52 protein-coding genes and 7 pseudogenes (2 of these 59 only partly in view) are annotated in these 57,671 nt (G+C 55.3%); 38 read left to right on the forward strand and 21 right to left on the reverse strand.

Annotated elements, in window-relative coordinates; genetic code table 11:
• Both pglX and P1M51_RS19645 read left to right on the forward strand, forming a co-directional pair.
• Positions 1-3,344: the 3' portion of a BREX-5 system adenine-specific DNA-methyltransferase PglX gene (pglX, locus tag P1M51_RS19640; RefSeq protein ID WP_276275254.1), read on the forward strand. 895 nt of this gene lie to the left of the window's left edge; 3,344 of the gene's 4,239 nt are visible here — the last part of the coding sequence; its start codon lies beyond the left edge, outside the window; the stop codon is at positions 3,342-3,344.
• A 6-nt stretch (positions 3,345-3,350) separates the two neighbouring features.
• Positions 3,351-6,254 (forward strand): helicase-related protein, encoded by a 2,904-nt coding sequence (locus P1M51_RS19645; protein WP_276275255.1) that lies wholly within the window; start codon positions 3,351-3,353, stop codon positions 6,252-6,254.
• Positions 6,255-6,339: 85 nt separating this feature from the next.
• On the opposite strand, the gene P1M51_RS19650 is transcribed toward P1M51_RS19645, so the two are convergent.
• Positions 6,340-7,191, reverse strand: a complete 852-nt coding sequence (locus P1M51_RS19650) for a MutH/Sau3AI family endonuclease (RefSeq protein WP_276275256.1) — start codon at positions 7,189-7,191, stop codon at positions 6,340-6,342.
• A gap of 197 nt (positions 7,192-7,388) precedes the next feature.
• Between P1M51_RS19650 and dcm the strand changes: the two genes are divergently transcribed.
• The 5 genes from dcm to P1M51_RS19675 all read left to right on the forward strand — a co-directional run bounded on the left by dcm (position 7,389) and on the right by P1M51_RS19675 (position 13,543).
• Positions 7,389-8,600, forward strand: a complete 1,212-nt coding sequence (dcm, locus tag P1M51_RS19655) for a DNA (cytosine-5-)-methyltransferase (RefSeq protein WP_276275257.1) — start codon at positions 7,389-7,391, stop codon at positions 8,598-8,600.
• A gap of 92 nt (positions 8,601-8,692) precedes the next feature.
• On the forward strand, positions 8,693-10,558 hold the full coding sequence (locus P1M51_RS19660) for a DNA cytosine methyltransferase (RefSeq protein WP_276275258.1): 1,866 nt from the start codon (positions 8,693-8,695) through the stop codon (positions 10,556-10,558).
• Between the two features lie 314 nt (positions 10,559-10,872).
• Positions 10,873-11,376 carry a hypothetical protein gene (locus P1M51_RS19665; RefSeq protein ID WP_276275259.1) on the forward strand — a complete coding sequence of 168 codons (504 nt, stop codon included), beginning with the start codon at positions 10,873-10,875 and terminating at the stop codon, positions 11,374-11,376.
• Positions 11,369-11,983: a hypothetical protein gene (locus P1M51_RS19670; protein WP_276275260.1), complete on the forward strand. Its 615-nt coding sequence runs from the start codon at positions 11,369-11,371 to the stop codon at positions 11,981-11,983. Before P1M51_RS19665 ends, P1M51_RS19670 begins: the two co-directional genes overlap by 8 nt.
• A 624-nt stretch (positions 11,984-12,607) precedes the next feature.
• Complete coding sequence (locus P1M51_RS19675) at positions 12,608-13,543, forward strand: transcription initiation factor IIB family protein (protein ID WP_276275261.1); 936 nt, start codon at positions 12,608-12,610, stop codon at positions 13,541-13,543.
• Between the two features lie 183 nt (positions 13,544-13,726).
• Here the strand turns inward: P1M51_RS19675 and P1M51_RS19680 are convergent, their stop codons facing one another.
• The gene (locus P1M51_RS19680; protein WP_276275262.1) at positions 13,727-14,560 is read right to left on the reverse strand and encodes an endonuclease/exonuclease/phosphatase family protein; all 834 of its coding nucleotides are present in this window, start codon (positions 14,558-14,560) and stop codon (positions 13,727-13,729) included.
• A gap of 164 nt (positions 14,561-14,724) precedes the next feature.
• On the opposite strand from P1M51_RS19680, the gene P1M51_RS19685 reads away from it, so the two are divergent.
• Positions 14,725-15,132 (forward strand): SWIM zinc finger family protein, encoded by a 408-nt coding sequence (locus P1M51_RS19685; RefSeq protein ID WP_276275263.1) that lies wholly within the window; start codon positions 14,725-14,727, stop codon positions 15,130-15,132.
• 314 nt (positions 15,133-15,446) lie between these two features.
• Here the strand turns inward: P1M51_RS19685 and P1M51_RS19690 are convergent, their stop codons facing one another.
• On the reverse strand, positions 15,447-16,031 hold the full coding sequence (locus tag P1M51_RS19690) for a YdeI family protein (protein WP_276275264.1): 585 nt from the start codon (positions 16,029-16,031) through the stop codon (positions 15,447-15,449).
• 385 nt (positions 16,032-16,416) lie between these two features.
• Between P1M51_RS19690 and P1M51_RS19695 the strand changes: the two genes are divergently transcribed.
• Entirely contained in the window at positions 16,417-16,929 is a 513-nt protein-coding gene (locus tag P1M51_RS19695; RefSeq protein WP_276275265.1) for a winged helix-turn-helix domain-containing protein, read from the forward strand.
• A 136-nt stretch (positions 16,930-17,065) separates the two neighbouring features.
• Here P1M51_RS19695 and P1M51_RS19700 read toward each other — a convergent pair whose 3' ends face one another.
• Together P1M51_RS19700 and P1M51_RS19705 are read right to left on the reverse strand one after the other, a co-directional pair.
• Positions 17,066-17,635, reverse strand: coding sequence for a TATA-box-binding protein (locus P1M51_RS19700; RefSeq protein WP_276249146.1), 570 nt, complete (start codon positions 17,633-17,635; stop codon positions 17,066-17,068).
• 459 nt (positions 17,636-18,094) lie between these two features.
• Entirely contained in the window at positions 18,095-18,895 is an 801-nt protein-coding gene (locus P1M51_RS19705) for a winged helix-turn-helix domain-containing protein (RefSeq protein WP_276275266.1), read from the reverse strand.
• Positions 18,896-18,980: 85 nt separating this feature from the next.
• On the opposite strand from P1M51_RS19705, the gene P1M51_RS19710 reads away from it, so the two are divergent.
• Positions 18,981-19,805 (forward strand): hypothetical protein, encoded by an 825-nt coding sequence (locus P1M51_RS19710; RefSeq protein ID WP_276275267.1) that lies wholly within the window; start codon positions 18,981-18,983, stop codon positions 19,803-19,805.
• An 8-nt stretch (positions 19,806-19,813) separates the two neighbouring features.
• Positions 19,814-20,284, forward strand: a complete 471-nt coding sequence (locus tag P1M51_RS19715; protein ID WP_276249143.1) for a halocyanin domain-containing protein — start codon at positions 19,814-19,816, stop codon at positions 20,282-20,284.
• Positions 20,285-20,546: 262 nt separating this feature from the next.
• Here P1M51_RS19715 and P1M51_RS19720 read toward each other — a convergent pair whose 3' ends face one another.
• Positions 20,547-21,785 (reverse strand): transposase, encoded by a 1,239-nt coding sequence (locus P1M51_RS19720; RefSeq protein WP_276275394.1) that lies wholly within the window; start codon positions 21,783-21,785, stop codon positions 20,547-20,549.
• Positions 21,786-21,980: 195 nt separating this feature from the next.
• Here P1M51_RS19720 and P1M51_RS19725 point away from each other — a divergent pair.
• The 4 genes and pseudogenes from P1M51_RS19725 (at position 21,981) to P1M51_RS19740 (ending at position 26,309) form a co-directional block, all read left to right on the forward strand.
• Positions 21,981-22,864, forward strand: a pseudogene (locus tag P1M51_RS19725) (hypothetical protein).
• A 178-nt stretch (positions 22,865-23,042) separates the two neighbouring features.
• Positions 23,043-23,231, forward strand: coding sequence for a hypothetical protein (locus P1M51_RS19730; RefSeq protein ID WP_276275268.1), 189 nt, complete (start codon positions 23,043-23,045; stop codon positions 23,229-23,231).
• Between the two features lie 225 nt (positions 23,232-23,456).
• Positions 23,457-24,668, forward strand: coding sequence for a CBS domain-containing protein (locus P1M51_RS19735; RefSeq protein ID WP_276275269.1), 1,212 nt, complete (start codon positions 23,457-23,459; stop codon positions 24,666-24,668).
• A 390-nt stretch (positions 24,669-25,058) separates the two neighbouring features.
• Complete coding sequence (locus P1M51_RS19740; RefSeq protein WP_276275270.1) at positions 25,059-26,309, forward strand: magnesium transporter; 1,251 nt, start codon at positions 25,059-25,061, stop codon at positions 26,307-26,309.
• 327 nt (positions 26,310-26,636) lie between these two features.
• Here P1M51_RS19740 and P1M51_RS19745 read toward each other — a convergent pair whose 3' ends face one another.
• Positions 26,637-26,957: a hypothetical protein gene (locus tag P1M51_RS19745; RefSeq protein ID WP_276249138.1), complete on the reverse strand. Its 321-nt coding sequence runs from the start codon at positions 26,955-26,957 to the stop codon at positions 26,637-26,639.
• A 359-nt stretch (positions 26,958-27,316) separates the two neighbouring features.
• A complete protein-coding gene (locus P1M51_RS19750; RefSeq protein WP_276249137.1) occupies positions 27,317-27,745 on the reverse strand; it encodes a hypothetical protein in 429 nt (142 codons plus the stop codon).
• Between the two features lie 270 nt (positions 27,746-28,015).
• On the opposite strand from P1M51_RS19750, the gene P1M51_RS19755 reads away from it, so the two are divergent.
• Positions 28,016-28,456, forward strand: coding sequence for a diadenylate cyclase (locus tag P1M51_RS19755; protein ID WP_369685135.1), 441 nt, complete (start codon positions 28,016-28,018; stop codon positions 28,454-28,456).
• Positions 28,457-28,494: 38 nt separating this feature from the next.
• Here P1M51_RS19755 and P1M51_RS19760 read toward each other — a convergent pair whose 3' ends face one another.
• Complete coding sequence (locus P1M51_RS19760) at positions 28,495-28,734, reverse strand: hypothetical protein (protein ID WP_276249136.1); 240 nt, start codon at positions 28,732-28,734, stop codon at positions 28,495-28,497.
• A gap of 34 nt (positions 28,735-28,768) precedes the next feature.
• Positions 28,769-29,480: pseudogene (gene pyrH, locus P1M51_RS19765) on the reverse strand (UMP kinase).
• Positions 29,481-29,546: 66 nt separating this feature from the next.
• Here pyrH and P1M51_RS19770 point away from each other — a divergent pair.
• Positions 29,547-29,756, forward strand: coding sequence for a hypothetical protein (locus P1M51_RS19770; RefSeq protein WP_276249135.1), 210 nt, complete (start codon positions 29,547-29,549; stop codon positions 29,754-29,756).
• A gap of 130 nt (positions 29,757-29,886) precedes the next feature.
• Here the strand turns inward: P1M51_RS19770 and P1M51_RS19775 are convergent.
• The 3 genes and pseudogenes from P1M51_RS19775 to tnpA all read right to left on the reverse strand — a co-directional run.
• A pseudogene (locus P1M51_RS19775) lies at positions 29,887-30,405 on the reverse strand (SLC13 family permease); the annotation flags it as partial.
• 569 nt (positions 30,406-30,974) lie between these two features.
• A pseudogene (locus P1M51_RS19780) lies at positions 30,975-32,134 on the reverse strand (RNA-guided endonuclease InsQ/TnpB family protein).
• Position 32,135: 1 nt separating this feature from the next.
• Positions 32,136-32,540, reverse strand: coding sequence for an IS200/IS605-like element ISHmu6 family transposase (gene tnpA, locus P1M51_RS19785; RefSeq protein ID WP_015763788.1), 405 nt, complete (start codon positions 32,538-32,540; stop codon positions 32,136-32,138).
• Between the two features lie 301 nt (positions 32,541-32,841).
• Between tnpA and P1M51_RS19790 the strand changes: the two genes are divergently transcribed.
• Together P1M51_RS19790 and P1M51_RS19795 are read left to right on the forward strand one after the other, a co-directional pair.
• The gene (locus P1M51_RS19790; RefSeq protein WP_276275271.1) at positions 32,842-33,594 is read left to right on the forward strand and encodes a helix-turn-helix domain-containing protein; all 753 of its coding nucleotides are present in this window, start codon (positions 32,842-32,844) and stop codon (positions 33,592-33,594) included.
• Positions 33,595-33,657: 63 nt separating this feature from the next.
• Positions 33,658-36,207, forward strand: coding sequence for a cation-translocating P-type ATPase (locus P1M51_RS19795; protein WP_276275272.1), 2,550 nt, complete (start codon positions 33,658-33,660; stop codon positions 36,205-36,207).
• Positions 36,208-36,244: 37 nt separating this feature from the next.
• Here P1M51_RS19795 and P1M51_RS19800 read toward each other — a convergent pair whose 3' ends face one another.
• The 3 genes from P1M51_RS19800 to P1M51_RS19810 all read right to left on the reverse strand — a co-directional run bounded on the left by P1M51_RS19800 (position 36,245) and on the right by P1M51_RS19810 (position 37,567).
• Entirely contained in the window at positions 36,245-36,835 is a 591-nt protein-coding gene (locus P1M51_RS19800; protein WP_276275273.1) for a hypothetical protein, read from the reverse strand.
• A 9-nt stretch (positions 36,836-36,844) separates the two neighbouring features.
• On the reverse strand, positions 36,845-37,213 hold the full coding sequence (locus P1M51_RS19805; RefSeq protein ID WP_276275274.1) for an SHOCT domain-containing protein: 369 nt from the start codon (positions 37,211-37,213) through the stop codon (positions 36,845-36,847).
• Positions 37,214-37,345: 132 nt separating this feature from the next.
• Positions 37,346-37,567 carry a hypothetical protein gene (locus P1M51_RS19810; RefSeq protein WP_276275275.1) on the reverse strand — a complete coding sequence of 74 codons (222 nt, stop codon included), beginning with the start codon at positions 37,565-37,567 and terminating at the stop codon, positions 37,346-37,348.
• 183 nt (positions 37,568-37,750) lie between these two features.
• Between P1M51_RS19810 and P1M51_RS19815 the strand changes: the two are divergent.
• The 7 genes and pseudogenes from P1M51_RS19815 (at position 37,751) to P1M51_RS19845 (ending at position 41,768) form a co-directional block, all read left to right on the forward strand.
• Positions 37,751-38,213 (forward strand): annotated as a pseudogene (locus tag P1M51_RS19815) (hypothetical protein).
• A gap of 60 nt (positions 38,214-38,273) precedes the next feature.
• Positions 38,274-39,224 carry a MarR family transcriptional regulator gene (locus P1M51_RS19820; protein ID WP_276275276.1) on the forward strand — a complete coding sequence of 317 codons (951 nt, stop codon included), beginning with the start codon at positions 38,274-38,276 and terminating at the stop codon, positions 39,222-39,224.
• Complete coding sequence (locus tag P1M51_RS19825; protein ID WP_276275277.1) at positions 39,221-39,373, forward strand: hypothetical protein; 153 nt, start codon at positions 39,221-39,223, stop codon at positions 39,371-39,373. The genes P1M51_RS19820 and P1M51_RS19825 overlap by 4 nt, the downstream gene beginning before the upstream one ends.
• A gap of 3 nt (positions 39,374-39,376) precedes the next feature.
• Positions 39,377-40,090: a hypothetical protein gene (locus P1M51_RS19830; protein WP_276275278.1), complete on the forward strand. Its 714-nt coding sequence runs from the start codon at positions 39,377-39,379 to the stop codon at positions 40,088-40,090.
• 345 nt (positions 40,091-40,435) lie between these two features.
• Positions 40,436-40,927, forward strand: coding sequence for a hypothetical protein (locus tag P1M51_RS19835; protein WP_276275395.1), 492 nt, complete (start codon positions 40,436-40,438; stop codon positions 40,925-40,927).
• 3 nt (positions 40,928-40,930) lie between these two features.
• Positions 40,931-41,296, forward strand: coding sequence for a hypothetical protein (locus P1M51_RS19840; protein WP_276275279.1), 366 nt, complete (start codon positions 40,931-40,933; stop codon positions 41,294-41,296).
• A gap of 76 nt (positions 41,297-41,372) precedes the next feature.
• On the forward strand, positions 41,373-41,768 hold the full coding sequence (locus P1M51_RS19845) for a hypothetical protein (RefSeq protein ID WP_276275280.1): 396 nt from the start codon (positions 41,373-41,375) through the stop codon (positions 41,766-41,768).
• Positions 41,769-42,017: 249 nt separating this feature from the next.
• Here P1M51_RS19845 and P1M51_RS19850 read toward each other — a convergent pair whose 3' ends face one another.
• The gene (locus tag P1M51_RS19850) at positions 42,018-43,385 is read right to left on the reverse strand and encodes a hypothetical protein (protein WP_276275281.1); all 1,368 of its coding nucleotides are present in this window, start codon (positions 43,383-43,385) and stop codon (positions 42,018-42,020) included.
• On the reverse strand, positions 43,382-44,641 hold the full coding sequence (locus P1M51_RS19855) for a hypothetical protein (protein ID WP_276275282.1): 1,260 nt from the start codon (positions 44,639-44,641) through the stop codon (positions 43,382-43,384). The genes P1M51_RS19850 and P1M51_RS19855 overlap by 4 nt, the downstream gene beginning before the upstream one ends.
• Before the next feature lie 389 nt (positions 44,642-45,030).
• Between P1M51_RS19855 and P1M51_RS19860 the strand changes: the two genes are divergently transcribed.
• The 8 genes and pseudogenes from P1M51_RS19860 (at position 45,031) to P1M51_RS19890 (ending at position 51,224) form a co-directional block, all read left to right on the forward strand.
• Positions 45,031-46,200 carry a hypothetical protein gene (locus P1M51_RS19860; RefSeq protein WP_276275283.1) on the forward strand — a complete coding sequence of 390 codons (1,170 nt, stop codon included), beginning with the start codon at positions 45,031-45,033 and terminating at the stop codon, positions 46,198-46,200.
• A 206-nt stretch (positions 46,201-46,406) separates the two neighbouring features.
• On the forward strand, positions 46,407-46,811 hold the full coding sequence (locus P1M51_RS19865) for a DUF6166 domain-containing protein (protein ID WP_276275284.1): 405 nt from the start codon (positions 46,407-46,409) through the stop codon (positions 46,809-46,811).
• A gap of 16 nt (positions 46,812-46,827) precedes the next feature.
• Positions 46,828-47,066: pseudogene (locus tag P1M51_RS19870) on the forward strand (hypothetical protein); the annotation flags it as partial.
• Positions 47,067-47,120: 54 nt separating this feature from the next.
• Positions 47,121-47,588, forward strand: a pseudogene (locus P1M51_RS20210) (HNH endonuclease); the annotation flags it as partial.
• Between the two features lie 6 nt (positions 47,589-47,594).
• Positions 47,595-47,732, forward strand: coding sequence for a hypothetical protein (locus P1M51_RS19875; protein WP_276275399.1), 138 nt, complete (start codon positions 47,595-47,597; stop codon positions 47,730-47,732).
• Positions 47,733-47,781: 49 nt separating this feature from the next.
• Positions 47,782-48,003 carry a hypothetical protein gene (locus P1M51_RS19880; protein WP_276275285.1) on the forward strand — a complete coding sequence of 74 codons (222 nt, stop codon included), beginning with the start codon at positions 47,782-47,784 and terminating at the stop codon, positions 48,001-48,003.
• 287 nt (positions 48,004-48,290) lie between these two features.
• Positions 48,291-50,183, forward strand: coding sequence for a DEAD/DEAH box helicase family protein (locus P1M51_RS19885; RefSeq protein ID WP_276275286.1), 1,893 nt, complete (start codon positions 48,291-48,293; stop codon positions 50,181-50,183).
• 57 nt (positions 50,184-50,240) lie between these two features.
• Positions 50,241-51,224: a hypothetical protein gene (locus tag P1M51_RS19890; RefSeq protein ID WP_276275287.1), complete on the forward strand. Its 984-nt coding sequence runs from the start codon at positions 50,241-50,243 to the stop codon at positions 51,222-51,224.
• On the opposite strand, the gene P1M51_RS19895 is transcribed toward P1M51_RS19890, so the two are convergent.
• Complete coding sequence (locus P1M51_RS19895) at positions 51,212-52,717, reverse strand: hypothetical protein (protein WP_276275288.1); 1,506 nt, start codon at positions 52,715-52,717, stop codon at positions 51,212-51,214. The genes P1M51_RS19890 and P1M51_RS19895 overlap by 13 nt on opposite strands.
• 162 nt (positions 52,718-52,879) lie before the next feature.
• Here P1M51_RS19895 and P1M51_RS19900 point away from each other — a divergent pair, with 162 nt between their 5' ends.
• Positions 52,880-53,845: an ArdC-like ssDNA-binding domain-containing protein gene (locus tag P1M51_RS19900; protein ID WP_276275289.1), complete on the forward strand. Its 966-nt coding sequence runs from the start codon at positions 52,880-52,882 to the stop codon at positions 53,843-53,845.
• Here the strand turns inward: P1M51_RS19900 and P1M51_RS19905 are convergent.
• Positions 53,819-54,196: a hypothetical protein gene (locus P1M51_RS19905; RefSeq protein WP_276275290.1), complete on the reverse strand. Its 378-nt coding sequence runs from the start codon at positions 54,194-54,196 to the stop codon at positions 53,819-53,821. The genes P1M51_RS19900 and P1M51_RS19905 overlap by 27 nt on opposite strands.
• 171 nt (positions 54,197-54,367) lie before the next feature.
• Between P1M51_RS19905 and P1M51_RS19910 the strand changes: the two genes are divergently transcribed.
• The 3 genes from P1M51_RS19910 to P1M51_RS19920 all read left to right on the forward strand — a co-directional run bounded on the left by P1M51_RS19910 (position 54,368) and on the right by P1M51_RS19920 (position 57,136).
• Positions 54,368-54,913, forward strand: coding sequence for a hypothetical protein (locus tag P1M51_RS19910; protein WP_276275291.1), 546 nt, complete (start codon positions 54,368-54,370; stop codon positions 54,911-54,913).
• A 64-nt stretch (positions 54,914-54,977) separates the two neighbouring features.
• Positions 54,978-55,301, forward strand: a complete 324-nt coding sequence (locus P1M51_RS19915) for a hypothetical protein (protein WP_276275292.1) — start codon at positions 54,978-54,980, stop codon at positions 55,299-55,301.
• Positions 55,302-55,846: 545 nt separating this feature from the next.
• The gene (locus tag P1M51_RS19920) at positions 55,847-57,136 is read left to right on the forward strand and encodes an orc1/cdc6 family replication initiation protein (RefSeq protein WP_276275396.1); all 1,290 of its coding nucleotides are present in this window, start codon (positions 55,847-55,849) and stop codon (positions 57,134-57,136) included.
• A gap of 151 nt (positions 57,137-57,287) precedes the next feature.
• Here the strand turns inward: P1M51_RS19920 and P1M51_RS19925 are convergent, their stop codons facing one another.
• A protein-coding gene (locus P1M51_RS19925; protein ID WP_276275293.1) for a transposase crosses the window boundary here: on the reverse strand, positions 57,288-57,671 show its end. It continues 909 nt past the right edge of the window; 384 of the gene's 1,293 nt are visible here — the last part of the coding sequence; its start codon lies beyond the right edge, outside the window — the gene reads right to left on this strand; the stop codon is at positions 57,288-57,290.

Raw genomic sequence — 57,671 nt, forward strand, 5'->3', positions numbered from 1 at the left:
TTGAGGCCCCATCATTTGATGACCCTTCAGAAATTCGCGTATTAGATCCTGCGTGTGGTAGTGGACATTTCCTTCTTTACGCATTTGACGTCCTTGAACGAATCTGGTGGGCTGAACGACCCAATCTCAGTCGTAGCGAAATCCCTTCAAAAATCCTCGAACATAACCTCTATGGGGTAGACATTGATCTTCGATCTTGTCAACTATCTGCATTCAACCTCTACTTGAAAGCCCGTACTCGCGCCGAAGAGGAAAATGTCGAAAACTTTGAGATGCCGAATACGAATATTGTCTGTGCCGATGCTCGAGTTGCAGATGTGGAGGAAGCTATTGATATCCTTAATCAAATCACTGGGGAAGGAACTCGAGCAAGAGAAGCGATAGATGAAATAATTGCTGAGTTCCAGTCTACTGAGGCACTTGGGAGCCTGCTAGACGTCCAGGGGATGCTTTCTGAGGAATTAATGCAAGAGCAGACCGACCTCCTCAGATGGAATGACGACGGTCCACACACGCTGAATGCATTCCTGAAGAAATTGCGAGAAGCAGTCGGAGATCGAACTTCAGATTCCTTTAGTGAACAAAATCTCAAGAGCTTCCTAAATCTCCTTGTGGTACTAACCCAAGATTACGATGTTGCATTGATGAATCCGCCTTATGGAATGCGGGGAAGGATGCCTGATGATGTGAAAAAGTACGTAGAGGAACATTACCAGTACTATCCTGAATACTATATCAACTTTTTCGAAGTATGTGAGAACCTCACAAAAACCCATGGTCGAGTCGGCATGTTGATTCCGTGGTCGTTCATGTTCCGAAAGGTCTTCGAGAGTTTCCGGACGGATTTTGTTAGTAAAGACCGTCGTTTTGACTTCCTCGCCGAGTTCGGCTATGATATCTTGGATAACGCGACAGTTGGGACAGTTGGGACAGTCGTTCGAACCGGTACAGTTGGAGATGGTGAGGGGACTTTCATCCGTCTTCACGACGTTCCAAAAGCCGAAAAAGAGTTCAAATTCATCAACGCAGCATTTGATGATGAGTATGATGGAATGGTGCAACGACGATACACACGAGACACATCTGAATTTTCCTTAATTCCTGGTGCGCCTATATCCTATTGGGTCCCCAAGAATCTTCGAGATATTTATGCTTCTAACACGGTCCTAGATGCAGATAATGCTGACCTGCCCGAAAGAGATAGCATAGGTGTTGTAAAGCAGGGTCTAGCGACTGGAAACGATAGTCGATTCTTCCGATATTTTTGGGAGGTTGCCGACGAGGAAAGCAAATTCCCTCCTATTTCGAAAGGAGGTAGTGATGCTTGGTTACTCCCTAGAATTAGCAGGACCGTATTTTGGGAAGACGATGGAAAAGAAATCAAACGATACGACGGGTCTAGGCCACAAAATACTCAATATTATTTCAATGAAGGTGTAACCTTCAATAGCCGAAAAAGAAGCGGGCGGAATTTTGGATATATGCATCAAAAGTCCGTCTTCTCTCACGTTGGAACTGCGCTTTTCCCAGACGAGATGGACTCTTGGCCACTGATTGCGTACCTCAACAGTCAACTAATTACTTATCTAAAACTCGCACAAGCATTTGAGAGAAAGTGGGAGGTGAGCACAGTAGCAAGATTACCAGTGATTGACGCCGTCTTCGAGTATGAAGATAAACTCGCAGAAGCGGCGAAAGAACAGGTTGCCAATGTCGTTTCAAAACGAAGCTTAGAGTTCACTTCACCTCATTTCTCTGGCTGTTTAGTCTCTCAAATGATTGGATACGAATCGCCCCATCTTCCGAACCATCCCCACCGAACAATTTTAGATGAGGTCCCATGGAAAGCACCTCCTCGAGTAACCGCAGATATGAGCTTTGAAGAGATGGCTGAACTCGCTGAGGAACACCTTTCCAAAACTGATGAGAATATTGAAAAGGTCGCCCAGCAAACGGACGACTTACTCTTTGATTACATTGGAGTTTCAGGGAAGCAAAAAGAGGAAATTCTTCGAGAAGTTAGCTTGAGAACTATTGACAATCCGGTTGAAGATAATAGTGAGACCGAACCCCAAACAGAACAAGATGCCATACCCACGATTTCAGCTGATAGAATCGTTACAGATTTCCTGCTCCAACTAAGCATGGACCTTCTCAACGAAGATAGAGATGGAATAATTCCATTAGTAGATATTCCAGGTGAGGACCATCTACTCAGCCGTATAGAAACCAAGTTCGAAGAAATATTTGGAGAATATGCATCGGAACGACTTGCTGAAGTTGATCAGCTGTTAGGCAACAAGCAACCAGGTGAAGAAGCATATCCAAATATTTCACGCTGGCTCCATCACAAACTCTTCGCATATCATATTTCGAAGTTCGAAAGAACGCCCATTATGTGGCAACTTACTAGCGAGAGGCTTGTCTCAGACCCTAAGACGGAAGGATTTGCCTGTTTGGTCGACTATCATCAACTAAGTGATGGAATTTTCGACCAAATTGAAACACGTTATCTAAAACCACTCAAAGCTGAATATCGTGAACGTAGGAATGCATTTGACCAGCAGCGGTCAGATAGTGCGCTCCCAACCCCTAAAAGGGAAAAAGCTGCAGAAAAGTACCAACGATACGAGGACACTCTCTCTCAAATCACAGAATTTCAAGAAGCTACTCTTGCACTAAGTTCACCTCACTCACCAAACAGAGACGAAGCCGTCTCATCGATAGCTGGGAACCTCAAACCAAAAGTCACAGAGTTCCGTGAACGTACTGAAACACGTCTCAGTACGCTCGACACGCTAGTTGAAGAGATGGGTGAAGACAAGGTTAAAAAATACTTTAGTCCTACATTCCTAGATAAAGTAAACAAACATCGAGACGAATGGATAAGCGCACTTGAGGACCTCGAATTCGCATGTGATGCTTACAGTCATGATTTAGAGTCTCCTGTCGAAGCTCATCTCTATGATTTATTCAGATACATTGATGACAATGTTGGATCAATACATCACGGCAGCAATGATATCACTTTCCTGAACCATTACTTTAAAAAAGGCGAGAATTACTTGGAGAAAGGGGTACCAAAGCAGGGTCTTGTAGGAGAGGAGCGCCTTAAGGCGGAACTTGCTGCTGAGACTAATGATGATGTTGAAATCGGCAAAGAAGTCAAAAAAGGCTGTAATAAGTTATCAAAAGCTCTTCCAAAAGATTGGGAAATACGAGCTCTAGAAGAAGTGATGACAGCCGGATACTCACCAGTAAAGAAACACGGCGTCGCAATCAACATCACGCCCTTTGCCGAGAAGAATATCGTTCCGAAAATCGTAGAGGACAAGGTAATCTAACCCTTCATGTACGATTCCGGCCAGCACGTTCATATTGACGGCCACCCGGCGGAGGTCATCTGCACATACAGCGTCGGCGACTTACAATATCTACGCGCGTACATCAAGGATGTCGGTGTCAAGACTGTCGCACTAAGAGATGTTGAAGTCGAAGAAGCCGATGATTCCATCGCCACGCTCACCGAGAAGGCGGCGGAGCTACACCCCCGCCACGAGGCTGTCTCAGCGGACCGATTCGACCTGCGTATCGAGGCGCTAAACCTTACCATCGCCCACGAGCAGGGAAAACTGCTCTCAATTTCGAACTCACTAGTTCGTCTCGAACCCTACCAACTTGCCTGTGTAAACGAGGTTATGCAGTCACTCAGACAACGCGCACTCATCGCCGACGACGTCGGGCTCGGAAAAACTATCGAAGCGGGACTCATCCTCAAGGAACTGCAAGCACGTAATCGGTCCGATAGGGTTCTGTTCGTCGTCCCTGCACACCTCCAAAAAAAGTGGGTCCGCGACATGGACCGCTTCTTCGACCTCGACCTCACGGTCGCAGACCGCACTTGGGTCGATGGAGAGCGTCGCCGGCTTGGTGATGAAGCTAACATTTGGAATCAAGACAACTTACAGCTTGTCACGAGTATGGCGTTCCTCCGTCAAGATGGGTTCCAGTCCGCCCTCGAAGAGGCATTCTGGGATGTCGTTGTTATCGATGAAGCCCACAAGGCCGGCAAACGGGGTGAAACTCCTTCGAAAACCTCTCAGATGGCCGAACGAGTCGCCCACAATTCCGAATCATTGCTCCTGTTGAGCGCGACGCCCCACGATGGGAAAGGGGAGGGGTTCCGCTCGCTTATCAGTTACATCGACCCGTTCCTTGTTGCCGAGGATAGAGACCTCACCCGTGAAATGGTCCAACGGGTGATGATTCGTCGTGGAAAGACGACCATCTTTGATGAGAACGGTGAACGCCTATTCCCGAACAGGGATGTCCAGACCCTCGAGGTGTCGATGTCCCCTGCTGAGAAACAGCTGTACGTCGGTGTCACCGAGTACGTTCGCGACGTGTACAACCAATCGGACCAGCTGAACCAACCTGCAATCGGCTTCGCGATGGCACTGATGCAAAAGCGCCTCGTCTCCAGTGTCGGAGCCATTCGTGCGACACTCCGTCGTCGGTTGCAAGGGCTTCTCACCGAGGGTGGCACGGACCAAGAACTCTCACGTGATGCTCGAGTGTATCTTGAGGGCGATGATCTCGAAGAGGAGGCCCGTGAAGCTGCAGAGCGTGAACTTGAACGGCTCACTATTCCGTCGGGTGACGCAGCCCTGCAAGCTGAAATCGACACTCTGCAAGAGCTCGTCGCTTTGGCAGAGAAGATTCCGGTGGATACGAAGACACAAAAGGTAAAACGCTACATCCAGCAGCTATTCGAGAAACATCTCGAAGAGAAGGTACTGTTGTTCACCGAGTATCGCGATACCCTCGAGTACCTTCTTGATGAGTTCGCAGACCAGCCATGGGCTGAAGAAATCCTCGTCATCCACGGCGACGTTTCGAAGGACGAACGTCAAGAAATAGAAGACGAGTTCAATTTTGGTGAACCACGGTTACTCCTCGCAACCGACGCCGCAAGTGAGGGTATCGATCTTCAGCACCGATGCCACATAATGGTAAACTACGAGTTGCCGTGGAATCCGAATCGGCTCGAGCAGCGCATTGGCCGAATTCATCGGTATGGGCAGGAAAAGGAGGTGAAAGTATGGAACTTCCAGTTCGACGGTACCCGCGAGAGCGAAATCTTCGAGTTACTACAAGAGAAGGTCGAACGAATCCGCTCGCAGGTCGGCTCTACCGCAGACGTCCTCGGGATGCTAGATGATGTTAACCTGGATAAACTCATCATGCGATCTGTCCAGAACAACGAGCCTGCTTCGGCGACGGCAAAAGAACTGGCCGAGCTCATCGAAGAGCGTGAAACAACACTCATGCAGTGGTACGACCGCAGCCTCATCGACCCGACCACGTTCGATGAGGAGAGTCGTGAGCGTATCCAGGCGGTGATGGATGATTCGGAAGATATCTTCGGCACCGAAGCCGACATCAGAGAGTTCGTCGAGCACGGCCTCGAGCTCTTCGGCGGCCATCTCGAGAAGTCGGGCAACCAGCTGTACACGCTTCATATTCCCTCGCCCATCTCTGAGACTGGGGTCAGTGAAGAACGGGGGCCGATTACCTTCTCTCGGGAGTTCGCTCGCAATCACAAAGAAATCGACTACCTCTCGCCCGATGACCCGATGATTACCAAGCTACGCGAACGGATACTGACTGATGATGGTGGGACGGTTGGGCTGAAGCTCCTGACTGCTGTTGAAGACCCTGGAATCACTTTCGTTTATCGGGTAGCCTTCGAGGATGGGACTGGAAAGACACTTCGTGAAGAGTTGGTTCCTGTCTATGTCGATTTACCAAATGGGAACCCACGGCAACCACTTGGTGAGCAGGTTCTCACTACAGACACTATCCAGGCGAAACCAAATGGTGATACAATTCGTCAGTTGTTATTGGAACGAGACCGCCTCGAGACAGAAGCTGAACGCTATATTGCGAAGATTATCGGGTCGTTGCAAGCTGAAATCGAATCTGTACGTACAGCTGATGTCACACAGGAACGAGAAGATTTAGAGGATTATGCAGCCGCAGAACGCGAACGTATTGAATCGTTCATCGAACAGTACGAAGTCCAAGCAGAAGCTGGTAAGGACATGACCATCTCTATTCGGAACCAACGCAACCGACTTGCACAACTCGAAGCGCGTATCAAGAAACGACAGGAAGAGCTGAACCGTCGCGAGCAAGTTGTCTCGATAGCTCCAGAAATAGAAGCGTACTGTCTTACACTTCCTGTGGGTTAGGAAGATGACGAAACCAGAATTTCTCTCGTCCTGCTATTCCTCCAGCCTAACCTGAACTCTCGTAGGTAAACGTCCTGCAGTTGGGTTATTGAGAGAAGTCGGAGAGACCGGATTGTCCTTGACTATCCCCAGTCAAGAACGTCTCAACCTCGGATGCATCGGTCGCACGTTCTTTCGACCTGGCCCATAGAGCCTCCTTCTTCACGTACTCAGACCGTCCCTTGGGAACGATTTCGAGGTTCGCATCATCAGCAAGCATGCGAAGAAGGAATCGAGATGGGATACGCCAGCTACGGCGTTCCGGCTTCTCCAGATGCGGGTGTCCACTGTTCACGACGTACGAACCTGGCTCTCGGTTCGGGAAGTCGTAGTTGTGCTTTGGACAGGTCTGGAGGATGTCGTTCCCGGCCTTCGTTTCACTCAGGTGTTCGCCCTCGAGAATCTGCTGGCGAATCGTTTCGTACTCAGCCTGAATCTGCTCGTCGAGGTCTTCAGATGGAGACCAGTGTTGCCACCAGACAAAGGGGAATTCACTCCGGTCGCCACCGTCATGATGGAACCAGACGACGAGCAGGTTCAGAAACTTCCTGTCGAGTTTCTTGATATCTCGCCAGTACTCGGTTTCAACGACTTCCGCATAGTCAATCATCCCAACACTCAGCGGTTCCTTCGGGTAAAAATAATCGCCGTACGACGTCTTCAGTGGCTTACACTTGAGCTCGATTCCCTCCTTCCGGAAATCAGGTGCAGGATCATTGTCGTTGGCCATCCCGTAGTAGATTTCTAACAGCTCCCCAAGTTCGCCTTTTACCTTAGTGGCCTCAGCGTCGATGAACCCTTTCTCAACGATGTCACCGAAGTTTTGCCCCAAGAGAGCGTCTGATGCGGCTACTATCTCTTCGTAAGAAGCGTCGCGGCCGATAGGTCCCATTTCCATGATTACTTCTCCAATTTTCAAGGGGAAATAACTTATCAATATACAGTCATTTAATTCCACTATCAATCAGATTGGAATTATCACCTTCCAGTCATTTCCACTCGATAAAAATTACACCAATCATACATTCTTGAGCGATGCATTCAACGTTGCAAAACTAAACGTTGAAACCCGATGACGTCGCACTTTCAATAAGAATGGGTTTGGAGACCGTCGAGTTATTCGCAGGAGTCGGTGGATTCAGAATCGGACTCGAAAGAGCCGGTCACGAAGTCATCTGGAGCAACCAGTGGGAGCCAAGCATCCAAGCCCAGCACGCATCGGAGTGCTACGTCGCACATTTCGGCGAAGAGAACCATACCAACGTAGACATCAAGCAAATAGACGAATCGAGCGTTCCTGACCACGACTTGCTTGTTGGAGGATTCCCGTGCCAGGATTATTCGGTCGCAACGACAGGTGCCGAAGGTATTAAAGGGGAGAAGGGAGCTCTCTGGTGGGACATCGAACGCATCGCACGTGAGAAACGCCCAAATTACCTGCTCTTAGAGAACGTCAACCGGTTACTTCGCTCGTCTACGGACCAACGAGGACGTGATTTCGGTGTACTCCTCCATTGCCTTCATGACCTCGGGTACACCGTCGAGTGGCGCGTCATCAACGCGGCTGATTACGGCTACGCGACGAAACGCCGCCGTGTGTTCATCTTCGCCGCCCAGGCGAATACCGAGTGGGGGCAGTGGATGACCTCGAAGGTTGAAAAGCCTGATTACCTCACCCAACGAGGCTTCTTTGTCGACGAATTCCCCGTCGAAGATGTTCAGACCCAACTGCCCATCGCTCATCCCCCGAACACGACGCTCGAAGGCGACCCGAAGGAGACGAGCGATGAGTTCGAATTCGATTTCGAGGAAGCTGGTGCGATGGTCGATGGTGGCATCTGGACTCGAGAGGTTACACCTGTTTATCAGGGGGGGACAGTCCTCCGAGACGTACTGGAAACGGATGGTGTTCCTGAGAAGTACTATCTCGATGAAGAGGAGGTTGAACAGTGGGAGTACGAGAAAGGTGCGAAGGAAATCGAACGGGAAACCGACGATGGGTACACCTACACCTTCAAAGAAGGAGCGATACCGTTCCCAGACCCGCTCAATGAGCCTGCACGGACGCTCCTCACGAGTGAAGGTACCACCGCTCCTGGCCGCGTGAAACACGTCGTCGAAGATCCTGCCATCGGCCAACTTCGTATCCTCACGCCTCGTGAGGTCGAACGTATCATGGATTTCCCAGATGACTGGACCGATACCGGGATGCCCGAATCGTGGCGCTACACGTGTATGGGGAACGCACTGGTCGTCGGTCTCGTGGAACAGATGGCCGAACAGCTCACTCGAGATCCGGATAACTGAACGTCAACGAAAGTGTAATTTCTCGCACCTCGGACGGGTGAAATCGGTATCGGATCGAAAGTTCTTAATGCGAAGACGAACGAGAATGGTGTATGAGCGAGAAGCCGAGGGCAATCGATTTGTTCTGTGGTGGCGGCGGGTTCAGTGAAGGCCTTCGCCAAGCAGGATTCGAAATCACACACGCCGTCGACATCGATAGCGGTGCGGTCGAGACGCATGAACTGAATCATCCGGACACCGAGACCATCAAGAAAGACATCATGGACCTCGACCCAGAGGACCTACCCGACGACGTCGATGTCCTCTTCGGTTCGCCGCCATGTACCGAATTCTCCTGGGCAAAGAACGGCGGGGGCGGCGATATCGAAGCAGGGATGAAGCTCGTGAAGCGGTTCCTCTACTTCGTCGACGAACTCGACCCTGATTACTGGGTGATGGAGAACGTCCCTCGGCTGAACAACTACCTCCCAGAGACCATCGACTTCGCAGACGTTCCATGGGGTGAGGGAACCCATAGCGTCGATATCACGAAGGTCATCCTCGAGGGTGATGACTATGGAACCCCTCAGCGCCGCAGCCGTCTCTTCTCGGGTGAGTTCCCCGTCCCGGAACCATCGGAAGATTCGGTTCCGTCCTTCGGTGACATCAACCATCACTTCCCGACGCCCGCCACGGGTATCCCCGAAGGAGCGACGGCCACCGACCCGAACTACGATATCGAACTCCCCGCAAAAGAGCTCACAGACCACTTCTACATCAGTCACGTCACGAACCGCGAGGCTGAGGAGATTCGCGTTCGCAAGGAAGACCACTCCTATTACGGCCGGATGAGCTTCCCCGACGACCCCGAGGTTCCATCGAGAACAGTACTCGCGACGAACCGCCGTGTGGCTCGTGAAACCCTCGTGATGGAAGAGGCAGATGAAGATACGCCAGATGGAATCAGTCGATTCCGGAAGCCAACGATTCGTGAAATCGCGAGTATCCAAGGATTCCCTATCACCTATCAGTTCACGGGGAGCTCACAGGCGAAGAAATGGCGACGGGTGGGAGACGCGGTTCCTCCGACCATGGCGTTTCGCGTTGGCTGTGCGATTCGCGAAGCGATGGGACTCGACGTTCCAGAAAAACCAACCATCAATCGCGACACGCCACATCCGGAAACGAATCTGAATGAGAAAAATCCATCCTGGCGTGGCCGTCGTCGACTCTCGATTTCACGCAACTTCCGGCATCACGTCCCGGTCGACAGCAAGCAAAAGTTCCGCGTGGACCTCGAGACAGACAAGGACAGCTCGCCACCGCACCCGTTCGCCGCGCAAATCGACCAGGATTTCACCCATCCGGTCGAGTTCGGTGCCAAGCTCTATCGTGGTTACTCGACGGACGTCGTCTCGACCCAGGTCGACTTTGAGACGGCAGCTGAACTGGTAGAACAGCTCATCGAGACGCAGCCTGAACAGGCGGACACGGTCCATCAGGTGGTCTCTGGATTCCTAACCCGCCTCGGTCCTGTGACCCCAGACGCGACGACGTTACAGGCGATTCGCTCCCGGAGAGCGGACCGTGACGAGCCTCTCGAGTTCACGCTGCTCTCGACCATCTCCTCGTACGACGGCGACGGCATCGTCGACGAAGCGCTCCCGAAGGATGTAGCCGAAGGCATCGACCCACTCACGGTCCCGGACCTGTTCGACGATGCGACGGAACTCCCTGTTAGGGTTCTGCTCAAACTAGTCGGCGCCACCTATCTGGCTGAGAAACTGAATCGGTGTTCGAAGTGGCTGCTCGCGAATCCCGAGGAGGCGTTCATCCCAGAGGATTTCTCGGTAGACCGTTCGGAAATCGAGTTCACAGGCTTGGAATGCCAACGCACATACTGTATCGATTCAGAAATGGAGAGGCTTCTCATCGACTCACAAACAGGCGAGAACGCTGTGTCTGCGAGTACGGACTGATTGATTTCCGGATTATCTAGTGAGTACATCTCATAGTTCTGTTCATTCCTTCAGTTCCTTTGGGTGTCATTTTTCCACATTCTACCAGCGCACGGCTTCACTCAGCTCACTCCACGTTCATCAAAGTCTCGTCGGTATTCTTTAGAGTCGGTACACTAGATAGAGCTGAAACCTACATCTGAACTAACAAATGCCAAAACCACAGGGTTTATATTGCCCTGCGGGAAGGCTCTCACGAATAGTTCACCCATCTCCAATATGATTATTCACTACTCTGGCACCACCTGAATTCGATTTTCCTCTCAGATTGTACCATGAAAAGGTACCTAGCACCGCTTATAATCGGTAAGCGGCTCGCAAACAGCAGTGGTGAACTGTCTGAAAAAGACATCGTACTCCTCCGGAGACTCTACGATGGGATGTCAGATGAGGAACTCCTTGGCGAGGCCGCCATCGAGTTCTCTGATGACATCTCAATGAAGGGAATAAGAGACGTGAAGCAATTGTTCGAGAAGGTACTCGGTATATCGTACTGGGAATCGATGCGGCGGACCGACCTGGAGACTGAGCCGAAGCGTTTCGGGGAGAAGAATTGTGATGTGGCGCTTGCTACGTTCACTGACACGTCGACGTTCGCAGACGTCAAGCGACTGATGTGGTTCCTCGCAAACCAGTACGCAGTACACGACTCGATTGACTCGGGATTGATACAACAGTTCGACGACCTCGAAGCGGCTGTCAGCCAAACTGCAGACCTCGCGCCACTGAGCCGAGGTAAAGCTGAAAAACGCATCTGGGCGGTGTTGATGGATGAGTAAGTTACAGGGGCCACCGACCGTGAACTGGAGGGGACTCAACGGCGGCGAGAAGGATGTCCTCGCGAAGTTCATGTTCGAGGGGCCACTCGACATCACTGCTCTCGAGTTCGTTCACTGTCAGGTCCCACTCGGCATCCAGCGTGTCGACGACGCCTACCGCGTCCAAGACGGGAAACCGACCGGGTACAATGAGAAGTTCGCGCGGTCGTACGCGGAGTTGTTCAGCGAGAATGGCGCTCCGTGCGGGTTCTGGAAGTCAGGAAAAATCTCTGACATAGGGGGGTTCCTCTTGCAGTCCTACACGCGGTCTATCGACGCCATTGCGGTCGGTCCAGCTGAGGTACACCTACTCGAGATAAAAACATCTGGTGAGAAAATCGAGAGTTCGAGCGATGTCGATAAACCACTGGGCCAGATTGTGTCCTACACCAACCTCTTCAAGGAGGATTATCCGGATGTTTTCCGGAATCGGGCGCTCAAGCGTTGGATAATCACGATGGAGTCAAAGGTCGATATGACGCTCGTTCGCCCAATTCTCGCCGAGTTCGACGTTGGCTTCTTCGACTGCACTCGACCTGACTGCACCATCATTCCAGAGCGAGTATAAGCCGGTCCGTGGGATAGACGGTGATTCGAATTCCGGAATCCCACCTTCCAAGGTCTGTTAATCGGAGATTGCCAGCACGATTTGGAGTGGTGTTGATACGAATAATCCAGGCCTACTGGTCAGCCTCCTTTCAGGTCAGAGCATTCACAAATCCGGTGATGGCGCCGTGTGCCAGGCCATCTTCCCCACCCAACACAGTGGTGCCCGTGAGCTGAGTCGGAACACGTGTGCGGCGTTGAACCACGAATATGGGCTCGATGGCGACTGACAGTACCTGTGTGGGAATACACTGAGCGAGCAGCATCCCAAGCTCATGCAATGCGCAGGTACTCACTTGAACATGAGTGAGGCTATCGCGGAAACGACCGAGAAGTGGGGACTCGCTGGAGGACCAAATCGAGTGGCAGAAATTCACAGTGAAGCATCTCATGGACTAGATGGGCCACGAACTCGGGAACTTCCCCGTGTGAAACATGGTCAGGTTTACCCCAGCGATTTCCGTTCGTATAAGAACCGCCCATTGCTCATCCAGATTCAATCTACTGACTCCCTGAATCTACTTCCCTGACCGCCAGTTTATGCGCCCCTGAGGGGCGAGGGGCTTGCTGTCCCTCGTGAGTTCGAATGGCGACGAGAGACATCTACAAAACGGCGTTCGACGAAGACGTACAGACATCCCAAAATTCCTGCCCCGAATGCGACGGCAGAGTGACCACGAACACCCACGAAACCGTTTGCGACGATTGCGGCCTCATTCTCTCTGACCAAGCCATCGACCCTGGCCCAGAATGGCGGTCGTTCCCCGAAGACCAATCTAACCCGGAACGGACGGGGGCACCGCTCACACCCTCGCTGCACGACCAGGGGCTGTCGACGACCATTGGCAAGCACCACGACGGAAAAGGGCGTGCCCTTTCACCGAAAAAACACCGCCAACTCAGACGATTGCGCCGTGAACAAGGGCGTGCACAGCGCTCGACGACGCGAGAACACAATCAGATGCGTGGGTTTTACGAAATTCGACGCCTCGTGAGCGCGCTCGGCCTTGGCCAGAGCATCCGTGACCAGACCTGTGCCCTCTTCACCACGGCTCAGAACGAAGACCTGCTCCAAGGACGCTCACTGGAAGCCATCGCAGCTGGATGCGTGTACGCGGTGTGTCGCTGCAATTCCCTCCCCCGGTCCGTCGCAGAAATCGCTCGGTTCGCCCAGTGTAACGAGGATTCGGTTCGCAACGCATTCGCGGTACTGAACACGGAACTGAGCTTGCCAACACCTCCTCCCACACCGCAGCAGTTCATCCCGCAACTCGCCTCGGCGCTTGACCTCTCTCCAGAGGTGAGACATCGCGCAGTCGAGTTCACAGAACAGGCACGAGAGCTGGGTATCGACAACGGCTGTAATCCGGCTGGCGTGGCCGCGGCGTGTCTCGAACTGGCGAGCAAAGCGGTCGACGAACGGGTCCTCCAATGCGAGTTAGCTGCAGAGGCTGACGTCTCCACGGCAACGCTCAGAAAGCATCGCGAAGCGCTCGCGGAAAAATTGGTGGAGGGACAGTGAAATGTTCCGCCCACTACAGTGGATTTTCAGAATGGAGAACCTACCTAAAGTCGTCTATGAGTGTCGGCGGTGTGGGATGTCGGTCGAAGACCGTACTGCTGTGTGTCCATACTGTGAGCAGAGTTCGATCGCGACATACGAACTCGTGTAACGTTCCGTTGTTCGATTGTGACAGATACAACGTTAGATTTCGAATTCTGCGACGATTGGCGCGTGGTCGCTGTAGTCGTATCCTGCGGACAGATACCGACAGTCGTTGAGCCCGAATTCCTCAGACATAAACAGATGGTCGAACCGCTTCGTTCGATCCCAGCTCAGGTCCACATGGTCGATGTCTCCATATCCATGCACGGCGCGAAACGCGTCGATGAGTCCGATGTGACCAATGCCCTTGAGCAGATTGAGCTCTGCACTCACCCACCGATTCCGTATCTCTGCTTCTTTCTCGTACCCAAAGGGGATGGCTTGCCCATCTGCGAGTTCTGTGTTTGGGGCGTTGAAATCCCCGGCCAGAATTCGTGGCTTTTCGCCCGTCGTGGTCATCCACTCGTAGACTTGTTCGAGAATGATGATCTTCTCGACACCCCAACTACTCCCGGGGACGGCCCTGATGTTCAAAACTTCAATCGTCGCCTGTGGGAGTTCGATATCGGTGATGAGGATTTTCTCAGGGAACGCTGTGTCAAGCGTGTCCAGCTCAACGGGTGTGCCAGTCGAATCACGGCCGAATCTGTTCTCGGAGAGACGCCAGTCCTCGCGAACAGCCGTGATGTGGCCATTGCTATTGTCGAGGTCACGAGCCCACTCGATGGTGTCAGTGAGCGCAGTGTATCCCAACGTTTCGAGTAATAACTCGTGCCAGAGGTCTCGCTGGTTCGGATTCACTTCTTGGAGGAGGAGGATGTCTGGGAGACGATTGAGTGAGTCGAGCCACTCGACTTTTGCGTTGACAGCGGCGGATGACCCGGCAGGAGGGAATGTCCCGTCAACATTCCAGGACATGACACGAATTGACATGCGAATTGTACAGGGTGAGCTACTATACAACTTTGGCAACCGGGAGGGATTGGTGTGGATGGTTGGTAGAACTTTGAACATCGTGTTTTCGGGGGTTTCGCACGCCAGTTTATTGGCCCCCGAAGGGGCGCGGGGCCACTCACAACTGGCCTCGCTATATCCCCATGTCAGAACACATTTTGCAGCGACTGGAGTACACGAATCGTTCCCTGAAACGCGCCCAGTACGAAGCCTTCGAGTTCTCCCTCACCGAGAGAGGCGTGCTCGTCAGAAACGGCAGTTATGTCGACCCGGAGAATCACGAGTATCTCGTGACGGTCAAAAACGGCATCCCAACGAACTGTGAATGCCCTGCTAATATCCACTTCGAAGGTGCGTGTAAACACCGGCTCGCCGTGGCAATTCGCGCACCAATCTTGCAGGCCGCACAGAAGGTCGAACGCGTCGTGACCGATGGTGGCGTCGCATCCGCGAAGCCCCCAGAGGCGGACGAGCCCGCCTGTGAAGAATGCTTTCCGGGGTTCACCTGCTGGGAGTGTTACCTCGCGGAGAAATCGACGTTAGTCGAATGACTGGAACACACAGAAGACCAGCTTGCCACGAAAGCGGTGGACCTGCAAGAGGAACTTGCGGAGTTTACTTCCACGGACGAGGTTGAATCACCGACCGCGCTTCGCACATCTATTGCAAGTGGTTGCTTCACGCCGCAGAGGCGCACGAGCGGCTCGAAGCTGTCTCGGAGTGGGAGTACGCCCGGTATCGGCTGTCGATCGTTTGTGATGCGCTCGAGCATTACGATACGTATAGTTCGTCGCGTCCCGCGTCGGCATGACCGGCGGTCGTTCAGGCAGTGGGTCTGGGGCGGACCGTTCCTGAAAAAGACTCATTACAGCCGCCGCTTGTTGTTCTCGTCGTATGCTCGGAGGTCCTGCGCCGCAAGTTGGACCGTTCGTTCGATGCGCTTTTGCCTGGTTTCGTCCGTCTTAGCCTCCTCGACGGCCGCGATGAACGCGTGCTGGTCAGTGTTCGAGAAGTTCTGGAAATTCTCCCAGGCGGTCTCGTTCTCACGCAGCGCCGCCTCCAGTTCGGATGGGATTTCGTGGTCGTCGGCGAGCCGATAAGCAGCCGCCCACTCGCCCGACTCCTTGGCCGCTTTGACGAGTTCCATTCCGGCCGAGGTCATCTTCTCCGCCTCGATCATCGCTTCGACCCGCTCCGTGTTCGCCTTCGACCACTTGCTGTCGGGATTCCTGGGTGTGAATCGACGGGTGTACGTCTCGTCGTCGATGCCCTTGACCAAACCGTCGATCCACCCGAAGCAGAGCGCTTCCTCGACCGATTCGCCGTACTCGATACCGGATCGCTCTGCGTCGACCTTGTAGTAGCCGACCCACAGCTCCGTGGCTGTGTCGTGGTGCGCTTCGAGCCAGGCGCGGAACTCGTTGCGAGAGGCGAAGAAAATTGGGTCCATCGTTCAAGATGGACATCGCCCGTCTACAATCATAGACTGTTCGCCTGAGCGAATTCATCTCCCAGCTCGCGTCAGGTTTCGATGTTTCAGACGCTATTCGACAGCGAGCTTGAAGGTTGGCTGAACAGTCAGAATCGACAGGAGTAACGTCCAGTGTCCGGACATCCGGCTTCGCAGCGGCTTGCATATACAAGGCGGGTCGCGAAGAGGGAGATGGTTGACGCAGACGGAGAACGCGAGGGTGACGGGTCACTGCAACGACCATCCAGTCGCATCGAGATACCTTAGAGGAGCAGGGAGCCTGACAACGCTTCTGGACAAGCGTCTCTGAGAAAGGAATAGTTTTCTCAAGAAAGTATATTTTCTGGAGCGCGTAGCACCCAGTATGACTGAACCGTGGGATGACGTCAACGAGCAGGTCAAAGCCGACTGGAAAGCCGACACCACACCATTCGAGCGGGTGTACGAAATCATCGAACAGACCCACGACGGGCAGTCCGCAGCCAACATTGCTGACCGAGCGCTCGTGAGCGAGCCAACGGCACGCCGACACTGCAAGGCGCTCGTGAACACCGGGTTCGCCGAGACAGCGCAGGACGGGCAAACGACGCTGTACAAACGAAACAGCGACCGGATTTTGATGTCTCGGATCCACGAGCTTCGTAACGAAACGACGCGGACAGAGCTGCTTGACAGCATCAGAGAAATGAAGGCCAAGATTCGGCGCTATGAGGACCGCTACGACGTAGTCTCACCCGAGGAACTCGCCCAGCACCTCGACGCCGACGAGTCGAAGGGTTGGGACGACCTGACCGCGTGGCGCACGACGCGGCAGAATCTCGCCGTCGCCCACGCAACACTCGCCTACGATGAAGCCAGCCATCAGCTCGCGGCATGAGCGACCACAACTGGTCGGGGAAACCACACCCGCAGGAAAGTCTCAACGAAGTGTGCACGGACCCTCACGGTGGCTCCGTGGACCGGTCGGCGAATCCCCAACAGAGGACTCCTCGCGCTGTAGCGCGGGGAGGCTGTCACGCCGGGGCGGGAGCCATACCGATCTCGGTGAGTCGCTCGACAATCTCCGTCACCGCTCGTTTCGCGTCGTCCGGTGTCTTCCCGCCCGTGATGACGAGTTTGCCGCTGCCGAAGAGCAACGCGACGACCTTGGGGTCGTCGATGCGGTAGACGAGGCCGGGGAACTGCTCGGGTTCGTATTCGATGTGTTCGAGCCCGAATCCGATGGCGATGGCATTCAGATTAAGGTTGACACCGAGATCCGCAGAGGCAACGATGTTTTGGACGATGACCTCGGGGTCGTCGTCGACGGCGACGCCGAGCGTGCGGAGTTCGTCGAAGACCCGCTGGCAGGCGGCGTGGACGCCGTCGACCGATTTCGCGCCTGTACACACGATTTTACCGGAGCGGAAGATGAGCGTCGCGGCTTTGGGGTTTTGGAGGCGGTAGACGACACCGGGGAAGTTTTCGGGGTTGTAATCGGCTCCCTGGAGATCCTTCGCGAGTTGTTCGAGTTCGAGTTCGGTCCCGATGCCGGTCGATGCGACGACGTTCTCAATCTTGATGGTCTCGGTGGGGTCTCCCATTACGTCAGTAGCTTGTGCTATGAAGACGCACATACCTGTGGGTAGGGGAGAATCCGGTGGTGAAAGAGCGTATGACTCCCTCGGGAGAGCTACCGACACGTGACGTGTTGGTCCGGGGAGCGTGCTGAAATGAGAGCGCGAGTCGGTCACCGACCACACCGGGATCGGGAGAGCGAACGGCCCTTTCAATGTCATCTACCACTTGAGTGCGGAGGCGGAAAAGGGCCCCCAATAGCGGACACAGACGGTATGATCCGGTTCCGCTCGTCTGACCGCTTGAACAGGGTATCCCTCCCGGAAGCAGAGAAAGCGTCTAATGGCACCGAGATCTCCAGAGCGGATGGTCACGGAGATGGATGACGTATTCTACAGAAGGAACAAGGCGAGTGCCTCGGGGCTTGTCCCCGAGGTACTTCACCGGCTTCCACACATTCGGTGGAGCGAGTGGACGAAGGTGACCTACTCTGGAAGGGCTGCCGGAGTTATCAGGGTGGCCTGTTCCTGGTAGCCATCCATCTGCGCTTCGACCCACGAACGGATGGTCTCGTTCTCAGTTTCAATGAGTGCATACTCGCGCATCTGTTCGTCGTACGGGAAGATGACGGCGATCTCGTCGAACAGTGCAAACCCGATTGGAACCTCGCCATCGTAGCGATAAATGGTCATCTTCCCTGATTCAAGCAGCTCGCGGGCTATCTCAGCGGCCCCGGGCTGTGAAATGATCGCGTCGAAGGCAGCCGCCGATACAATCGCCTCTTGGGTCTGTCCGCCTTCGATGACGAGCTCGTGCGTTTTCGGGAGCAGGTCGGGATAGAAATTTGCTGTTAGAGAGCGGGCGTGCGACGCCTCCATCGCGAGCGTTTCCGCACGTCGGGCGTGGGCGAAAATGTCGGGCGGTTGTGGAGCCGTAATTCGCGCATCGCCGAACATTCGAACGTCGAAGTCCATCTCGTCAAGCGGAAGGATCGTTTCGAGTTCTGCTAACATCTGAATCGTTTCAACGGTATCCAATAACACGCCGAATTCGTCTGCCAACAGTGACCCGAGCCGAGTGAGATGATAGCGTCTTTCTCTTTTTTTGATCCAACGACGATCCTCGAAGTCCTCAAGAATTCGTCCGAGGGTCGGTTGGGAGACACCGGTCAAATCGTGCAACTCTCCCCGTGTGTAGGGTTCGACAGTCAATGCTTCCAGTACCGTCACTCGGTTCTCCGAGCTGGCTAAAAATTCGACATCGTCAAGTGGTGTGTTCGAAACCATGAATTCCTCGGCGAACAGTTACTGCGTCGCTCTCCTCTACATACACCGGCCACACCTATTAGGCTTCAGCCAGGTTCTATCGCTCATGCGGATAGTACTCGACGACGTGGGCTTCCGCTCGCCGACAAATCGTCGGGGACGAGTGCTTGCTCTCCTGGCGGACGGTGACCTAACCCGGAGCGAGATTCGGGCGACGACCGACATCCCGCAGCCGACGCTGGGCCGAATCCTCGATGCCGGTATCAAGCGGAACTGGGCGACGACGGAGGGACAAACGTACCGGTTGTTGCCGTTCAGCAAAGTTCGCGCCAAGAAGGTCTGTGACCGCTTGACCATCGTTGAATCGATGCAGAATCTCGACGTTCAGGGTCGCAAATTTCGGACGCCGACGCCGAGAATTTCATTACGTGACGAGTACTCACGGCTCGAAAACCTGTCATCGAGAGTGATGATATGGCGAGCGGTCGCACTAGTAGTCATGGCAACACACAACCGTTTCATCACCCGAACCATCCTCGCCTCCCGCGAGGAGCCCATGACCCGCCTGCACTGGGTCGCCGCCGGGCTCGCCGTGACGACGGGGCTCGTCCACCTGTACCTCTACTGGGTGCAGGGGTTCGTCCCGTTCTTGCTCGCCAGCCTCGGCTTCCTCGGCATCGTCGCGGTCCTCGTGGTGGGCGTGAACCGCCGCTTGCTCTACGCGGGTAGCGTCCCGTTCACCACCGTCCAGATTGCCGTCTGGGTCGTCCAGGGCATGCCCGAGTTCGCCCTCGGCGTCGCTGACAAGACCGTCCAGGTCGCGCTCATCGTCGTGCTCGCGTACCTGTTCGTGACCGAGCGCCGGGCGAAGCGCGCGCGCACCACCGACACGTCGACCACTCCCGTCGCGCCCGTCGCGACGGGCCGGTAGGTGAGAACATGCACCTGACCCGCCGGACCTACCTGCAGGGGATGGGCGCGCTCGCGCTCGTCGGGGCTACGGGCCTCGCCGGGTGTGGCGACGCCGACGCACAGACCGGGCCGTTCCTCGCGAGCGAGCCGGCCTACGACGGCTGGTTCGCCGACGTGGACTCCTACAAGGCGACCTACGACCGCCGCGGCGAGCCCGCGGTGACGGTGACCGTCGGCGCGAAGGATACGATGGGCTATTTCGAGTTCGCCCCCGTCGCCGTGGCGGTTTCGCCCGGCACGACCGTCACATGGGAGTGGTCGGGCAAGGGCGGTGCCCACGACGTGGTCGAGCTGGAGGGCGCGTTCAAGTCACCCTACACCGACCACGCCGAGACGACGTTCGCCCACACCTTCGACGCTCCAGGCGTCTACAAGTACTACTGCACGCCGCACCGCGGCATGGGGATGAAGGGTGCGATCGTGGTCATGGAGCAATGAGCACGTTACAGATTCTCAGAAATTTCTGGGAGCGACCCGCAAAGGAATCTAAGTGAGGAGCGATTTGAGAGGAGGAGAGTCGAACAGGGTGTGCTCTTCTGTCCGACTCTTCGATTAACAGTCCTGCTGCATACACCCGCTGAGTCGGTCACACCATCCTGATAGCATTTGAGTGAAGGTCACCGAAGCCACACAGTTCAGTCGACACCAGGAGTAAGCTACCACGCCCTGAAGGGCGTGGCATTCAGCGTGGACTCCCGTTCTAACCGCTGAGAGCGGTAGGCGAATACTCGCCGTTCACGTTCAACGTCCCGCTGTTCAAGCGCACGCCTACGGGTGCGCCTCCGCGTCCAGACTTTTGCTGGTCGCGGAGATACTTCAAGCCAATATTCTTCGCGGCGTTGTAGTCCGCGTGAACATCGTATCCGCACTTCAGACACCCGAACTCATCCTGCCCGTTGTTATGGGGGCGATTATCTTCGTGGGTGAACCCACACTTTGAGCACCGCTGGCTCGTGTACGCCGGATTAATCTGCTTCACTACAAGCCCCTCAGACTCGGCCTTGTACGTGACGTACTCGAACAACCGATGGAACGCCCACTTGTGAACCGCCTTCGCGTGCGGGAGGCGTTCGCGGATGCCTTTGAGTTGCTCGAACACGATATGTGTGCAGTCAGTTTCGAGAGCTTCCTCGACGAGTTCGTTTGAGATGGTGTGAAGCATCTGCTCGAAGCGACCGGTTTGCTTGCGACCAACTCGTTGAACGTTGATGTGCGCCCACCGAGTCCCAGTCTGTTGCAGGTCGCCACGCCGATGTTCGTATTCTCGATGCCAGTGGTTGAGTTCGCCGCCGCTCCAGAATCTCCCGGTTGAGGTGGTTGCGATGTTTGTGATGCCGAGGTCAACACCAAGGACGGAGACGTGCTTGGCATCGCCTTGCTCGGCCTCATTGTTCTCCACGGCGGGCTTTGTCCGCACGTGAAGGTAGAAGCAGTCCTCAACTGTGTCGTAGTGGAGTGTGGCTCCTTTCACGTCGTAGTCGTCGTTGAACAGGTACGCCGAGTGCGGTGTGTCTCGCTGTTCATCGGGGAGGACGAACTCTGCGGTCACTCGACCGTCTATAGTGGCGAGTGTGGCGTGGTTGTCGTTGACGGTGGCGGTTCGGGCGTCGTAGCTGGAGAACCGTGACGTGAAGTGTGGTTTCGAGGCTTTCTTGCCTTGCTTCCATCGTTCGACACAGCCTTTGACGGCTTCTGCGGCGCGGTTTCGTGCGGCTTGCACGAGGTTCGCCGGGAGTGGCGAGTCGTCTCGAACGTCGTAGTAGGTGAGGTCGTGGAGTTTTTGTTTTCTGGTGATTTTCCAGTCTGGTTCCCACGCTACGTCTACGACGTAGTTGGCGGCGTCGAGGAAGTGGTCGGTTGTCTGGTGGAGAAGGTCAGCCGCACTCTCGTCCACATCGAGTTTGATGGGCACGGTTCGAGTGCTTGAGTCTTCCACTATATATACTTCATATGAAGTAGCGTGTATTTATAATAATTCGGGTTGGAGTGGGGGAGTCGGCCTGCTATCGAGCGTAGTTTGTGTCATCGAGTTTCGGCTTCCTCCCGCGCCTAAAGGCGCGGGTTTCCGCCTTGCAGTCAGTATGAGGCTGGTATTAAAAACGGAAGACGAACGAACGTGCTGGTAGACGTCCCCATGGCCGATCATTACGCTGACCTCGAGGAACTCCGACCGCGTGGCGAGGCGACACAGATTCCCGACAGTGAACTCACCAGCAACGATCATCGCGAGACATCCAGCGACCGACCCGGGGAGACACCCGCGGGCTATCCAGTCGACGCAGGCCCACCAGCGACCGAATGTGCTTCCTGTGGTGCATCGATACCAGCCAGCAGACGAAGTGCCGGTTCTATCTCACGAATCATCTCGGGACGTCCACCGATAACCAGCAGCCCGCAGACACCGAGTGGACACTCCTTCACGTCGTCCAGCTGCTCGTCGAGGCCTCGACCGTCTATCACGCCCTCGCGAAGGGCGCTGCGGCAGCGACCCTCCTCGCGAAGCCCGACAGAGATCCAGCCGTCGACGACTGCCAGCTGCTCTCCGAGTTCGACGACGCAGCTGCCGCGCAACTGACCGACGAGTGGCCCTCGCTTCCTGACGCCGTCCGGGCGACCTCCGAGCGTGGTGACCGGCTCCTTGCGGTGGCTCGTGAACGGACTCCCTGGACTGAGCCGACCGAGGCGCCACGTGGAGAGGCTCACACGACGTTCCTCTACGACGAGGAGGGTCACAGCATCCGCGACAGAGATCGGCTTACAGGCCTCCTTGAGAGCGCCGAGACCGACGCCTGGTTGGTGCCAGCGATTGCACTCCAGCGTTCAGTCGACGACGCGCAGTCCGAGAGTCGGCAACCCAGTGTTCCCTCGAAAACGCGGCTTGACTGTCGCAGCTGCGGCCGAACGACTGTGCATCAGTTCCAAGAGTTCGAGTCGGTCCCAGCTGAGAACTGGACTGGGCAGCCGATGTGGGAGTGCCAGGTGTGCCAGTCACCTCGTCACGGGCCAGATCCTGAATAGGAGAATCGGTTGGATACGGACTTAACCAACATAGGATACCTATACGAAGGGTGTTGGTTAAGGTTGATGCAGGCTTGGGCGGGAGGCATCGGAATACCTGCATTGTTTTTCTGCGTTCTGGTGTGCGAACGAGACGCGGCGCGTCTCGTTAACGCCGGGAGTCGGCGAGGCGCGCATAATGGACCCACGAGACACGCCTGGATATCGACTGCATCGCGCTCTGAGTAACCTCAACAGCATCGAGATCGACCAACTGGATGACCCCGACCGAAAACGACTCGCTGAAGCGACGACGCTTCTGGAACAGGTGGGACTGCTCACCCGGCGAAGTGCTTTGGATGAGACCGACGTTGAAGTAGAATCCTGACCACACGCCCCATCTAGTGCGTGCATTCATCTGCAGAACACAGCTGTTCATGGCCGAGTAGAAGTGCAATTGGTAGTTCGTGGCCAAAACAAGTACGAGCGGAACCAATTGTCACGTACTGCTGAACTGTCGAATTCCTCCCACGGCTAAAGCCGTGGGCTTTCTCCTTGCATCTGTGTGAGACAAGCATAACCGTCCTCCACCCCTCCCACTAGAGAGTTACTCATGGATATCTCCGAGATCCTCTCCACGAAGTTCACCGAGTTCGATATTGGGACACCGCTCTCGAAGGTCGCCGGCGTATTCGAGAATCAAGAACTCGATGCCGTCGTGGTGACGGACGGTGACGAGTATCGTGGTGTCGTCAGCCGCCGACAGTTGGCTTCCTCGTCCAATCAGCCTTCTGCGAAGGTCGGCTCACAGATACAGCATGTCCCGACTGTTGAACGCACAGAGGACGTTCGGGAGGTCGCGCGGCTCATGATCGGCAGTGACGCCAAAACGCTTCCCGTACTGGATGACGACCGTCCCGTCGGTGTGGTGACCGCAAATGCTGTTCTCGAGGCCGTCCGCCCCTTCCTCGATGCGGTGACCGTCGCAGATGCGTATTCGTCCAAGCTGGTCAGCGCGACCTCCGAGACGACAATTGGAAAAGCCCTCAACATGCTTCGGGAATCCGGCATCGCCCATCTCCCTGTTATCGACGGAGACGAGCTCGTGGGAATGCTGAGTCTGTACGACGTCATCGAATTCACGACGCGGGGCGGTAACAAGAGTCAGGGCGGTTCGTCGGGCGGCTTCGGTGGTCGCGGTGGCGGGGGGCAGAACCGTGGCGGATTCGGTGCGCGTGAGGGTAATGCCGACCGGATGCTCGATCTGCCGGTGCAGAATTTGATGTCCGATGCAGTGGTGACGGTTCGGCGAAGCGCCCCGCTCGACGAGGTCGTCGAAACGATGTTCGAACATGAGATCTCATCGCTCGTCGTCACAGCCGACGAAACTGATGACCCGGTCGGTATCATCACGAAGACGGACGTCATTGAGGCGCTTACTTGGGAACGCGGCGACCGGAACGCCGTGCAGGTGTTTGGCCTCGACCTGCTGGAGGAAATGGACTACGATGACGTCTCCGCGCTGATCGAGAATATGACCTCGAAGTATGGTGAGATGACCGTCATCAAGGCCAGCATCGAACTGCAGGAGCATAAGGAACAGAGCCGGGGTGTACCGCTGGTGCTGGCACGGATTCGGCTGGTCACCGACCGTGGCTACTTCACGGCCGATGGCGAAGGCTACGGTGCCTCCCACGCGCTTCGACTCGCTGCGAACGCGGTCGAGCGCCAGCTCCTCAAAGGGAAGACGTACGGTCAGTCGAAGAAGCATCCCGACACTGACGAGCAAGAACAGCTCTACGGCTGGTGGCTCGGGGGTGAATAGTGTCAAAGGGAGCGAATACGCTGATACGACTCCCCCTCGAATGGATAAAGTATGCCAACCCACCGCCATGGAACGCAGTCATTCATCGACTTCATGCAGACGTATCTCCAGGACCATCCAAAACGCTGCAAAGAGTGTGGAACCGTTGCCCGCGCCCGGTCGGAATGGCGCATAGAAAAACGTGGTGAGGACGGCCTTCACTTTGTACATACCTGCCCACGGTGTGGCGCGGAGAACGACGTGTTTCTCAACCTTGCCCCAGAACACGAACGATCTCGGGAGTAGGGAGGGCTATGTCCAACGTCTCACGTACTATTGGTTCAAACACCTCAGATTCTGCTACGTCACGTCGGGGTCTGGGATTCATGCGACGCGAAACGGAGTAATCGTATGCAAGAATTCACGATCGGAGTCCAACAGCAGATAGCTGCCTCGGAGACACCAAGTGCAGAGTTTCAGGCACTCCCATGGACACGACAACGAGTCGTATTCTTCCAGCTACCCGAGTCGATCCAGCGAGACGTACTCGATGATATGAATCGGCAGGAAGTCCGGCGATTTATCCGCCGACTCGATCCCGACGACGCGACCGACGTGGTTGGATTACTCGACGAGGATACTCAGGAGGCCGTACTCAGTCAGCTCGATTCCGACCGAAGGGAGCGGATTGAGTTCCTCTTGAAGTTCAGCCCGGACAGCGCCGCCGGTATGATGGATCTCGGCTACGTCACCGTCGACAAGGACCAGGGATTCGAGGAGGTGGCACGGCTCGTCCGACGCCACGAGGGTCGAACGGGGCGCTTCCCGACCGTCTTGGTCACCGATGGCGACGAGGTGTTGGGGGAGTTACCTGGTCATACCCTGGCCCTGGCTGGCCACAGGCCGGCGGTCATCACCGAATATCTTCGCCCCACCCCAACGGTTCGATACGAACAGTCCGACTCGGAGGTTATCGAGGTGTTCAGGACCAACCCGCAGAGTAAAATCGTCGTTCTCGACGAAGACGACAGTATTCTCGGAGTCATCTACGCGGACGACCTCTTGCAGGCCATCGAGGAAGCGGCCGGCCAGACACTCTATGAGTTCACTGGTGTTGACGAGCAGGAGAGCGTTCTCGATGGCGCCTTCGAGAAGGTTCGCCGGCGGTACAGGTGGCTCATCATCAACCTCGGGACCGCCTTCCTCGCTGCGGCGACTGTCGGGTTATTCGAAGACACAATCGCGGCGTTGACGCTGCTGGCAATCTACATGCCAGTCGTCGCCGGGATGGGTGGGAACGCCGGCACGCAGTCGATGGCCGTGACGGTCCGCGGAATCGCACTAGAGCAGATCTCGCTTCGAACAGGAAGGCGCGCCATCGGCAACGAGGTGCTTGCAGGGGGCGCAAACGGCGTGATTACCGGTAGTATCGTGGCCGTCATCGCCACCCTGTTCAACCAGAGTCCCATGTTGGGACTGGTCATCGGAATCGCGATGGTCTTGAACCTCGTCATCGCCGGGTTCTTCGGCGCACTCGTTCCACTCGTACTGGACCGGGTCGGCTACGATCCGGCAACCTCTGCGACCATATTCATCACAACCGCAACAGACGTCCTCGGATTCTTCACATTCCTCGGATTGGCGCAGGTTGTTCTTCTCTGAACTGACTGTTGGAGATCTAGTCCGTACCGGTGATCTAGCACCTATGCAGATGGGAATCGACTCATGAAATCCGCCTGAGACGATGGCGCGCTGGTACTCAGTGGGGACCACACACGACGAAAAATGGCTCAGCAGGGCGAAAACAGAGTGAAGTACCTCGGGGACAAGTGGTTCCAGACTGCAAGCCGTCTTGGCATCACGAGAGAGCACGCTCTCTCGTACGACCTCGAGACACTCGCCTTGCTTATCTGTAGACAAAAGTGTCAATATGACCAGCCGCACCAGAGAACTACCAGGCTAGAATTCGGCCCATTGCCAGCTGATTCATTATCGGTGTATCAGTCCTAGTATTCGACTTCGAACGTCATCGGCGGAGTCGTACGTTTGGTTATCAGTTAGGGAAAACACTTCATCGAGGGACTCTGTTCCGCCTTGTGTTTCAATTTCGTAGTCGCCATAGGCCTCGACCAATTGATCCGTCGTGGTTGGATAAGCGTGAGTTTCGAGTGCTTCATCGAGGTCACCAAGTCGCCCACCAGGGTCACCGCTCATCGCTCGGTCTTCATGGGCGCGGTTACGTACCCCTTCTACCTCTCGTTCTGGCTGTTGTCGCTGTTCGTCGTCTCGGCTCCGTTTGTCGTCTGACATCCTTTCTAGTAGGCGTCCGGTTCGGATAACTGTGTGGACGCTCGGCAGTGCGAACACGGCGGGTACAGCTCGTGAGGGTAGCAGTTTGTCGAACGTACTCACTGGTCTTCGCCAATGGAGATGAACGGTCTCAACGAAAACGGCTGACGGTGCCAGCTGATGAATTCTAGGAGTACAATCAGCGTGCTCGAGTAATCTGAGAACGGGTGGTTAGACGCAAATGCCGGCGAACAGTCAGTGAACGAGAAAGCCACGAGTGCCATTCAGACAGCCGTTTCCCCTTATCAACTCGTGGAAAGAAGAGGCTATCGTGTAAACCAACTACCGGTCCATGTGGGGCTGATCCTGAGCTGGGGTCTCTAACTCTGCGTTTGACGGGCGAACTCCTGGAGCTGCTCTCCGATGAGCGTCGCAACCCGTTCACTATATCGCCAGAGTGCTGCGTTGAGTCGCTCTTCGGTCTCATCGTCAAGATCGTCGGCCCCACGAAGGACGGAGTCTTTGGTTATCTGTGGGTGGAACACACAGACGACGCCGAGTGAGGTATCCGAACTCGAGGTCCCTGCGGTGTGGATTCCGTATTGATCGGTTCCCCAGACACCATCGCCGCCCTCTCGCTCCAGTTCAGAGTCGAGCGCATCGAGCAGCTGCACCTCTTTGGGGGAGAGGATGGGATCCTCACCTTCGAACAGCTCGGTGTACGCCTCCATCCGGGCACTTTTCGTCCACTGGTCCAACTGGGAACGCGCCCGAAGAACGAGCTGTCGTTCGTCTGGAAATTCGGCCATGGTCCTAGAAGGGGTGCAAGGCGAATGAGTGTTTGTACAACGTCTACGGATGGTGGGTGTGTCAGTGGTGACGGTGTACTTTAGTAGTCTCTGTCACGGGCAGAGCATTCAAACGGATTCTCCATGTATATCGAGTATGCTGGTGAGTGAGTTATCATAGAATCCAACGGCGGTCAAGCGGAGTATGCCACAATCCCAGAAACTATCGACATCCTCAAATATGTCGCAGAGAGTTTGAGTCTCGCTTTCAGCCGGTGGGACGAACCATATGTGACCGGACCGAGTCTCTATTTTATTGTCGTTGCTGACATCGATTTCGGTAGATACACCGACCCGCTGGGAGACAACACGTGGCCTGTCGACCAGTGTCGGTCAGTCGCCATCTCATCCGATGAATTCATCGATGCAGCCCGCAACGTGGCATTCAGCTGTGATGGGGCAGTCGTTATTGCTGCGGATCGGACGATCCAAGAACAGATGGTTCGCGTTCGGACTCCAAATGCTACGGAAGTGGTCGAAGAGCCACCCCTCGCTTATGCCGATTGGATGGGAACCAAACATCTCAGTGCGTTAGAAGTCTCCCTCCGGGAAGAGGTCATTGCCAGTGTAACGCTGAGCGAAGAGAACGGTCGTGTGACAGTCTTCCGCGATGGAAAATATAACGATTGCGAACGTGAGGAACTTGGGGGACGCTGGCGGACTGCAGACTGAGGTTGCGTATCTCTCCCCGTGACGGGTGTTCTGCGAACTTAGTTCTCGAATTCGTCGTCGTATTGTTCGTAGATAACCGTCAGCTTGCCTGCTGTGGGACGTTTCGCTGCATCTCGAAGCGTTTCGAACGATTCGAGGAGTTCGCTTGTGTCGGTAGAGTCCTCCCCGCCGCTCGATGACTCCTCTCGAATCGTATCGTATACTCGCTCCAGGATGCGTCGAGCGGCATACGAATCGGTTTGTGAGTCAATCTCGAAGGAAGCCACGTGACGAGACATACACAGATGTCGTTCTCCACAAGCATAACAGCCATCATGGTTCAGCCGGTGGCGTGTCATCGTCGCTGTCCGAGATGATTCTCGTCCCGCCAAATTCGCCGGTTTGGACAGCGATGAGGATGCATTCTGGATCGGTTCCATCGATAACCACTGTTTCGCAGTGTGCACGTTGGATCAGCTTCGCAGCGAGAAGGTCGATCGGTACACGACTCCCGGCAGTACTGTCCATATCGAGGATGAGGGTAATGAGTTGGCTCGCGCGTAACTCGTCGAATGGCTCTGCGTCTGGGTGCGTGTGAGGATCCGCGCTAAAGACCCCAGGCACGTTCCTCGCATAGATGAGACGTTCTGCGTTGAGGTATTCAAGCAAGGAGAGCGCTCACCGCGTTAGTAGTTTGACCGGGTGCTGTTCCACCCATGACGACGATGTCGCCACAGCGGAGCGCTTTGCCCGCCGCTTCGTAGTCTTTTGCTAGCGTCAAGACGGCCTCGTCGCCGATTGCCGCAATGAGAAGGCGGGCATTTAGCCGAGTAACCTCGATACCGAGATGATCCAGCTCGACTTCGTTCGCACCGAGAGCTCGCCCCACACCGATGAATTCGCGCGCAGGAGATCCGCCCCCGGTGACGACACAGACATCGTGCTTCTCGGCGAGTGTTGTGATGACGGCTGCGTACTCCCGAAACTGCTCTGGGTCAAGCGTTGGCATGAGGATGCTCCCGCCAAGTGAGAGTACGATGCGCATGATGGTCTCTAGACTGTAGGACAGCGTCAAACAACAATCTAGCACCTCTTGGTGACCCGCCAGGTTATGGACGCAGCCCGCCTACTGTTGGTCATGGCGACGATTGTCTATCAAGGCGTGGATGAGACCGTTTCGGAAGAGATCGACGATGAGAAACTCAACTATCGAGAGGACCACTGGCAGATTCACCACGGCGATGACGAGTACACGTACATCCCCAGAGAGCGCGTCTATACGGTGAAAATGACCGACCCGCACCTCATAACGGACAAGTAGACATACGGTCATGAGAACGGTCTGGAACCGGAGTCCAGATAGCTCACCTCCTAGTGTGACGGGTCTGTGAACCACAGCGATTCACGACCGCTCTCGGGATGTCTTTCACTGCTGAGTCAGCACACCCGCGTCAAACACGGACGCCCCAGAAGAACGCAATCCCGAGGACAGTGACGACCGACAACAGCAACTGTAACGGTCCACCAACACGCAGAAAGTCCGAGAACCTGTAGCCACCAGGCCCGTAGACGAAGAGGTTCGTCTGGTAGCCAACTGGCGTCATGAACGCCGTCGAGGCGGCGAACGTCACGCCGAGGACGAACGCGAACGCGTTCGCCCCAATCGACTGAGCCGCACTGGCCGCGGCAGGAATCATCAACACGACGCTCGTGTTGGTACTGATGACACTTGTCAACAGGCCGGTGGCGACGTAGAACACTCAGAGGACACCGATCGCTGGCAAGAACGCCGCAGTCGAGGCGACAGCATTGCCTAGTAGCGCCGCCGCCCCGGTCTGCTGCAGTGCAATACCGAGAGGAATGACGCCAGCGATGATTCCCACTGCGAAGGTGATCTTCTCGCTCCGGTAGGTCACCTCGTCGAACTCGTGGGCGACGATGAAGTCCTGGTTCTCGACGAGTCGGGTGAGCATCACTCGCTGGACCAGGAATGAGATAAGGATACGAGATCCATAACCTCATCAAGATGCTGAAGAACGTGTAGCGAGGCCGGGTCGGCCAGCGAAGCCAGCCAATGATAAAACTCGTCACCGTGATGAACAGACCGGTCCCCAATGCCAGTGGTTGATACCACGACCGTGGGAACGGCATGGAATCCGAAGTATACGTGGGATCTGGAGAAAACCCTTCAAAGAGGATGGCACCGAGTGCAATCACGACAATTCCGGTGAGCACGCCATAGAGTGCTATCGTCGGGGAGATTCGACCGCTTCGCTTGCTAACAATCGCCCCACCGAGGAGGATAACCCCGATGACACCGAGGACGAGTCCGTGACCTTTGGGAGAGCCCCGCTGTCGCCTCGTGCGCCGATGCGACGGGAATCTGTGTAAGCGTGACGAACGCGAGAATGAACACAGAAAGGGGACGGAGCAATGCGAGATGGCGTGGACTCTCACGGGCATCCCTGTCCCTCGGGTTTCGTCGATCCCCGTCCATTAACGAATCTTATCCTGTGACCCACTTGTGAACTACCTTACCCTACTCGCTCACGGCTGACGCCGTTCGCTCCTTGAGGGTATAGGGCTTCCTGCTTCCACGATGCGCTTTGCAGATACAGGCGTATCCACAGGGAGCGCAGTCTCCACAGGCGTTGATTCGGAGTATCCCACTCCTACGTCTTCGAGGCCGCGAGAAGGGATGTTCCACGCCGCGTTCGCGTCCCTGTCCGCCTCAAACCCGCAGGCAGGACAGGAGTGTTCACGGACCCACAACGGCTTCTCCGTCGAGACGCCACAGGACGCGCACTCCTTGGTCGTCCCTCTCGGGTTGACCGTCACGAAGTGCGTCCCCTCTCGCTCGCACTTGTATTCTTCGACTGCCACGAGGTCGTATTCCCGAGCGTAGTAGTTCGAGAGTTTGTGCAAGAAGTCGCGGCGCTTCCGACGGAGGTCTGCGTGACACTCCGCAACTCGCCGCCGTTGTGTCTCGTAGTTGGCAGAGCCGTGTTCCTTCCGCGAGAGCTTCCGTTGCTCGCGCTCCAAGCGTTCACGCTCGTCGGAGAGGTCGAGCGACCCGACCGCCGTGCCGTCGGTGTCGTGGGCGTACGTGAGAATCCCAACGTCGATGCCGACGCATTTCTCGGGTTTCTCGGGTTTCTCCGGTGGGGCGTCCGGAGTTTCGACGCCGAAGGTAGCGAACCACTCGCCCGTCGGTTCCTTCTTGACCGTGACCTGCTTGAGCGTCGCGTCGTCGGGGATGGCGCGGTGAAGCCGAATCGGGATGTCCGCAAGTTTCGAGAGTGACAGCACAGTCTGACCGCCCTTCTTGTCGAGCTCGAAGCCAGACTGACTGTACGTGAAACTGCGAAACTCCCGTGGCGGCTTCCACGTGAGTTGACCAACGCCGTAGCCGTTCTCCTTGAGTGCGGAGAGGCCTTTGACGTTCTGCTCGATTCGCATGACTGCCGTTTGCAGAGCTGTCGAGTACACGTCCGAGAGGCTGTCCCACCACTCTTTCAGGGATGGAATCTCGTCTCGGATGGACCGAACACGCTGATTGAGCGTGCCTGCGTCCTCGGGTATTTGGTCGAAGCGGTAGAGCGCGTGGTTGTAGAGTTGCCTACAAATGTCTCGGTGGCGGTCCAACTCCTCTCGGTGGGCGTCGGACGGCTTGAGACGGTACTTGTAGGCGTAGTACATTCTACTCGCGTTGGTCCTCTACGTACTGTTTCAGCACATCCAGCGACACCTGCCCCGTCGAGATGAGGCAGTACGAGTCGTTCCAGAACGAGTCGCCCCACAGTTCGGTCTTTAGTTCGTCCGCGTACTCGTTGCGGATACGGCGGGCAGTCGCGCCCTTGACCGTGTTGATGAACTTCACGAGGTCTGTGGTTGGCTTCGCTCGGAATAGGATGTGTACGTGGTCGTCCTCGCCGTCGAGGTTCGTCAGTTCGACACCGTAGTTGTCCGTGAACCCGCTGATGACCTCGTGTATGAATTGGGTTCGCTCCTCGGTTAGCACTCCGCGCCGATACTTCGTAGTGAGTATCAGGTGGTAGTGCAGCGAAAACGTCGAGTGCGCTCCCGAGTCGAGGTCGTATTCCATTGGGTTCGTTCAATACTATGCTACCCTACTGCAAACGAATTGCGACTGCGTGGGGCTGTGGGCCTGCCACCGAATCGTGTATGTGAACTGTGCGGCGTTGACGAGACGCGTCGCGTCTCGTTCGCACACGAGAGAAAAGCTCTCGTGAACGCTGTATCCCCTCCCTGCTCGCGCCTTCGGCGCTCGCTGAGGAAGGGGGCTTAGCGCCTCAATTCAGCTAATTGACTGATTCTGACAGTCCCCTACTAAGTGGGTAGTGGGCAACAACACGCTCTTACGAACGACCAGCGTACGGTTCGCCATGCGAGAGTTCGTTTTCACACTTGCCTACGATTCCGGGACGAATGCCGTCGCGGACGTCCTCTCTGCGGCTCCCGACACTCGTATTCGGTCGCTGTCCTGCCACGTCTCCGCGAAGCATCTCTGGCGCGTCGATCACATTACTGGCTCCGAAACAGTCCGCGACGACATCGTCGCCGCAGTCACGGACGGTGATTACTACCCGGATTGCCTCGCACGACGGGACTGCGAAGCGGACTGGCAGACCCAGGTTCTCGACGAATCCGGAGATACGCTCGTCATCTACTCTTACTGGACGCGGACGCCCTCCTGCATGTCCATTCCCCACCTCGCGCTCGAGCACTTCGGTGACGGACTGATCTTCGAGACCACCTGGACAGAGCGACAGTACGAGTGGCGTGTGATCGTCCCGGGCAGTCCCGAGTTTAGCACCTTCCACGACGACCTCACCGCCGAAATTGCCGACACGACTGGCGTCGAGATCCGTCGCATTACCAATTCACCTGCCTCGCCGAAACACGATATTGACGAGCAGAAGCCAGCGCTGTCCCCGGAGCAGGACGCCGCGCTTCGGGCTGCCGTCGACGCCGGGTACTATCAATCACCGCGAGCGGCCGAAGCCTACGAACTCGCAGACCGGCTCGGTATCCCTGGCTCGACATTCGCTTACCGACTGCGTCGGGCTGAGGCACAGCTTGCGCTCGCCTACGCCGACTCAAGCCGCCCCGATACTCTAACTGATGAGGACGGCTGACGACCGAGGAAGTTGCTGCACAGCAACCGTACCGCTTTGCCCGCAGCGTGACTACTAGAGGTAATGACTCAGGATTCGGGCGGCCCGACGGACCCACCAGCGGGTACCCAGCGGATCTCATTGTCGGTACCGGACATGGATTGTCCGTCGTGTGCGGAGAAAATCGTCAACAGCGTCTCGACCCTCGACGGTATCCACGAAGTCGAACCGCAGGTGATGACCGGGACGGTCACCGTCACCTACGATCCAGACGACACCGACATCAACGCCATTGAGGAACGGATTACCGCTGCAGGATATCGGATCGAATCACCAACTGAGACGCAGACGGAGTCGCTGCGTGTCCCGGAGATGGACTGTCCGTCCTGTGCCGGGAAGATCGAAACCGAACTCGCCGCACTCGCTGGTGTTCTCGAGTACGATACGGTGCCGACGACCGGCTCAGTCGTCGTGAGCTACAATCCCACCGAGACAGATCACGATGCGGTCGTGGCGGCCATCGAGCGGGCGGGGTACGCTGTCGAAGCGACAGAGCGGGAGGAGGGAGAAGGCAAGGACGCCCAGACCCAATCGGTATGGACGAGTCCTCGGGCACTAAAAACGTGGACGGGCGCACTTCTGCTCGCTCTCGGTGCCATCATCAGCGTCGGCCTTCCGAGCATTGATGTCGTCCTGTTCGAGCTGTTTGCCCAGCAGTTCACCGTCTCCGGCGTTCTATTCTTCGCGAGCGCCGTCGTCGCCGGTCAGGAGATCGTCCGCAACGGCTACTACTCCGCCCGGACACTGTCGCTGGATATCGACCTGCTGATGAGCCTCGGCATCCTCGGTGCCCTCACCGCGAGTCTGGCGTTCGGGGAGTCTCTCTTCTGGGAGGCCGGGATGCTTGCCGTCCTGTTCAGCGTCGCCGAACTGATGGAACGCTACGCGATGGACCGGGCGCGATCGTCGCTCCGTGAGCTCGTCGACCTCTCTCCCGACACGGCGACGATTCGTCGGAACGGCGACGAGCACACGGTGCCCGTCGAGGACCTGGAAATTGGTGATGTCACGCTCGTTCGTCCGGGCGAAAAGATCCCCGCTGATGGCGTCGTCGTCGAGGGGGCGAGCGCGGTCAATCAGGCGCCCATCACGGGCGAGAGTCTCCCGGCGGACAAGACCACGGGCGACGAGGTGTACGCGGGCACGATTAACGAGGAAGGGTATCTAGAGGTCGAGGTCACCGCCGAGGCGTCCGAGAGCACGCTCGCTCGAATTATCGAATTGGTCGAGGACGCCCAGCGCGACCGAACCGAACATGAGCGCTTCGTCGACCGGTTCGCCGGGTACTACACGCCGGTCGTAGTGACCTTCGCCGTCCTGGTCGCAATCGTCCAGCCAGTCGTCTTCGGTCGGCCGTGGGCAACGGGGTTCACCCAGGGGCTTGCGTTACTCGTGCTCGCGTGTCCGTGTGCGCTCGTCATCAGCACGCCGGTGAGCGTCATCTCGGGCATCACGAGCGCGGCGCGAAACGGCGTCCTCATCAAAGGCGGGACGCACCTCGAAGCGATGGGCGCGGTCGACGTCGTCGCCTTCGACAAGACGGGGACGCTCACGAAGGGCGAGCTCACGGTCACTGACGTAGTTCCGCTCGGCGGGACGACTCGAGAGCAGGTGCTCGCGACGGCGGCACGGCTGGAAGCACGAAGCGAACATCCAATCGCGGAATCAATCGTTGCTGCAGCCGACGCAGAAGGCTTCGACCGCTCCGAGGTAACATCGTTCGAGAGTCTGACCGGCAAGGGCGTCAGAGCTGACCTCGACGGCGAGACCTACTACGCTGGCAATCCGGCATTGTTCGAGGATCTCGGGGTTGATCTCGGGCACGTTCACGCTGTCCCGGACGGCGGTGTACTTGCCACCGAACCGAGCACCTGTGACCATGGGGAATACTACGATCTGCGGACGCAGACGATCACCCAGCTGCAAGAGCAGGGAAAGACGGTTGTGCTAGTCGGAACAGTCGACGGAATCGAGGGCGTGATTGCGGTCGCCGACGAACTGCGGTCGACGGCGGCAGACACCGTCGCTCGCCTGCACGACCAGGGCATCGAGCACGTCGTGATGCTGACCGGTGACAATCAGGCAACGGCCGACGCAATCGGTGCCAGTGCGGGCGTGGATGCTGTGTACGCGGAGTTACTCCCCGAAGAGAAGGCGACGGTCGTTCGCGAGCTCGAAGCTGAGTACGGAACGGTCGCGATGGTCGGCGATGGCATCAACGACGCGCCCGCGCTCGCCACGGCGACGGTCGGTATCGCGATGGGGGCTGCCGGGACGGACACAGCCATCGAGTCCGCGAACATCGCGCTGATGGGCGACGACCTGTCCAAACTCCCGTACCTTCACCGACTGTCCCAGACGGCAGGGAGCGTCATCCAGCAGAACATCTGGTCGAGCATCGGTGTGAAGGTCCTACTGGCGCTCGGGGTGCCGTTCGGACTGGTGAACGTGGCCCTCGCGATCATCGTCGGGGATATGGGGATGAGTCTCGCAGTCACTACGAACGCGCTCCGATTGAGTCGGGTGTCGCCGGATGGTGTCTCAGCTAAATCGAGGTCCTCCGGTGATGACTGACGTAGATTAGACGTTCGTCGCAGTTAAGAACTATTTCCTATGTGACGACGATGCCGCCGTCAATCTCCATGTAGGCGTGGCCGTAACCACAGTAGGTCAGGCAACTCAGCGTATAATCGCCAGGTCGCGTCACACCTAACTGTCGAACGACGGGTCTTGTGGCCCTCCGTGGAAGCGCAACGGGGTGCATCATCATCCCACCCTCCATGTGGACCTGTCCAGACGGCATGATTCCGAGACTGTGGTCGGGATACTGCTCGTTCGCCACCTCCAGTAGTTCGTGAAAGTCACCGCTCGATGGGGGCGGGATGCGCTCCTCGTTTCGCTCTTCGAGCGCTTCGTGGTCTGGAAGCGCGCCTCGGATCGAGGCCGGAAGAGCTTGCACGACTTGACTCGCGCCGGTATTAAACGCGATGACGCGGAGGACATCACCACGTCGCAAGCTGACACGCTCTTGCTCCTCGCCGGTGTCGTCGAGCATAACGAAGCCCCAGTGATAGGCTCCGACGTAGATCGTCCTGTCAATGCTGTCGCCACTGCCTGGGAGATTGCCGATACATCCTGACAGACTCGCGATGCCCGCTCCGAGTGCTGTCAGAATTTCTCGCCGCTGTACTGTCGGGGACATACTTGTGACCTACTGCAACTCCTCGCGGCTGAGTCTCGCGTGCCGTTCCTCGAACTCCTCCTCAGTGAGCTCACCGCGAGCGTACGCCACTCGGAGCTCCTCGAGTGCCCTGTCGCCAGTCACCGCCGACCCGACGCCACCGACGAGGCCACGATACAGGAGGTAGCCGATGCCGACGAGGACGACGAGCCAGACGAGCATCATCCCGATGCCCCACAGCGGTGAGAGGCCACCGGCCATGCCACCACCCCACCACCACCCCATCATGCCCATCATCGGCATCGCAAATACCATCATCAACAGCGGGAACAGGACTATTACCGCGAGGACGATCAGGACGATGCGGAGCAAGCCGTCGGACGTGCGCTCAGCGGACATGGTGAATCACTAGGAATGTTTGTCAGTTGACGCAATAAATTTAGTCGGCTACCAGTACCACTCTGGTGATGGATTCTGCTGGAGAGGTATCTGACGGTACGTTGCTTTATGTTTTCACTGAGCTGAGTGCACTCAGCAACAGCCGGGGTCGTCAGGCGCCCACTCGCACGCGTTGCCGGTCGTCAGGCTGTTTTCATCGATGTACGTCGAGAGACATGCATAGTTACAGAAGTATGATGGCGACCCACAGTCGTCGTTGCAGTCACGGACGCAGATTGGGTCGTGGTCGAAGATGCGAGAGCCACAGTACGCACACGTCTCGTCAGCGTCGGGGATTTCGACAGTTGTAGACATACCTGCGCTACGGGTACGAGCTAAAAACGCATTTCGCTGAATCGGTACGTGACGAGAAACACACAAGTGAGGACACTACGAGACTGGGAGCTTGACGATCGCCGTCGAAGAGATTACTCAACCAGAGTCTGGTAACACCGGGACAGCGCCGTCAGTACTGTTTTTCGAGCGCCGGGGAGATCGATGTCGACACGAAGTCGGCTCCGATTCATCCAGCGAGTCGAACAGGCCGGCGAACCAACCCATGCCGAGCGCGGGCCGGGCTACACGGCAACCCTGTTCCTCGAAAAAGCTCTCGACGATGGGACGATACCTAGACGGGAAGCCGGAACGAACGATCGACGCAGCACAGCCCTCGGATATCCTCGAACCGGCCAACATGGAGCATCAGGACCAACCGATGTTCCTGCTCGGCCACGGCGTCGAGAACCCAGCGGATGGCATCCACGGCGATGAGGGGTACCTCTACGTCGTGGAACTCCCGACGGAGAACTCAGTTGACGAGCCAGCCGAGTGGACCGTCAAGGTGAGCGAGCACACCGGGTTCCCTCGCTGGGACGGCCCGACCGACGAGGCCTTCGAGCGGGCGAGCTGGCAGTTCCACGGGACGCTAGAGAACGCGCTCGCAGCTCTCGTCGCTGAATAACGGACCGTCAACTTAAATCCAGAAACGTATTTATGTGAATAGGGTTTAGAGTAGACACAGATGCTTACCAAGGCTGGACTTGCCGTCATTGACGCATTGAGTACCGGCCGGGACGCGACGGCGGCTAAACTCGCGACAGACACCGAGTATTCGCAAACACACCTCTACGATGTGCTCGATGTCTTGCTGGAATCAGGGCTGCTCGCCGAACGCCGTGGTCCCAATAACCAGCGGCAGGTCCATGTCACGGATCATCCGGTCGTCGAAGCATACCGGAGCCTCCAGGCGGAACTCGGCCACGTCGAGTGGGCCGACCTCCTCTCGCCGGCCACACTCCGAGTGTGCTGGTACCTTGACGAGCCTCGTCGGGTGTCCGAGATCGCAGCGCGACTCGAGATTACACGCCAGAGCGTTCACAAGGCGCTGTCGCCGCTCAAGCATCGGGCGATGCTGTCCCCGTCCGGCCCGGAGTACGCATTGAGTGAAGATCTCTCCCCGCTGCTGGCGTTCGCCCGTGCTGTCGTGCGACATGAGCACCGGTCGCGAGTCCGGGCACTCGCGCCGAGTGCGACCGTCGAATGGTGTGATCCGAAGCGGGCACTCGTCCGCGTCCAGACAGCCGCGGATACGGAGGCACTTGAGGCAGCCGCCGACTGGCAACTGACCGGACTCGCTCGGTTTGCAGCGTACGGCCTGCAGTTCTTCCTCGCCGGCGAACCCGCGTTCTGGTATGCCCCCGGCGAGGAACTCACACCTGCCGAGGTGGTGTGCCACACGCTCGTCCTCGATAGCGGCTCCCGCCGCGTCAGTTATACAATGCTCTTGATCGAGAAGCTGGACATCGACCAGGAGACACTGACGGAGACTGCGCAGTGGTACGAGTTGGAACCGACGGTGACTGCGATGTATCGACCACTTGAGGGAGCGTTCGATGTGTCGGGTGACTCCCCCGTCATCCTCCCGAGTGAAGCAGAATTTACGGCGCTCAAAAAGCAGTACGGAGTATCATGACTGTATTCAGGGGTGGCGAGGCGATCAAAGCGTTTCTCGAGGAGTTCGACAGCTGGCTCTCGGAGTCTGTAACTGTGTACCTCCTTGGTGGGTCTGCGATGACTGTTCGAGGATTGAAGGACCAGACCGAGGATATCGATCTCGCGTAGGGTGTGGTATCCGAATTCGAGCACGTCTACCAGACGCTCACGTCACAGGGATTCGCGGTCGTCGGCGAGCCAACGGAGTCGTTCGAAGGTGTCGGGAAAACCGTCGAGCTGCATCACAAGGAGCGCGGCTTCCAGATCGATATCTTCGACCGGCAAGTCGTCGGGAAAGTGTGGATCACCAACCGGATGCACGACCGAGCGGAGGAGTTCTGGGCCGGCAGTCACGCGACGGCATTCGTCCTCGCCGATGAAGATATGTTCTTGCTGAAAGCGGTCTCCGGTGGTGACCTAGCGAGTGGTCGTCGACGCGACATCGAAGACATGCGGACGTACGCCCAGCGTGGGTTGGACTACGAGCTAATTCTAACCGAAATCGACGAACAGCGACCGTTTAACACAGGTTCGACTGAAGCACGGCAGATCCGTGACCGCTCGCATCCACTATTCACGATTGAGATGGCGGTGAACTCACTCTCGGGACTTCCAAACACGTTCACTGCTCGTATCGAAGAGTTTGCGACCGAGTTCGAAGTCGAATATATTGTGCTAGGGGCTGTTGACGATGGGATTGGCGACGTCGAAACAATTCGGGAGCGAGTCCTCGCGACTGTGCGAGCGCTTTCGGACGAACAAGAAGGTGCCGTCGACGACGCGATTGCCCGACTCGTTGCAAAGCAGATTCTCAAGCGCGACGGGGATACGATTCGACTCCGATAGCTAGGCACCCCGGCCGAGGTTTTTGGTTTCCGCCCCGCGAGGGGTGCGGGGGCAGGAAAATGCCCTCGAGAACAACCATGGCAACACTCCAAGCAGCGACACCGTCGACTGGTGCGACCGTACCGGACTCACAAGCAGTTCGACAGCGTTGTGAAGCGCATTGCTTCGGAACCCAGAATTGGGAGGTGGACGATCACCGTCGAGGAGGTGACTGGAGCGGAACAAAACGACGCCTAGCGAGCGTGTATTCTGGCGGAGTTTTTCGAGCGCCGGCGAAGGGTGCCGGCGCAGCGTACAGTGACGCGGAGCGAGGTCGTGGGCGTCGGCAGCAAAAGTGAAAAACAGATGCACATGGTCATCTACACTCTGGTAGAGGCATCGACACACGACGACGCGTTAGCCACCGGAAAGACGGTGTTCGACCGCCTGGTCGGCGCGGACCCGCACGCCGGCGCCGTCTTTGATTACTACGTCACGTTCGACGAGGAGGATACGAGGGTCGCGGGCAAAGCGCGATGGGGCGATCTCCCAACCACAGCCCCCGTCGACTCAAACGGTGGGCAGGACCTACTCGAACGAGGGTGGGAAGCGACGAAAGAAGAATTCGAGCGTAATCTCGAACGGGTGAAGGAAGCCATCGACGAACTCTCCGACGAGGAGATCATGCGCGATGAGGACCTCGCTCGGCACGCGTTCCATCAAGTCGGCGCGTACGACGGGCCGTCGGTGTTCTTGTACGACCAGCACGCGAGCGGCATCCGGCATCGTGAGCACCTGGATCGGCTCCTCGAAGAGAGTGAGGATCTCTGGGTCGTCCCCGCTGACGTCCACTTCTAACCGATGCCCCGAATCACCAACTGGACACGGGAGAGTCGAACGCCGTCGCTCGCGTATCGAAACACCGAGACTGGAGCCCGAGCCGTTCTCCATCGTGCACCCGAATCGTACCGGAACAAGTGGCGGGCAGCAATCCTCGTCGACGGTTACCCGATCTGGTCGCGTGGCTTCGAGACGAAGCAGGCGACAGCCTTTCGGGACGCTCTTCGAGACAGACCACTCCCTGAGCTGACTTGCCCTGCGTGCCCGAACGACGACGTTCTCATCGGCGAGAAGGCAGCAGACGGGCCGAAAGTCCAGCGCTGGTTCGACTGCCCCGACTGTGGCTACGAAGCTCGCTCGAGGATCGTTTACGGCGCTGAACGCTGAGGTCATTGAACGTCCAGCGAAGGTGTTTTTCTGGGGCAGGAAGGGGTGGCCCGAGTCACACGGGCCAGATCAACAAATGAGTCTGGACGTCATCGACCGCCACAACGAAGCACTGTTCGAGTTCCTCTGGTGTCCGGTCTGCGGGCACGAGGTGTTCAGCCACATCCCCTTCGAGGGCGTGTTCTGCAAGAACTGCAATACACAGGTGGAACTCCAAGAGTCGCAAGAGGACCGTGGCTACGAGGAAGCTGTCCTCGCCAGCTTCGATACCGACACGACCTGGAATCTCCACGTCGACGAAAAACATCGTCGTGACCTCCCTGACGGGTCGGCGAGGGTGAAAATTTTCGGCGCACCGGGTGCCTACGAGGTCGACTGGTGGAGTCCGGAACCTAGCGAGGACTGGGAACCGGTCGAGCGCGGTGAGTTCGACGACGCAGAGGAGCCCGGTGACGTATCACATTTGGCATAACGATCTAATTGGAATTCTCAGTTTGAGTGTATCGACCTATTCCACAAAAGCTGGGAGTTCGAGGACAACGACCAGCAGGCAAATACAGCTCGGTTTCTCAGAGAAGCGCCAGAGTAGCACCAGGAGAAAACAGTCGGTGTGGTGAGTAGGAGGTACACCCTTATCGACGCCGACCCAGAATTGCTCAAAAACATCCAGCCTTAGAGATTTTAGGTACTGTTGACACCAGATTTGGGCTACATCAGAATGCTACTCGGGCGAAAACTCCCGGATCTCATTTTCCACATACTCTAATGTTCTCTCACGGCTTTTCTGATCAGAAATATTATTAGCAACGTGTTGCTTCACAGCACTTCCAGTAAGGCATAAACCATTCTCACGCTCTAACTCGTAATCTTCCTCATCTCGGTCAAAATCAGGATCCAAAAACAACCCGTACAACATCGCGGGCCAACCACCACGACCCAGCCGCACCTTCCGCTCCGAAGTTAAACTGGTACGGTGAAGAATCAACGTAGCCAAAGCCTCCAAATCCATGAACACCACCTGGAAATCATCGAAATCGGTCTCATTCAATTCATCCAAGAAATCCCGGATCTTCCCGATATTGAACTCCGGAGCGATGAAAACCAAGACCTGTTCCTCCCACTGCCGAACGTAGCAAACGTCGTCAATAATCTCCAAGTACTTGCGATACTGGGCACCTTGTTTCTCAGTGATCTTCGGATAATCACGGCGATCGCTGCTCACACTCTTCGAATCCAGTATCAGCAACGGTTGATTCCCATTCTCCTCATCAAAGACAAAACCGAATCCGTCCGGAACACGATTCCCTGTATCCTGCATTCCCATCGGATGCAAAGGACAGTCCAAAACCTGAGAAAAAGACAATGTGCACAGCTTCTCCATCTCATCCCTCTTGTCTTTACTCGCCTCAATTTTCTCAAAGTCGGTTAGTTCACCGGCCAAGTACTGCGGGTTATCGTTGATCTTCTCCACCAACTCATCTGGTACCGCCTCGTTCTCAGGCTCATACTCAGCCTCAAACCCGTCTCGAATCTCAACCATCGACTCAAAGCTCTCAATCTTCCGCTCAAGACCTGGCGGGGTTATAACCATAGAAACACCACCAACACGATCAATAAGAGGCTTCACCTGTTCTCGGACACTATCTTGGAAAGCAAGCACACAGAGATTACGGCTGTCTCGAAGGTGCGAGGCAATCGGCGTCAACAAGTCATCACTGTACCCGCCAGGAACAACCAGAAACGACTCCTCATCTAACTCGAACGAAACCATCGACCCAGTCTGACTTACCGACGCTTCAAAACCCAGGTCAGATAACAACTGTTCTACAGCATTAATGCTCTCAACCTTCCAATAATAGTGTAGAGATTCGTCGTACGGATTTACATCCCGATTACGGCATAGAAACTTTTTCTCGCCGTCTAATTCTACGACTTGACAGGGTTCGCTACACCCTGGTTCAGGGCAAGTGATTTTCCGGCGTTCAGACCGGACGCAAAACGGGTTCTCACGAAGCTCATCAGATACTTCGTCAGGACGGAGACGGTCCTCAAAATCATATCCAAGAGCCTCTACTGCTTCAGAACTCATGCCTTAGCCTCCACCTTGTCATCTTCCCCTTGTTCACGAAGTACCTCAGTAATCATCTTCTCTTCTTCTTTACTCACGTCTCCAAGTATCTCTATTTTCACCCCCTTCACCTGGATCTCTTGGTCACCGATGGTCAAGGTATATTCTCGGCGCTGGCTTTCCTCGTTGAACTTGGATAACTGGCTTTCCAAGTTGTTCCCCTCAGCGAATGACTCGATCGGCTCCCCGGTCTCTATCTCGATGCGGATTGGGTCACCTGCCACGTTCACGTTCTCCAAGGTTAACGCAGTTTGCTCAGCAGCACTGAGATTGTCCAAAACGTCGATATACTCTTTCTTTTCATCGTCATCCAGCGAGTCGTCATCCTCAATCTTCTTTTTCTGCTCCTCCACCTTGTCCTCCACAAACTCGGTCGGGGTCTTGTCCGGGTAGTCAATCGGATCTATGAATTTTACGTCCTCTCCGTACTCAACATCACTGTAGAGCGTGGTAATCACCGGCTTCAGAAAGTCTTCTTTTGACCGTTGGATATCGTGGTCGTACTCGTTGTTGTCGTAATCTACGTGGATGTACCGAGTGGTGATCGGCCAGTACTTTTGAGGTTCGACCTCTCTACCATCCTCAGAGTCGTAGTCCTTGTTGTCTTCTTCCCGGAATTTGAATTGCCTGTAGTGCCCGGATTTGTATTCAACGTAGATCTCCGCCATCACTTCGTTCTCGTCGATCAAGTGGACGCTTTTCAATTCAGCTTTGTACTTCCGCTTATTGTTTGCCTCGTTGATGTTCTCTTGCAATGTTCGCCGCAGCTGCTCTACTTCGTCCTCGCCAAGTTGGTCAAATCTTTTTTCTCCGGATATTTCTTCTCGCCGGTACGTACGCTTGTTTTTGAAGGTTTTCAGCGCTTGGATCAGGTCCAAGTGTTCTTCCCATTCCCATTCGTAGAGATATAGAAGTAAGGCAGATTTACTCTCCATGTCATCTATGGAGAGTACCTGCATTTTGTCGCGGTTGATGGTTTTGATCCCTTGAATAATGGTGTTGGGTCCGATGCCGTCAAGTGCTGCGACATAGCGATGGAAGTCTTCTAAGACGTCGTTTTCGTACAGGGTTTCGACGTCGTCTCTGATGGTGTTTTTGTCTAGATCGATGGACTTGAGTTCGGCCAGTTTTTCGACACCGGACCGGGAGAACCAGTTGTCGTAGTAGTCGAGAGTGTCTTTTTCGGTGTCAAACTGGTCTTGCAGGCTGTCCTGCATGGAGCGAGCAGCCATCTTTTAAAGAGCTTTTCAATTGATCTATATTAATACTTGTCACACTTGGTACCGGCGGTGAACGATGTCGACGCGAAATTAACTCCGATTCATCCAACGGAGCGAGACCGCAGATGAACAGTCCGAATCCGACCGCGTCGCACAAATCTACCGACACTCGGACGGTTATCCCGACAGCGTCCTTCGTTACCTTGATCAGCTGGAGCATTTGCTCGATGAGGCACCTTAGAGAATGGACTCGATGTACTCCTAACTGAGCCTGCGTAGGGATCGGTCAGACGCCACTTGCCAGATCTGGTGAAAGAAGTCGAAGAAGAGATAACCGAGCGTATGGATTTTTGACAAGCCATTCTGTTAGTATTTGACAACCAACTATGGCGGACAGTCCTATAGTCGTAGATCCTGGCCGTGAAAATCGGCAGGATAAACTTCCCTACCCGATCGTCCAGTACCCGGCGCACTACGGCGTGTTCATCGGGTTCAAACCGGAACCGGACGGCGACCTCCATTTCTGCAGCTGTGCAAAAGACGCAATCCGTAACTTCATCCGCTGTAAAGTGGAGAATCCAACCCATTCCCATCGTACACCAACACCAGAGAACATTCTCACCCGGAAGTTTCCGAAGGATGCGCGCAACCAGGTCCAAGAGGCCGGCATTGACTCGCCGGACGAAGACAAGATTGTCGACGCGCTCAAATTTGCCAATCAGCTCTGCCACCGCTGTAACGGCATTATCCCCGAATACCGGTACTGCCACGAAATGTACGGCACCGTCTTCATGCAGAAACACGGCTGGTACGTCAACCAACAACAGTACGAATACGGCGTTTGCGGCGGGAACGACTATCTCTACGACGTTCTCCCTGAAGATCTCGTCGATATCTTAGACGAGGACTTTCGCGACCACCTCGACCGATACGAACAGCTCCGAGACAAGAAATGGGCGCGTGAGAGGGAGATCAGGGAGCAGAAAGAACAGGCACTTGACGAGCTCCGCGATGAATTGGCCGAGGACATTGATCGGGAAGAACGGTACCGCCGGTTTCGCGAGGCCAGAAAGCCCTACGAAGAGATGGACCCGCTTCCGGAAGACGAAACAGAAGAACTCGAAGAGCTGCAAGAGCAGTTACAGGCGCAGCGCAAGGGTATTATGGACACTGTCGAGAACGAGGTTCGGAAGGCGTTTGGCCATTACAAGAAAGGTAACCGATGGACCAGCGAAACCATTCTCTACCAACTCGTCGAATCGAACTATCCAGACCACACCATCAAGCGTCACTACCGGCCAGCCTTTCTCGACGGGTTGGAACTAGATATCTACCTGGTAGAGGCCGAAGTCGGAATCGAATATCAAGGGGTCCAGCACTATGAGCCCGTGGACCACTGGGGCGGCGAAGAAGGTCTCGAAAAACGGCAGGAGCGTGACGAGAAAAAGAAGAGACTCTGTAAGGAACACGGCATCGAACTGGTGTGCATTCGGCACGACCAAGAACTGACGGACGCACTTATCGAACGTACAATCGATCCATTGATTGAGGAGTGACAGCGGCTAGTTGCGTCCGGTGGTGGCCGAACCTTTCGCGGACGACCGGCAGTGGCCGTACCGGAGGCTCTCCGCGATCGCCATCCCGAACAGGATTCATCCCGGCGAGCACCGTAGAAAGCCTACCAAGCAGTACCTTCACACTGTTTTTCGACCCCCCAAGAGGGGTGCGGGGGTGCCCGAACGAGCATCCCACGAACAGAACGATGAGTGGAATCATCAACTCACACTCGCACGTACAGAGAGGCGCCTCAGATGACGTCGACATCGTCTACGTCGGCTACCGACAGCGAGGCCGCGCAATCGTCGAAAAGTATCCTGGCCGCGAACCGCTGACCCCAGATCGGAGTCTCAAGTTGGCGGACCACAGTCCCTCGGGCTTCGAATGGGGGTACAGGGGGAGTGGCCCAGCGCAACTCGCGCTCGCCCTCCTGCTCGATTACACTGACGACGAGGACGTCGCACTGGCGGAGTACATGGCGTTCAAGGACGAAGTCGTGAGCCGATTGGAGTGTAGTGGTCCCAAACAACGCTGGCGACTCACAGGACACGAGATAGATTCGGCCCTTCGTGAGACAGTCGACGAGCCATTGGCACCGTCCGTCAGCTAACAGTCAGAGAGCACCCATGTCAGATCACATCCAGAAGCCTCGTACGAACGCAGAATCGACCGAGAACAGTGAGCGACAGGCACCAACTGAGTACGTCGAGCGAAGCGATGTCGGGGTCTCCCTCACCGTGAAGCTCACTCGCGGCAATAGGACACGAGGAGTGGTTATGTGATGTCGGACCCCCAATCGCGTGATGATCATCCATGGAGGGATAAAGAGACGCTCCGGAAACTCTATTTGGAGAGAGATTTGTCGCTAAGCGATGTTTCCAAGGAGTTAGACTGCAGCAAGCACACAATTATTAATTGGATGGATCGTTTCGGTATCGAGCGAGAATCTCGCGGAGGGACTCCTCAATACCCCCCACTCACGGATAAATCCCGACTTCAAGAGCTATACGTTGATGAGAAGTTATCCGCGGTAGAAATCGCCAACCGTGTTGGCTGTTCTACGAATATCGTCTACTCATGGTTAGATCGATATGGTATAGAGCGACGTGAACCGGGGCGTCATCTAGTCGGTGCTCGTGGTAACGAGCATCCTACATGGAAAGGAGGCCACGAAGAAAACCGAGGTCATACTTGGAAAAGACAACGTAAGCGAACGCTTCTCCGGGATGAATATCAGTGTCAAAATTGTGGTCTGACGAATGAAGAGCATCTGGAGGAATACAATCAGGAAATTCACGTCCATCATATAGAGCGATATTCATCATTTGAGTCCTGCGTCGAGGCGAACAAGCTCAGTAATCTGATTACACTCTGTCGCCCGTGTCACGGCGAATTGGAAGACGAACCACGAGCCAAAGTGAAAGCGAAAACGCTCGAAAAGGCCCGCGAGGACATGGAGACGCTTCGGGGGTACATCCACGACCTCGCCGAAGATGCCCGCCAGATCCAACCGGAGGAAGACGACGAGTAGCGGGCAGGTACGGTCTTTTTCGCCGCTGTAGAAGCGGAGGCGATCATCAGTGAGCAACTCAGAAAAGCAAGAACGAAATTCGAACGGGCTGTCGCCAGCACAGCGACTCGAACCGCCAAACTCGCGACTCATCAACGTGGGGGTCGTGACGGTTCACGATATGGAGACGCTGCGAGTGTGTGTCTCGTACGAGAACGCGAATCAGCAGCGTATTCGGATTCTCCGCCTGCTCAAGCGACAGGCCGATGAAATCCGTACACAAGAAGGATGAGTCCGAGAAGAAGAAGAAGAAGACCGCTGATAGCGGAGTTCGTATTGGTCTTGCTTGGATTTAGTCGTAGAGTTTTTTCGCCCCCTGAAGGAGTGCGGGGGAATCGAACGTACCCCCAACCCAGAGGTGAACCCGAAGAAAGACACCAAGGTATTCTGAAAGTTTCCGAGGATGTTGTTTTGGTAGATTTGAGACAAGTCATATTCCAGTAAGTAGCCAGTACGAATACCATGTAGACAAATCTGTTCCGTGGCAGATTCAAGTGCCTTCAGTACGTTGAGAAAATAATGCCAACAAAAAACACCCAGTTCCCAATTGATGATGTGCGAGCCGCACTTAATGAATTGCTTGCCGGAGAGCCAGTGGTCACGGCACAAGATTTAGCCGACGTACTCTCGTGTACGACGGAAACCGCCCGCGTGAAACTTAATTCGTTAGTTGAAGATGGCGAGTTAGAGACTAGACAGGTTGGTGCTAGTGCGAGAATCTGGTATTTTCCATCCCCAGTAGATTATCGGCTGTCAGATGAATCTGTTTCGGGGCAGATCGGCCCTGGCGGAGATTCTGCTCCGGGACAGAAACATGAACGAGTAGTATTCTTTCCTAGTCGCCGGGAGATCGTAGTTGACACGCCTAGTAAACAGACTCGTGAAAGCCTTGCTCGAATTGGGCACCTCATTGATTCACAGGGTGATGGCTACCTCTTCGGAATATCTCGAGAAGACATTTGGACTGCTCCGTACGATTCGTTTGAAGCGCTCCGTGATGACATTCGGGCATTAGTAGGAGAGGTGTGGGATGAAGGGTTCGAGAGCAGAATTAGAGACGACTGGGATCGTGCACACCAATTCCATCTTCGAACAAACACTAAATCAAATCGCCCATTCACTGTTCTGGAAGCGGAAGAGTCAGATGTGTTTGATAGTGTAGCGAAGGCACATCTTGAGCACAACACACATTACACGCAATTCCTATCAGAAAAAGAATTACGAGTCAAAAGAGGAGCTGAAGCACGTGTCAAAGAGACTCTTTACGAACACGGTTATCTTGTCAATGACGAACGTCTGTTAACTGACGGCGAATATCTCAATATCCAACTCACGCCGGACATTGATTTACGGGAATATCAAATAGATTGGGTCGACCAGTTCATACAACGGAAAGCAGGCGTTTTCGTCGGACCGTCGGGGTCAGGGAAGACTATTGCTGCGATCGGAGTGATGGAAGCTGTCGGTGGGGAAACATTGATTATTGCACCCTCTCGTGAGCTGGTTCACCAATGGGAAACGGAGCTTCTCAGCAAGACAAATTTAAATCAAGACCAGATTGGCCAGTATCATGGTGGAGTAAAGGACGTCTCTCCAGTAACAATCGCGACCTATGATACGGCCGCAATGAGCCGTCATCGAGAATTGTTCAACGAACGGTCGTGGGGGCTGATTATTGCTGATGAATGTCACCATGCCGTCGCTAGCACATGGAAGCGGTTCAGAGAGATTCAGTCGACAGCTCGTCTTGGACTAAGCGCAACACCTGTTCGAGAAGCAGGGAATGCCAAAGAGATCTATACATTGATCGGCCCTCCGATTGGTTCAGACTGGGCCGCCTTGTTTGAAGATGGTTGGGTGTCCAAACCGAGAGTTGAGGTTCGACTCCTGCCATGGGGATCCAAGAAGGCAAGAGCCCGTTATGATAGTGCAGAGGGCACAGAGAAACTCATCGCTGCCGCAAGGAATCCTTCGAAGTCACAGGAGATCAGTCGGCTACTTCAATGTCATTCGACAGAGAAGACATTAATTTTCGCGGATTGGATCGAGCAGGGAATCGAACTTGAAGAGCAGTTAGAAATTCCGTTTGTTTATGGTGAAACGAATCATTCTAAGCGGCAGTCGTACTTTCAGCAGTTCCGTGACGGAGAATTAGATACCCTCATTGTCTCACGTATCGGTGACGAAGGAATCGACCTACCAGACGCTGAAGTTGCTATCTTAGCATCCACGATGGGATCGTCCAAATCCCAGACTGGCCAACGTGCTGGACGAACCATGCGTCCACTCGGTGACGCACTAGTGTACATTTTACTGACGAAGGGAACAGGTGAGGAGTCATGGGGGCGCGAATCCACACAATATCTCGCCGAGAAGGGAATTGACGTCCGAAAGACGGAAGTAGAGATGTGAATTGGCCTAAAGGAAACTAAGATAACTGTTAAGATTTTGCCCTGTGCAGAGCACCACATGGCGAATGAGTATCGGTTGTATTCTCACCTTGTTCAACCTGCGGATCTGATGGACGTAGCATATGGTCTAGCAAAGGCTCCAAAGCCGCTATCAGAGGAGGACATCGAACGACTCGTCGGGAAACACAATCGGACCGTTCGTTCACTGATTAATATAGGCCAAGAGCTGAGCATCATACATGAGGTAAAGGAAGGGTCATTTATCGTCGATTCTGAATTAAAAGAGGATATTCGTCAGTCAAGTATCAGCCAACGGTATGTTCTTATGAGGAAGTACATTGAACGATACGAGCCATTTACTGCTTTTCTCTCGTTTGTTTTGAAGGGATATAGCGCACCCGAAGCTGCGGAACGAGTTGACATTCTCTATGATTTAGGAATTTCTTCCGAGAAAATCGAGACACAATTCACATATTTAGGGACATACACAGAGCTGGTCGATGACAGCGAAGACGAGTTACGGGTAGAAGCGAGCGAAGATCCACTCTCAGATGAATATATTTCTCAGTTACGTGACGCAAGTTCGTCAAGTGTCAATGCTCGCGTCTTCCTCGAAGATAGAATCGGTGAAGAGATCGTTGCGTACATGGACCACGAAACGGTCGAAGATTTAATCGAGGCGTTTCTTATATTCCGTAAATCGCCCCGGAACAGCATTCAATCCGCTGCTAGAGCAGTTGAAGATTTCCAACGCGACTTGGCTGACGACTATGGTGATGGGGCAGACTACGCGTCGGCAAGTGGGATTGGTCAGATGTCACTCGCCATGCATCGGGAAGAAGCATGGTCGTTCAAACGACACCTGCACGGTGGAAAGTATCTTGGTGGAATGCGAAATCCAAGTGGAGGTCACGGGAAGAACACGACAACACTCGAACGGTGGGAAGTCCATCAAGAAGTCGCACTTGGATATGTACTCGCCGCAATGCACTACATTAGGAGCCTATACTATGCGGCCGTACAAGATCGTCAGGTGTTGTAATCGACCTCATCAAGGAATCTACTAATCGCTTCTAATTTCTGCTCTAAGTCGTCAGCATCAATCTCCGCGAGGTCAAGATTCACGTCGATAGTGACGACTGCCTCACGAGCGGTTGCACCGCGGTCACCGCCGTTAGCACGAGATTCAAGCGGAATCTCAGGTTCAGGTTGGGGCTGATGCTGTACTGAATCGTCGTCAGAAATCGCGTCTAAGTCGCCCTGTGTAGAAGTGTCCGCTTGGGGAGCCTCGGCGGACCCACCTTCAACATCTACTGGACTATCTTCGGTAGCATCCCCTTCTGGTTCGGTAGTTTCGAAGTCTTCAACTAACTCTTCGATGGAGTTCAATTTAACTCGCGTGGGGTTACTACCACTACCTTGCTTGTATTGACCGTAACCCGCAGCTTCGAGAGTTTTGAACAGCGTTGTTACACCTCGTTTCAGCCGATCCTCACCGACATCAGTAAGACCAAATCTTGCTCGATATATTCGAAGCGCCGTATTACGGCCGATATATCCGTGTTCCTGAACTGATGCATCTTCTGCTAGCGTTTGAATTACATGACAGAATTCATCCGAGTTAATTAACGCAGAACGGAACAACGGCATTGCTTCTTCGAGATTCGTATGATAACCTAATTCCCATCCGGACTCCGTCAATTCATACCGCTCCTCGTCAGCACTAGAATCAGGCTGGATGAAGCCAAGACTCTCCGCATAATCGAGAGAGTGACGAACATAGTCGTTGGACAGCTCAATATCGTCATCGTCTTCAATCTCTTGTGGAGAAACTGCTCCTGCGTTTTTCATGTATACACAGAGTTGATACAGCTTCTCAGGGTCGGTTCGGGCCGGTGGTTCAGAGATAGAATCCGGTTGGATGTTAGTGGTACTCTTGACACGAGACGCTCGTGGAGTAGACCCCCTCGAATCAGTTGAGCCATCGTCCGCCGGGGAGTTCCCAGGTTCGTCGACGGTGGTTTCGCCGTCTGACTCAGGAATGTCGTTCAAACGTACTTGGTCCTTCCCGTCGATTTTGAAAAAATCTAGTTCAATAAACATCTCTACAAACCTCTGAACTGCTTTCTGAATATCTTCGTCTTCATCAGAAGCGATATCATCTGCTAACTCTTCGGCAAGTCGATTGAGGGAATACTCATGATTTTCTGCAATGAATACAGTCTCGTCAAAGACAAATGAGTTGTTGAGCAGCTCCCGTACTCTAACCCTTCCAGATGCCGCTGTCGATTCGTCATCAGAGAAGAAATCAACAATAGCGTCAGTCGGAACGTAAGTGCCAGCTTTTACAATTTCCAACAGGCCCAGTTCACCGAAGAACTTCAGGCACGAAGATGCACTCGTTGACTCAACACCGCGAACTTGGTCATACCGTACTGGTTCTTCGTCCTTTTGATATCTGACGATAGCTCCTCTTAACGCACGTACATGCTCACCGGGCCCTCGCGCCGGATTTGGCAGGACAGTATCTTCCATATCTCCTGTAAACATCCAATAATTAATAAATTATCAGGTGAGGCACGATGAGCTTCGCAGACGAGAAACAAGCCCTCCGATAGATGGCGTGTTTTTTGCGCCCCGAAGGGTGCGGCGCGTTCTGAATTGACGCGGTTGCGGTGAATTCGGTTCAGTGATATTATGGCTACGACCAGTGACTCGTCGGTCTCCTTCGACGAGACCGACACGCGATCCGACGAGATGAACAGCACCATTGAAGCATGGATAGACGACCTCGTTGACCACGTCGACGACGCACAGACCAGCGAGGAGTTCCAAGAGTGGCTCGATGTCCAGAGCCGCTTCCACGACTATTCCTACCGAAACACGCTCCTGATCAAGCGCCAGTGCCCCGAGGCAACCCGCGTAGCGGGCTACCGGACGTGGCAGGAGGAGTTCGACCGGCACGTCCAGGAAGGCGAGTCAGCCATCTGGATTTGGGCACCGATCATCACGAAACAGTGCCCGGAGTGCGAGAATTCGCCGAGCTACCACGAGAACACTGACTGTGACTACGACGAGACGCCGCCGGATGACTGGTCGAAAGGCCTCGTGGGATTCAAACCGGCCGCTGTCTTCGATGTCTCCCAGACCGAGGGAGAACCGCTTCCCGAACTGGAGACGGCGGCGACGGGTGACGCCAACGATCTCGTGCCAGCGCTCAAAGATGCAGCTGATGAACTCGGTGTGACGGTTCGCATCGTCGATGCCGACGACTGGGAGCATGGCGACGCGAAAGGGGTCTGTAAGTATCGGAGCCTACACGACTTCCAGCCAGTCGTCGAAGCGAGGGCTCGGTCGAACCACGCAGATCTCGCGGTCACATTGATTCACGAGTACGCCCACGCACTGCTCCACTTCGACGTCAACGACAAAACCGAACGGTCGAAACGCGAAGTCGAGGCCGAAGCCGTCGCCTACGTTGTCGGGCGATACTGTGGGCTCGATACTAGCGGCTCAGCGTTCTACCTAGCGGCGTGGCAGTCGGACGAGCCCGAGGCCGTTCGCGAGCGTCTCGGTCGGATCAGTCGGACGGCAGAAGAACTCATCGATAGTCTCGAAGACGAACTCTCTCGCACCTCACTTGCGGAACAGTCCGGCGATTAGCATCAGGCCGCCAACTCCGACCGCGAAGGTTGTTTGAACAGCAGAGAACCCTCCTCGAAGTGCCATCCGAGTATAATTCGGGTTTGAGTGGTAGAGGTCGCTCGCAATCCCAATTATGGCGTCAACTAGCGGAGCCAATACATCGAAAACAAGTGCCTTTCCGAAATTCACCCCAGCCTGACCCAGACGGTACCCGATAGTCACCACGAGATTCACCTTCCCGGTCAGGAAATGGCGGTTTGAAGGAGTGACGTACTGTCCCTTACCGTTGGTTGGGTTAAATGGCCATTTCGCGATTTTCACGGCCTCACCGAACATCGATGCCACAAACGCGATGAGTCCCCGGAACATCTTGTATGTGATATAGTAACTAGCGTCGCATTAAAATTCGCCCTCGTGACTAGTTTCTCTGCGGCCATCGACGGGTCCAGCATTCTGAACAAAGAAAGTGGGCTACCAGCCACGGGAAGTTTGTTTTGCGCCCGCAGAGGGGCGGAGGCGCATTCTGACCTCCGTCGTATCATGACCGAACGTACTGACATCGTCGAGACGAAGAACGGAGACGAAACAGACCACGAAGAGCGAGTGTATTCGCCAGACGGTGGAGTGATAGCATCGAATCCCACTCCTACAGCTTCGACACCTGCTGAAGCTGGCCAACAGCCCACTATTGACGAGGACCCGTCTCAAGAGACACTCGAACCGCGCACTAAGCGAGCTCGAACCGAAGAGATGGACGTCTCGTTACTACAGAAGGGAGGACTCTACGAGGTGAAATCGGAGTCAGGGAACATCTACGAGGTCGACGTTGCGAGTGAGACGTGTACGTGTCCAGATTTCTCGAAGCGGAACCCGAGCGGTGGGTGCAAGCATCTACGGCGGACCGATCTCGAAATTCGGAGTGGGAACGTCCCTCGTCCCGATGGCCGTCTCCCTGAGACAACGGATGTAGGTGAGCAACTCTCAACAGAGATTCGGCAGTTGAACCAGGAGATCGAAGAACGAGAGGACCGGCGACAGACACTCGCTGCTACAGTAGCGGTTATCGAGGAATTCTCGAGTCAATAGACAATAGGATTAACCAACAATTCTAAGATATCGGCCGAAGATGTTGGTTAACAGAGCCAGACCCATGTCCTATTCACCACCAGACCAACCTCACGAAGTTCCAGCTGACATCGTTTCTAAGCTCGATGATCAACCTCCAGAGGTACTCCGACAAGTCGCTCGGTTCGCCGAAGAGCTCGCGGAATACCATGAGCGAGAAGCACGGCTAGCGGAAAACGAAGAGAGCAACCAGGTCGAGGAGCGGCCAGAGAACCTTCCGGACGACGTCCCCTCGAAGGCAACGATCACGGTGAAAGAGATCAACGACAATCGGTACTACTACTGGCAGTGGCGAGATGGCGAAAAGATCCGATCGAAGTACAAAGAACCAGTTTCTTCCGACGGGTAGCTGAGCGCGCATCAGAGTGGAATTCATCCGGATACAGGTATCGCCCACCCCGAGTGTAAAACGAAACTCGAGAAGCAGACTCTAGTACTCGCGCGAGAGCCCAGTTTTCACTTCGATGACGGGGGGTGTGTCTGAACACGGAGTACACATCAACCGTAGGGTGTGTACCCAAGCGGGAGTTACACATCGACGACGGGGTGTCAGACGGACGGCTTACACTTCGATGACGGGGGGTCTGGGAGCGATTATACTTCGTTGACGGTGAGCGGGTTAAGTGACCGAATTGCAAGAATACGAGCGATAACTCACCTATATCGGCTGGATAAACATCGACGCAGGTGAAGATTTTTAGTGTTCCGGCATACAGCAAGCACATGGTCGGGAGCGATCAGGAACGAGGGGGACAATCCACCCGTGATGAGCGAACGCGTTCAAATCCGGACGAAGAACTACTCGAAGCAGTCCGAGAAGAGGCTGCTGGGGACACGAGTCCCAAGCAGGAAACCGAACCAACGACGGATAGTAGCCAGCGGTCAATCCGGGATATGCTCGATGTGGAGGGCGAATCATCGGTTTTCGTCAATCGGGATCTCGTCGAGCCGGACACGATCATCGATGAGGAACGAATCGTTGGTCGCGACGAGCAGCTCGAATCCGTCGTGTCATTTCTGAAGCCAACGCTCCAGGGAAACCGGCCCCCGAATATGCTTCTTTACGGTCCCGCTGGTACGGGAAAATCGCTCATCATCGGCGCGGTCACACAGCAAATCATCGAACTCTGTCAATCCAAAGGCGAACGATTCGGCGTGGTCAATATCAACTGCCAACCGATCAATACCCTTGATCAGGCAGTCTACGAACTCGTCCAAACTGTCGCGAAGGACGTCGACGCAGCGATTGGCGTTCCCGAGACGGGCGTGTCTACGAAACGCAAGTATCGACGGCTGTATGAACTCATCAACACGCATTACGATTCGGTCATTTTCATCCTCGACGAAATCGACCTCCTGATTGGCCGCCGATCAAACGCGGAACCCGCCTATTCGAAACTGCTGTATCAGCTGTCGCGCGCGAGTAATACGAACGAGATCGAAGGCCGAGTCTCAGTCGCAGCGCTGACGAACGATCCGAAGTTCATGGAGAACATCGACGGTCGTGCTGAAAGTTCATTCAATCCCCGCGACGTCTACTTCCCGGACTACGATGCCAACCAACTGCGCGAGATACTCGGCAATCGTCGCGACGCATTCCGCCAGGATGCCCTCGAAGATGACGTGATTCCGCTTGTCGCGGCATTTGCGGCGCAAAGTCACGGTGACGCGCGGAAAGCAATCGACCTGTTCCGTGGCGCTGGCGACCTCGCCGATGAGCGCGGTGACTCGGTGGTTCGTGAAAACCACGTTCGTGAGTCCCAGGAAGAGATCGACAAAGACCGCTCGTTGAAACTCGTTGAGGGTCTCACGACCCAAAAAAAGATCTCGCTGTACTCCACCGCTGCTGTCGCCTGTTACTCGAATCGTCCGCGGAGCTCTGTTCCAAGCCCAGTGGGGTTCAAGGTGTACCAATGGGTAACGGATCAACTCGACACCGACCAGATGACTCGAGAAACGTACGTCAAGTATGTCAAAGAGCTCTCTACGTACGGTCTGATCTCAACGGCTCGGAAGAGTCGCGGTCGCGGTGGGGGGATGTATATGGAGTTCACGTTCACTGGCGATCCCGACGCGATGATGCCCCGGATAATCGACGATACGCGCTTGGAAGCGATTACCGAACAGGAAGAACTCCTCCGAACCGTCGTCAACTCCCAGCTGAAGCAGTTCCACAATAAGTAAGACTGGTATCGGTTCGATACGATGGGTACTGAGTGACCCCACCCCCCGTGTTCGATGTGTAAACTCGAACATTCGCCAGGAATTCAGTGTCGTGAGGTTCGTGCGAAATCAGGGACTCAAACGATTCCCGGTGAGTGGCTGAGTGAACACGTCAACTACCCACGACTGAAGTCGTGGGCTTGTCAGTGGACTCCCCTTCTACCGTCGCTTGGACGGAGGCGTGGAAATCGCCATTCAGGTTCAGCGTCCCTGACGTTAGCGCACACTGACAGGGTGCGCCTCCACTCGAAGACTTCTGCCCCGAGTGGAGTTTCTTAAGAAGTTTCCGAGCAATATTCTTGCTCGCGTTGTAGTCCGCGTTCAATTCGTACTCGCACTTCTGACACACGAACTGGTGTTTCGACCGCCGATTCGACTCGTGCGTAAACCCACACGAAGAACACCGCTGAGACGTGTACGCCGGACTCACCTGCTCCACGTTGATACCGAATATTTCGGCTTTGTATTCTGTGTACTGGTAGAGGCGTCGGAACGC

This window comes from Haladaptatus sp. QDMS2 (assembly GCF_029338295.1).
GTDB lineage: Archaea > Halobacteriota > Halobacteria > Halobacteriales > Halococcaceae > QDMS2.

Bases quoted from the DNA above. Each gene is read 5' to 3' on its own strand.
- P1M51_RS19645 (WP_276275255.1), top strand. From the start codon at position 3,351: ATGTACGATTCCGGCCAGCACGTTCATATTGACGGCCACCCGGCGGAG.
- P1M51_RS19650 (WP_276275256.1), bottom strand. From the start codon at position 7,191: ATGGAAATGGGACCTATCGGCCGCGACGCTTCTTACGAAGAGATAGTA.
- dcm (WP_276275257.1), top strand. From the start codon at position 7,389: ATGGGTTTGGAGACCGTCGAGTTATTCGCAGGAGTCGGTGGATTCAGA.
- P1M51_RS19660 (WP_276275258.1), top strand. From the start codon at position 8,693: ATGAGCGAGAAGCCGAGGGCAATCGATTTGTTCTGTGGTGGCGGCGGG.
- P1M51_RS19665 (WP_276275259.1), top strand. From the start codon at position 10,873: ATGAAAAGGTACCTAGCACCGCTTATAATCGGTAAGCGGCTCGCAAAC.
- P1M51_RS19670 (WP_276275260.1), top strand. From the start codon at position 11,369: ATGAGTAAGTTACAGGGGCCACCGACCGTGAACTGGAGGGGACTCAAC.
- P1M51_RS19675 (WP_276275261.1), top strand. From the start codon at position 12,608: ATGGCGACGAGAGACATCTACAAAACGGCGTTCGACGAAGACGTACAG.
- P1M51_RS19680 (WP_276275262.1), bottom strand. From the start codon at position 14,560: ATGTCAATTCGTGTCATGTCCTGGAATGTTGACGGGACATTCCCTCCT.
- P1M51_RS19685 (WP_276275263.1), top strand. From the start codon at position 14,725: ATGTCAGAACACATTTTGCAGCGACTGGAGTACACGAATCGTTCCCTG.
- P1M51_RS19690 (WP_276275264.1), bottom strand. From the start codon at position 16,031: ATGGACCCAATTTTCTTCGCCTCTCGCAACGAGTTCCGCGCCTGGCTC.
- P1M51_RS19695 (WP_276275265.1), top strand. From the start codon at position 16,417: ATGACTGAACCGTGGGATGACGTCAACGAGCAGGTCAAAGCCGACTGG.
- P1M51_RS19700 (WP_276249146.1), bottom strand. From the start codon at position 17,635: ATGGGAGACCCCACCGAGACCATCAAGATTGAGAACGTCGTCGCATCG.
- P1M51_RS19705 (WP_276275266.1), bottom strand. From the start codon at position 18,895: ATGGTTTCGAACACACCACTTGACGATGTCGAATTTTTAGCCAGCTCG.
- P1M51_RS19710 (WP_276275267.1), top strand. From the start codon at position 18,981: ATGCGGATAGTACTCGACGACGTGGGCTTCCGCTCGCCGACAAATCGT.
- P1M51_RS19715 (WP_276249143.1), top strand. From the start codon at position 19,814: ATGCACCTGACCCGCCGGACCTACCTGCAGGGGATGGGCGCGCTCGCG.
- P1M51_RS19730 (WP_276275268.1), top strand. From the start codon at position 23,043: ATGGACCCACGAGACACGCCTGGATATCGACTGCATCGCGCTCTGAGT.
- P1M51_RS19735 (WP_276275269.1), top strand. From the start codon at position 23,457: ATGGATATCTCCGAGATCCTCTCCACGAAGTTCACCGAGTTCGATATT.
- P1M51_RS19740 (WP_276275270.1), top strand. From the start codon at position 25,059: ATGCAAGAATTCACGATCGGAGTCCAACAGCAGATAGCTGCCTCGGAG.
- P1M51_RS19745 (WP_276249138.1), bottom strand. From the start codon at position 26,957: ATGTCAGACGACAAACGGAGCCGAGACGACGAACAGCGACAACAGCCA.
- P1M51_RS19750 (WP_276249137.1), bottom strand. From the start codon at position 27,745: ATGGCCGAATTTCCAGACGAACGACAGCTCGTTCTTCGGGCGCGTTCC.
- P1M51_RS19760 (WP_276249136.1), bottom strand. From the start codon at position 28,734: ATGTCTCGTCACGTGGCTTCCTTCGAGATTGACTCACAAACCGATTCG.
- P1M51_RS19770 (WP_276249135.1), top strand. From the start codon at position 29,547: ATGGACGCAGCCCGCCTACTGTTGGTCATGGCGACGATTGTCTATCAA.
- tnpA (WP_015763788.1), bottom strand. From the start codon at position 32,540: ATGGAATACGACCTCGACTCGGGAGCGCACTCGACGTTTTCGCTGCAC.
- P1M51_RS19790 (WP_276275271.1), top strand. From the start codon at position 32,842: ATGCGAGAGTTCGTTTTCACACTTGCCTACGATTCCGGGACGAATGCC.
- P1M51_RS19795 (WP_276275272.1), top strand. From the start codon at position 33,658: ATGACTCAGGATTCGGGCGGCCCGACGGACCCACCAGCGGGTACCCAG.
- P1M51_RS19800 (WP_276275273.1), bottom strand. From the start codon at position 36,835: ATGTCCCCGACAGTACAGCGGCGAGAAATTCTGACAGCACTCGGAGCG.
- P1M51_RS19805 (WP_276275274.1), bottom strand. From the start codon at position 37,213: ATGTCCGCTGAGCGCACGTCCGACGGCTTGCTCCGCATCGTCCTGATC.
- P1M51_RS19810 (WP_276275275.1), bottom strand. From the start codon at position 37,567: ATGTCTACAACTGTCGAAATCCCCGACGCTGACGAGACGTGTGCGTAC.
- P1M51_RS19820 (WP_276275276.1), top strand. From the start codon at position 38,274: ATGCTTACCAAGGCTGGACTTGCCGTCATTGACGCATTGAGTACCGGC.
- P1M51_RS19825 (WP_276275277.1), top strand. From the start codon at position 39,221: ATGACTGTATTCAGGGGTGGCGAGGCGATCAAAGCGTTTCTCGAGGAG.
- P1M51_RS19835 (WP_276275395.1), top strand. From the start codon at position 40,436: ATGCACATGGTCATCTACACTCTGGTAGAGGCATCGACACACGACGAC.
- P1M51_RS19840 (WP_276275279.1), top strand. From the start codon at position 40,931: ATGCCCCGAATCACCAACTGGACACGGGAGAGTCGAACGCCGTCGCTC.
- P1M51_RS19845 (WP_276275280.1), top strand. From the start codon at position 41,373: ATGAGTCTGGACGTCATCGACCGCCACAACGAAGCACTGTTCGAGTTC.
- P1M51_RS19850 (WP_276275281.1), bottom strand. From the start codon at position 43,385: ATGAGTTCTGAAGCAGTAGAGGCTCTTGGATATGATTTTGAGGACCGT.
- P1M51_RS19855 (WP_276275282.1), bottom strand. From the start codon at position 44,641: ATGCAGGACAGCCTGCAAGACCAGTTTGACACCGAAAAAGACACTCTC.
- P1M51_RS19860 (WP_276275283.1), top strand. From the start codon at position 45,031: ATGGCGGACAGTCCTATAGTCGTAGATCCTGGCCGTGAAAATCGGCAG.
- P1M51_RS19865 (WP_276275284.1), top strand. From the start codon at position 46,407: ATGAGTGGAATCATCAACTCACACTCGCACGTACAGAGAGGCGCCTCA.
- P1M51_RS19885 (WP_276275286.1), top strand. From the start codon at position 48,291: ATGCCAACAAAAAACACCCAGTTCCCAATTGATGATGTGCGAGCCGCA.
- P1M51_RS19890 (WP_276275287.1), top strand. From the start codon at position 50,241: ATGGCGAATGAGTATCGGTTGTATTCTCACCTTGTTCAACCTGCGGAT.
- P1M51_RS19895 (WP_276275288.1), bottom strand. From the start codon at position 52,717: ATGGAAGATACTGTCCTGCCAAATCCGGCGCGAGGGCCCGGTGAGCAT.
- P1M51_RS19900 (WP_276275289.1), top strand. From the start codon at position 52,880: ATGGCTACGACCAGTGACTCGTCGGTCTCCTTCGACGAGACCGACACG.
- P1M51_RS19905 (WP_276275290.1), bottom strand. From the start codon at position 54,196: ATGTTCCGGGGACTCATCGCGTTTGTGGCATCGATGTTCGGTGAGGCC.
- P1M51_RS19910 (WP_276275291.1), top strand. From the start codon at position 54,368: ATGACCGAACGTACTGACATCGTCGAGACGAAGAACGGAGACGAAACA.
- P1M51_RS19915 (WP_276275292.1), top strand. From the start codon at position 54,978: ATGTCCTATTCACCACCAGACCAACCTCACGAAGTTCCAGCTGACATC.
- P1M51_RS19920 (WP_276275396.1), top strand. From the start codon at position 55,847: ATGCTCGATGTGGAGGGCGAATCATCGGTTTTCGTCAATCGGGATCTC.